Source organism: Neorhizobium phenanthreniclasticum (assembly GCF_040066075.1).
GTDB lineage: Bacteria > Pseudomonadota > Alphaproteobacteria > Rhizobiales > Rhizobiaceae > Neorhizobium > Neorhizobium petrolearium.
The window spans coordinates 1-55,641 of sequence record NZ_JBEAAL010000012.1; the positions used below are offsets into that span (position 1 = coordinate 1).

55 protein-coding genes and 1 pseudogene (1 of these 56 only partly in view) are annotated in these 55,641 nt (G+C 62.4%); 28 read left to right on the top strand and 28 right to left on the bottom strand.

The features are described 5' to 3' along the window. Positions 1–323 precede the first annotated feature (323 nt). Complete coding sequence (locus tag ABK249_RS16630; RefSeq protein ID WP_348863391.1) at positions 324–1,199, bottom strand: aldo/keto reductase family oxidoreductase; 876 nt, start codon at positions 1,197–1,199, stop codon at positions 324–326. Between the two features lie 109 nt (positions 1,200–1,308). Between ABK249_RS16630 and ABK249_RS16635 the strand changes: the two genes are divergently transcribed. The 7 genes from ABK249_RS16635 to ABK249_RS16665 all read left to right on the top strand — a co-directional run bounded on the left by ABK249_RS16635 (position 1,309) and on the right by ABK249_RS16665 (position 8,946). Beyond that, the gene (locus tag ABK249_RS16635; RefSeq protein ID WP_348863392.1) at positions 1,309–2,304 is read left to right on the top strand and encodes a LysR family transcriptional regulator; all 996 of its coding nucleotides are present in this window, start codon (positions 1,309–1,311) and stop codon (positions 2,302–2,304) included. Positions 2,305–2,411: 107 nt separating this feature from the next. Further along, the gene (locus tag ABK249_RS16640; RefSeq protein WP_227705311.1) at positions 2,412–3,935 is read left to right on the top strand and encodes a sugar ABC transporter ATP-binding protein; all 1,524 of its coding nucleotides are present in this window, start codon (positions 2,412–2,414) and stop codon (positions 3,933–3,935) included. Beyond that, entirely contained in the window at positions 3,935–4,936 is a 1,002-nt protein-coding gene (locus ABK249_RS16645) for an ABC transporter permease (protein ID WP_037149864.1), read from the top strand. The genes ABK249_RS16640 and ABK249_RS16645 overlap by 1 nt, the downstream gene beginning before the upstream one ends. 89 nt (positions 4,937–5,025) lie before the next feature. Then, a complete protein-coding gene (locus ABK249_RS16650; RefSeq protein ID WP_037149868.1) occupies positions 5,026–5,991 on the top strand; it encodes a substrate-binding domain-containing protein in 966 nt (321 codons plus the stop codon). A gap of 76 nt (positions 5,992–6,067) precedes the next feature. Further along, positions 6,068–7,120 carry a sugar phosphate isomerase/epimerase family protein gene (locus ABK249_RS16655; protein WP_037149870.1) on the top strand — a complete coding sequence of 351 codons (1,053 nt, stop codon included), beginning with the start codon at positions 6,068–6,070 and terminating at the stop codon, positions 7,118–7,120. Between the two features lie 201 nt (positions 7,121–7,321). Further along, on the top strand, positions 7,322–7,741 hold the full coding sequence (locus ABK249_RS16660) for a DUF2442 domain-containing protein (protein ID WP_348863394.1): 420 nt from the start codon (positions 7,322–7,324) through the stop codon (positions 7,739–7,741). Between the two features lie 32 nt (positions 7,742–7,773). Next, a complete protein-coding gene (locus ABK249_RS16665; protein WP_348863395.1) occupies positions 7,774–8,946 on the top strand; it encodes a Gfo/Idh/MocA family protein in 1,173 nt (390 codons plus the stop codon). An 89-nt stretch (positions 8,947–9,035) separates the two neighbouring features. On the opposite strand, the gene ABK249_RS16670 is transcribed toward ABK249_RS16665, so the two are convergent. Continuing rightward, positions 9,036–9,518 (bottom strand): hypothetical protein, encoded by a 483-nt coding sequence (locus ABK249_RS16670; RefSeq protein WP_348863396.1) that lies wholly within the window; start codon positions 9,516–9,518, stop codon positions 9,036–9,038. Between the two features lie 226 nt (positions 9,519–9,744). Here ABK249_RS16670 and ABK249_RS16675 point away from each other — a divergent pair, with 226 nt between their 5' ends. From ABK249_RS16675 to ABK249_RS16695, 5 genes are all read left to right on the top strand, one after another. Then, positions 9,745–11,118, top strand: a complete 1,374-nt coding sequence (locus ABK249_RS16675) for a GH1 family beta-glucosidase (RefSeq protein ID WP_348863498.1) — start codon at positions 9,745–9,747, stop codon at positions 11,116–11,118. Between the two features lie 240 nt (positions 11,119–11,358). Further along, positions 11,359–12,456 (top strand): methionine ABC transporter ATP-binding protein, encoded by a 1,098-nt coding sequence (locus tag ABK249_RS16680; protein WP_415926443.1) that lies wholly within the window; start codon positions 11,359–11,361, stop codon positions 12,454–12,456. Continuing rightward, on the top strand, positions 12,446–13,114 hold the full coding sequence (locus ABK249_RS16685) for a methionine ABC transporter permease (RefSeq protein ID WP_348863397.1): 669 nt from the start codon (positions 12,446–12,448) through the stop codon (positions 13,112–13,114). Before ABK249_RS16680 ends, ABK249_RS16685 begins: the two co-directional genes overlap by 11 nt. A gap of 59 nt (positions 13,115–13,173) precedes the next feature. Continuing rightward, positions 13,174–13,950 carry a MetQ/NlpA family ABC transporter substrate-binding protein gene (locus ABK249_RS16690; RefSeq protein WP_348863398.1) on the top strand — a complete coding sequence of 259 codons (777 nt, stop codon included), beginning with the start codon at positions 13,174–13,176 and terminating at the stop codon, positions 13,948–13,950. Between the two features lie 117 nt (positions 13,951–14,067). Continuing rightward, positions 14,068–16,263: a bifunctional diguanylate cyclase/phosphodiesterase gene (locus ABK249_RS16695; protein WP_348863399.1), complete on the top strand. Its 2,196-nt coding sequence runs from the start codon at positions 14,068–14,070 to the stop codon at positions 16,261–16,263. 4 nt (positions 16,264–16,267) lie between these two features. Here ABK249_RS16695 and trhO read toward each other — a convergent pair whose 3' ends face one another. From trhO to ABK249_RS16715, 4 genes are all read right to left on the bottom strand, one after another. Then, a complete protein-coding gene (trhO, locus tag ABK249_RS16700) occupies positions 16,268–17,212 on the bottom strand; it encodes an oxygen-dependent tRNA uridine(34) hydroxylase TrhO (protein WP_227705317.1) in 945 nt (314 codons plus the stop codon). A gap of 78 nt (positions 17,213–17,290) precedes the next feature. Then, positions 17,291–17,788, bottom strand: coding sequence for a VOC family protein (locus ABK249_RS16705; protein WP_227705318.1), 498 nt, complete (start codon positions 17,786–17,788; stop codon positions 17,291–17,293). 107 nt (positions 17,789–17,895) lie between these two features. Then, positions 17,896–18,888 carry a CHAD domain-containing protein gene (locus tag ABK249_RS16710; protein WP_348863400.1) on the bottom strand — a complete coding sequence of 331 codons (993 nt, stop codon included), beginning with the start codon at positions 18,886–18,888 and terminating at the stop codon, positions 17,896–17,898. Continuing rightward, complete coding sequence (locus ABK249_RS16715) at positions 18,863–19,360, bottom strand: CYTH domain-containing protein (protein WP_037149822.1); 498 nt, start codon at positions 19,358–19,360, stop codon at positions 18,863–18,865. Before ABK249_RS16715 ends, ABK249_RS16710 begins: the two co-directional genes overlap by 26 nt. Positions 19,361–19,516: 156 nt before the next feature. Between ABK249_RS16715 and ABK249_RS16720 the strand changes: the two genes are divergently transcribed. From ABK249_RS16720 to ABK249_RS16735, 4 genes are all read left to right on the top strand, one after another. Next, complete coding sequence (locus tag ABK249_RS16720; RefSeq protein WP_227705321.1) at positions 19,517–20,155, top strand: 2-dehydro-3-deoxy-phosphogluconate aldolase; 639 nt, start codon at positions 19,517–19,519, stop codon at positions 20,153–20,155. 90 nt (positions 20,156–20,245) lie between these two features. Further along, on the top strand, positions 20,246–20,959 hold the full coding sequence (locus ABK249_RS16725; protein ID WP_227705322.1) for a tellurite resistance TerB family protein: 714 nt from the start codon (positions 20,246–20,248) through the stop codon (positions 20,957–20,959). Positions 20,960–21,031: 72 nt separating this feature from the next. Continuing rightward, on the top strand, positions 21,032–21,727 hold the full coding sequence (locus ABK249_RS16730) for a GNAT family N-acetyltransferase (protein ID WP_348863401.1): 696 nt from the start codon (positions 21,032–21,034) through the stop codon (positions 21,725–21,727). After that, positions 21,724–21,924 carry a hypothetical protein gene (locus ABK249_RS16735; RefSeq protein ID WP_037149831.1) on the top strand — a complete coding sequence of 67 codons (201 nt, stop codon included), beginning with the start codon at positions 21,724–21,726 and terminating at the stop codon, positions 21,922–21,924. The genes ABK249_RS16730 and ABK249_RS16735 overlap by 4 nt, the downstream gene beginning before the upstream one ends. Positions 21,925–21,930: 6 nt before the next feature. On the opposite strand, the gene ABK249_RS16740 is transcribed toward ABK249_RS16735, so the two are convergent. Next, entirely contained in the window at positions 21,931–22,830 is a 900-nt protein-coding gene (locus ABK249_RS16740; RefSeq protein ID WP_348863402.1) for a LysR family transcriptional regulator, read from the bottom strand. Between the two features lie 100 nt (positions 22,831–22,930). On the opposite strand from ABK249_RS16740, the gene ABK249_RS16745 reads away from it, so the two are divergent. Beyond that, complete coding sequence (locus ABK249_RS16745) at positions 22,931–23,920, top strand: zinc-dependent alcohol dehydrogenase family protein (RefSeq protein WP_348863403.1); 990 nt, start codon at positions 22,931–22,933, stop codon at positions 23,918–23,920. A 13-nt stretch (positions 23,921–23,933) separates the two neighbouring features. Here ABK249_RS16745 and ABK249_RS16750 read toward each other — a convergent pair whose 3' ends face one another. From ABK249_RS16750 to ABK249_RS16760, 3 genes are all read right to left on the bottom strand, one after another. After that, positions 23,934–24,980: a nickel/cobalt transporter gene (locus ABK249_RS16750; RefSeq protein ID WP_348863404.1), complete on the bottom strand. Its 1,047-nt coding sequence runs from the start codon at positions 24,978–24,980 to the stop codon at positions 23,934–23,936. After that, the gene (locus ABK249_RS16755; RefSeq protein WP_348863405.1) at positions 24,974–25,621 is read right to left on the bottom strand and encodes a DUF1007 family protein; all 648 of its coding nucleotides are present in this window, start codon (positions 25,619–25,621) and stop codon (positions 24,974–24,976) included. Before ABK249_RS16755 ends, ABK249_RS16750 begins: the two co-directional genes overlap by 7 nt. 88 nt (positions 25,622–25,709) lie before the next feature. Continuing rightward, positions 25,710–26,603: a LysR family transcriptional regulator gene (locus tag ABK249_RS16760; RefSeq protein ID WP_210056666.1), complete on the bottom strand. Its 894-nt coding sequence runs from the start codon at positions 26,601–26,603 to the stop codon at positions 25,710–25,712. Between the two features lie 543 nt (positions 26,604–27,146). Between ABK249_RS16760 and odc2 the strand changes: the two genes are divergently transcribed. Next, on the top strand, positions 27,147–28,280 hold the full coding sequence (gene odc2 / locus ABK249_RS16765) for an ornithine/lysine decarboxylase (protein WP_037149849.1): 1,134 nt from the start codon (positions 27,147–27,149) through the stop codon (positions 28,278–28,280). Positions 28,281–28,390: 110 nt separating this feature from the next. After that, a complete protein-coding gene (locus tag ABK249_RS16770; protein ID WP_037149852.1) occupies positions 28,391–28,960 on the top strand; it encodes a GNAT family N-acetyltransferase in 570 nt (189 codons plus the stop codon). A 564-nt stretch (positions 28,961–29,524) separates the two neighbouring features. Here the strand turns inward: ABK249_RS16770 and ABK249_RS16775 are convergent. Further along, positions 29,525–29,926: a hypothetical protein gene (locus ABK249_RS16775; protein WP_348863506.1), complete on the bottom strand. Its 402-nt coding sequence runs from the start codon at positions 29,924–29,926 to the stop codon at positions 29,525–29,527. Between ABK249_RS16775 and ABK249_RS16780 the strand changes: the two genes are divergently transcribed. Continuing rightward, positions 29,900–30,139, top strand: coding sequence for a hypothetical protein (locus ABK249_RS16780; protein ID WP_348863406.1), 240 nt, complete (start codon positions 29,900–29,902; stop codon positions 30,137–30,139). The genes ABK249_RS16775 and ABK249_RS16780 overlap by 27 nt on opposite strands. Before the next feature lie 156 nt (positions 30,140–30,295). Here the strand turns inward: ABK249_RS16780 and ABK249_RS16785 are convergent, their stop codons facing one another. The 6 genes from ABK249_RS16785 to ABK249_RS16810 form a co-directional block, all read right to left on the bottom strand. Continuing rightward, positions 30,296–31,546, bottom strand: a complete 1,251-nt coding sequence (locus ABK249_RS16785) for an MGH1-like glycoside hydrolase domain-containing protein (RefSeq protein WP_348863407.1) — start codon at positions 31,544–31,546, stop codon at positions 30,296–30,298. 18 nt (positions 31,547–31,564) lie between these two features. Beyond that, positions 31,565–32,623, bottom strand: a complete 1,059-nt coding sequence (locus ABK249_RS16790) for an ABC transporter ATP-binding protein (RefSeq protein ID WP_037145639.1) — start codon at positions 32,621–32,623, stop codon at positions 31,565–31,567. Between the two features lie 12 nt (positions 32,624–32,635). Next, a complete protein-coding gene (locus ABK249_RS16795) occupies positions 32,636–33,481 on the bottom strand; it encodes a carbohydrate ABC transporter permease (RefSeq protein ID WP_052182594.1) in 846 nt (281 codons plus the stop codon). Further along, positions 33,478–34,329 carry a carbohydrate ABC transporter permease gene (locus ABK249_RS16800; protein ID WP_037145641.1) on the bottom strand — a complete coding sequence of 284 codons (852 nt, stop codon included), beginning with the start codon at positions 34,327–34,329 and terminating at the stop codon, positions 33,478–33,480. The genes ABK249_RS16795 and ABK249_RS16800 overlap by 4 nt, the downstream gene beginning before the upstream one ends. A 90-nt stretch (positions 34,330–34,419) precedes the next feature. Next, on the bottom strand, positions 34,420–35,697 hold the full coding sequence (locus ABK249_RS16805; protein ID WP_348863408.1) for an ABC transporter substrate-binding protein: 1,278 nt from the start codon (positions 35,695–35,697) through the stop codon (positions 34,420–34,422). A 37-nt stretch (positions 35,698–35,734) separates the two neighbouring features. Then, on the bottom strand, positions 35,735–36,745 hold the full coding sequence (locus tag ABK249_RS16810) for a LacI family DNA-binding transcriptional regulator (RefSeq protein ID WP_037145645.1): 1,011 nt from the start codon (positions 36,743–36,745) through the stop codon (positions 35,735–35,737). Positions 36,746–36,962: 217 nt separating this feature from the next. On the opposite strand from ABK249_RS16810, the gene pepT reads away from it, so the two are divergent. Together pepT and ABK249_RS16820 are read left to right on the top strand one after the other, a co-directional pair. Continuing rightward, positions 36,963–38,198 (top strand): peptidase T, encoded by a 1,236-nt coding sequence (pepT, locus tag ABK249_RS16815; RefSeq protein WP_348863409.1) that lies wholly within the window; start codon positions 36,963–36,965, stop codon positions 38,196–38,198. Positions 38,199–38,411: 213 nt separating this feature from the next. Then, the gene (locus ABK249_RS16820; RefSeq protein ID WP_348863410.1) at positions 38,412–40,037 is read left to right on the top strand and encodes an ABC-F family ATP-binding cassette domain-containing protein; all 1,626 of its coding nucleotides are present in this window, start codon (positions 38,412–38,414) and stop codon (positions 40,035–40,037) included. Here the strand turns inward: ABK249_RS16820 and ABK249_RS16825 are convergent. From ABK249_RS16825 to ABK249_RS16840, 4 genes are all read right to left on the bottom strand, one after another. Further along, the gene (locus tag ABK249_RS16825; RefSeq protein WP_037145648.1) at positions 39,991–40,551 is read right to left on the bottom strand and encodes an isochorismatase family protein; all 561 of its coding nucleotides are present in this window, start codon (positions 40,549–40,551) and stop codon (positions 39,991–39,993) included. The two genes, ABK249_RS16820 and ABK249_RS16825, sit on opposite strands and share 47 nt — an antisense overlap. Before the next feature lie 91 nt (positions 40,552–40,642). Further along, positions 40,643–41,422 carry an SDR family oxidoreductase gene (locus tag ABK249_RS16830; RefSeq protein ID WP_037145649.1) on the bottom strand — a complete coding sequence of 260 codons (780 nt, stop codon included), beginning with the start codon at positions 41,420–41,422 and terminating at the stop codon, positions 40,643–40,645. A 73-nt stretch (positions 41,423–41,495) separates the two neighbouring features. After that, positions 41,496–41,921, bottom strand: coding sequence for a metal-dependent phosphohydrolase (locus ABK249_RS16835; RefSeq protein ID WP_348270550.1), 426 nt, complete (start codon positions 41,919–41,921; stop codon positions 41,496–41,498). 48 nt (positions 41,922–41,969) lie between these two features. Continuing rightward, the gene (locus tag ABK249_RS16840) at positions 41,970–42,359 is read right to left on the bottom strand and encodes a GFA family protein (RefSeq protein WP_037145651.1); all 390 of its coding nucleotides are present in this window, start codon (positions 42,357–42,359) and stop codon (positions 41,970–41,972) included. A gap of 172 nt (positions 42,360–42,531) precedes the next feature. Between ABK249_RS16840 and ABK249_RS16845 the strand changes: the two genes are divergently transcribed. The 3 genes and pseudogenes from ABK249_RS16845 (at position 42,532) to ABK249_RS16855 (ending at position 43,831) form a co-directional block, all read left to right on the top strand. After that, positions 42,532–42,780 carry a plasmid stabilization protein gene (locus tag ABK249_RS16845; protein ID WP_348863411.1) on the top strand — a complete coding sequence of 83 codons (249 nt, stop codon included), beginning with the start codon at positions 42,532–42,534 and terminating at the stop codon, positions 42,778–42,780. Then, positions 42,777–43,188, top strand: a pseudogene (locus ABK249_RS16850) (PIN domain-containing protein). The gene ABK249_RS16845 and the pseudogene ABK249_RS16850 overlap by 4 nt, the downstream one beginning before the upstream one ends. Before the next feature lie 139 nt (positions 43,189–43,327). Beyond that, a complete protein-coding gene (locus ABK249_RS16855; RefSeq protein ID WP_037145655.1) occupies positions 43,328–43,831 on the top strand; it encodes a hypothetical protein in 504 nt (167 codons plus the stop codon). A gap of 12 nt (positions 43,832–43,843) precedes the next feature. Here the strand turns inward: ABK249_RS16855 and ABK249_RS16860 are convergent, their stop codons facing one another. The 6 genes from ABK249_RS16860 to ABK249_RS16885 all read right to left on the bottom strand — a co-directional run bounded on the left by ABK249_RS16860 (position 43,844) and on the right by ABK249_RS16885 (position 52,287). Further along, positions 43,844–45,220, bottom strand: a complete 1,377-nt coding sequence (locus ABK249_RS16860) for an FAD-binding oxidoreductase (RefSeq protein WP_348863412.1) — start codon at positions 45,218–45,220, stop codon at positions 43,844–43,846. Further along, positions 45,217–46,872 (bottom strand): thiamine pyrophosphate-requiring protein, encoded by a 1,656-nt coding sequence (locus ABK249_RS16865; RefSeq protein ID WP_348863413.1) that lies wholly within the window; start codon positions 46,870–46,872, stop codon positions 45,217–45,219. The genes ABK249_RS16860 and ABK249_RS16865 overlap by 4 nt, the downstream gene beginning before the upstream one ends. A gap of 23 nt (positions 46,873–46,895) precedes the next feature. Continuing rightward, complete coding sequence (locus ABK249_RS16870; protein WP_348863414.1) at positions 46,896–48,119, bottom strand: alpha-hydroxy acid oxidase; 1,224 nt, start codon at positions 48,117–48,119, stop codon at positions 46,896–46,898. A gap of 13 nt (positions 48,120–48,132) precedes the next feature. Next, the gene (locus ABK249_RS16875; RefSeq protein ID WP_348863415.1) at positions 48,133–49,833 is read right to left on the bottom strand and encodes a thiamine pyrophosphate-requiring protein; all 1,701 of its coding nucleotides are present in this window, start codon (positions 49,831–49,833) and stop codon (positions 48,133–48,135) included. A 43-nt stretch (positions 49,834–49,876) separates the two neighbouring features. Further along, positions 49,877–51,340 (bottom strand): NAD-dependent succinate-semialdehyde dehydrogenase, encoded by a 1,464-nt coding sequence (locus ABK249_RS16880; RefSeq protein WP_348863416.1) that lies wholly within the window; start codon positions 51,338–51,340, stop codon positions 49,877–49,879. A 155-nt stretch (positions 51,341–51,495) separates the two neighbouring features. Further along, a complete protein-coding gene (locus ABK249_RS16885; protein ID WP_348863417.1) occupies positions 51,496–52,287 on the bottom strand; it encodes an SDR family NAD(P)-dependent oxidoreductase in 792 nt (263 codons plus the stop codon). 224 nt (positions 52,288–52,511) lie between these two features. Here ABK249_RS16885 and ABK249_RS16890 point away from each other — a divergent pair, with 224 nt between their 5' ends. Continuing rightward, on the top strand, positions 52,512–53,294 hold the full coding sequence (locus ABK249_RS16890) for an alpha/beta fold hydrolase (RefSeq protein ID WP_348863418.1): 783 nt from the start codon (positions 52,512–52,514) through the stop codon (positions 53,292–53,294). Further along, positions 53,291–54,451: an LLM class flavin-dependent oxidoreductase gene (locus tag ABK249_RS16895; RefSeq protein ID WP_348863419.1), complete on the top strand. Its 1,161-nt coding sequence runs from the start codon at positions 53,291–53,293 to the stop codon at positions 54,449–54,451. Before ABK249_RS16890 ends, ABK249_RS16895 begins: the two co-directional genes overlap by 4 nt. 6 nt (positions 54,452–54,457) lie before the next feature. On the opposite strand, the gene ABK249_RS16900 is transcribed toward ABK249_RS16895, so the two are convergent. Beyond that, a complete protein-coding gene (locus tag ABK249_RS16900; protein WP_227705343.1) occupies positions 54,458–55,156 on the bottom strand; it encodes a GntR family transcriptional regulator in 699 nt (232 codons plus the stop codon). Between the two features lie 208 nt (positions 55,157–55,364). On the opposite strand from ABK249_RS16900, the gene ABK249_RS16905 reads away from it, so the two are divergent. Then, positions 55,365–55,641, top strand: the 5' portion of a protein-coding gene (locus tag ABK249_RS16905; protein ID WP_348863420.1) for an NADPH-dependent FMN reductase. The gene runs 341 nt beyond the window's last position; the window shows 277 of its 618 coding nt (coding positions 1–277); the start codon lies at positions 55,365–55,367; its stop codon lies off the right edge, out of view.

Here is a 55,641-nt window from a genome sequence, read left to right on the forward strand (position 1 = left end):
CGGCAGGGCTTCTGTGTCCTTGAAGCGACCGGTCGTTACGATCGGGCTCTGTGCCTTCGGCTGCATGAAGCCGGACAGCCCTTCCACCAGGCCAACCCACGCAAGGCGCGTCAGTTTGCCCAGGCCGTCGGTTTCCTGGCCAGGAGCCAGGATCGACCGGGTCGATGCCCACATTCTGGCGCGCTATGGCGTGACGATGGACTTGCCGGCACAGGTGCGACCGGAGCCGGAGCGGCTGGAACTGCGCGACCTGATGGAACGCCGTGACCAATTGGTGGAGATGCGCCAGTCTTGGGGCCGCTCTATGCGGCCCCATTTCTGCATCAGGTTGCTGTCTCTGCGATGCCGTTCAATTCCACCACTGCATCCTGCGGCAGTTCCAGTTCGGCAGCGGCCAGATTTTCCCGCAGATGTGCGACTGAGGATGTGCCGGGGATCAGCAGGATGTTCGGCGCCCGCTGAAGCAACCAGGCAAGGGCAACCTGCATGGGCGTTGCATCCAGCCTTGCCGCGACATTCGAAAGGGTGGCGGACTGCAACGGCGTGAAGCCGCCGAGCGGGAAAAAGGGAACATAGGCGATCCCCCCGGCTGAAAGCTCATCGATCAGCCGGTCATCGTCCCGATGAACCAGATTGTAGTGATTTTGCACGCAGACGATGTCGACGATCCGCCGTGCCTCGGCGATCTGGGTCCGTGTAGCGTTGCTGAGGCCGATGTGCCGCACCAGTCCTTGTTCCTGCAGCTTCGCAAGAGCCGTGACCTGCTCCTCGATGGAGCCCTCGACCGGCCCGTGAATGCCGAAGATGATCCTGAGGTTGACGACCTCCAATGCGTCGAGGCCCAGGTTGCGCAGGTTGTCGTGGACCTGGGCGGTGAGTTCTTCGGGTGTGAAGGCGGGGATCCAGGCTGCATCATCGCCGCGACGGGCGCCGATCTTGGTGACGATCGTCAGGTCGTCGGGATAGGGGCGAAGCGCTTCGCGGATCAGCTGGTTGGTGACGTGCGGACCGTAGAAGTCGCTGGTATCGATATGGTCGACACCGGCGAATACCGCCTCGCGCAGCACCGTCAGGGCCATTTCGCGATCCTTCGGCGGCCCGAACACGCCGGGTCCGGCAAGCTGCATTGCGCCATAGCCGAGGCGTTTTACGGTGCGGTCGCCGAGCCCAAAGCTGCCGGCCTTCTGGATATGCGTCATGATCTCTCTCCTTTGCGGCGAGTTTGATTGCCGATGGGGACGAGATAGGCGCTGTTCTCTGGCCAGATAATCCGATACAATCGGCACAGCTTGTGCGGAAAGGCGAACAATGGGGTTGGACCTTGGAGATCTGGGCGCCTTCGTCACGGTTGCCCGCGCCAGGGGCTTTCGCGAGGGAGCGAGAGCCAGCGGCGCCAGCGCGTCGGCATTGAGCGAAGCAGTGCGTCGGCTGGAAGCCCAGCTCGGCGTGCGCCTCCTCAACCGAACCACCCGAAGCGTTGTTCCGACGGAGGCGGGCGCGGGCCTGCTCGAACGTCTCGGTCCGGCGCTGGCCGAAATGGAGACGGCGCTCGATGTGGTGAACGGCTACAGGGAAAAGCCGGCCGGGCTGCTGCGCCTCAACGTTCCCGTGGGCGTCGCCCGGCTGGTGCTGCCCAGGATTGTCCCACCCTTCCTGAAGGCCTATCCCGATATTCGGCTGGAGGTGATCGCCGAAGACAGTTTCGTCGACGTTCTCGCGGCTGGCTGCGACGCCGGCATCCGCTACGATGAACGGCTGGAACAGGACATGATCGCCGTGCCGATCGGTCCGAGGACACAACGCTTTGCCACGGCCGCATCTCCTGCATATCTCAAGCGCCACGGGCGGCCTGAACATCCCCGCGACCTGCTCAATCACGCCTGCCTGCGCGGACGGTTTTCAAGCGGTGTCATCCCCGCGTGGGAATTCGAGCGTGAGGGCGAGGTCGTGCGCATCGATGCGGGAGGGCCACTCGTCGTGCGGCCGGCCGGCGGCGTCGAACTGGCGATCGAGACCGCTATCCAGGGCTTGGGCATTATCCATCTGTTTGAAGACTGGCTGCGGCCGTATCTGGAGAGCGGTGCGCTGGAACCGGTGCTGGAACCGTGGTGGCAGCCCTTCTCCGGTCCGTTTCTCTATTATCCCGGCCGACGGCTGGTGCCGGCACCGCTGCGGGCCTTCATCGATTTCATGAAGGATTACTCCGGATCCGGGTGGCATGCCGATGAGGCCGTGCCAGCGGTTGTGCAAGGTGCAAACGGCTCGAAATCTGCTTTACGTACCTCAGAATCTTCGTTAGCCTGATCTCGGGAGGAAATTCAGGTGCATGTAATCATCGATCATGACGTCCGCGCCATGAGGGCTGTCACGGCTGGATGCGCCTTTGTGCGCGTGATTCCGAGTGTCCCGCGATGACTGCGGCCGAGGTCAGTTCTTCCGTTCCGCTCATGGAGGCAATGGGCCTTTCCAAGACGTTCGGCATCGTCGAGGTCCTGAAGGATATCAACCTCACCGTCCGGGCAGGCGAGGTGCACGCGATCATCGGCGAAAACGGCGCCGGCAAATCGACGCTCATGAAGATTCTCGCCGGCAACCTGGCTCCCAGTCGGGGCGAGATCAGGATGGATGGCGAGGCGGTCAGCTTCTCCGGTCCGGTGGATGCGGAGCGCCGTGGAATCGTGCTGGTGCACCAGGAAATCCTGCTTGCGCCCGACCTCACGGTCGCCCAGAACATCTATCTGGGCCGCGAGCTCAGGAAGGGGATCGGCGTCGACGATCGCACCATGGACGAAGGGGCCGCGAACGCCATCCGCGATCTCGGCGGCGATATCGATCCGAATGCCATCGTCTCGCGCCTGTCGATCGCCCAGCGCCAGATCGTCCAGATCGCCCGTGTGCTGCTCGTGCCGCATCGCATTGTCATCTTCGACGAGCCGACCGCCTCGCTCACGCCGCACGAAACCGAGGCGCTCCTGAAGGTCATCAGGGATATCCGCGCCAAGGGCGTCGGCGTGCTCTACATCTCCCACCGCCTGCCGGAGGTGAAGGAGATTGCCGACCGCGTAACGGTGCTGCGCGACGGACGCCTCGTCGCCTCCCATGCGGCGAGCGAACTGCAACCCGCCGACATGGCACGCCTCATGGTCGGCCGCGATGTGGCCAAGCTCTATCCGGATCGCCACGCCGCGGAAGTCCGGGAAACAGTGCTGGAGGTCGAGCACCTCAACGTTCCGGGCTATGCGCAGGATGCGTCCTTCAAGCTGCGAAAGGGCGAGATCCTCGGCTTTGCGGGCCTTGTCGGCGCCGGCCGAACGGAATTGATGGAAGGGCTTGTCGGCCTTCGCCCGAGCCGCGGCACCGTGCGCCTCAATGGCCAGCCGGTCGATTTCCGCCAGGTCCATACGAGCCTCAAGGCCGGCGTTGCCTATCTCTCCGAAGACCGCAAGGGCAAGGGCCTGCTGCTCACCAAGGATCTGCGTGTCAACCTGACGCTCGCCTCGCTCGGCAAATTCGTCGGCGCGTTGCAGATCGACCGGAAACGCGAGAGCGAAGCGCTCGACCAGGCGATCCGCGACTTCGACATCCGCACCGGCGCCAGGGACATCCTGGCCGGCCAGCTTTCCGGCGGCAACCAGCAGAAGCTTTTGATCGCCAAGATGATGATGCTCGATCCGCAGGTCGTCATCATCGATGAGCCGACGCGTGGTATCGATATCGGCAACAAGGAACAGATCTACAAATTCATCGCCAGGCTGGCGGACGAGGGGCGTTCGATCATCGTCGTCTCCTCCGAAATGCCGGAACTGATCGGCATCTGCGACCGCATTCTCGTCATGCGGTCCGGCCGGATCGTCGGCGAGGTGACGGGAGAACACATGAACGAGAACGAGATCGTCCAGCTTGCGACGGGCGTCAAATCCGGGGAGGCTGCTTGATGAGTTCCGTCGCCACCGAAACCACCAAGGCGCCGAAGACCTCGAAGGACTGGGACATGGCGGCGGTCGCGCCGTTCATCGCGCTGGCGCTCCTCCTGGTGCTCGGTTATTTCGCGAACCCGAACTTCATATCGGTCGCGAACCTGATGAACGTCATCACCCGCAGCGCCTTCATCGCGATCATCGCGCTCGGCGCGACCTATGTGATCTCGTCGGGCGGGCTCGACCTTTCCGTCGGCTCGATGGTCGCTTTCGTCGCCAGCCTGATGATCCTGTTCATGAATTCCGGCACCATCGCTGACCCGCTGTTCATGCTGATCACCGCCATGCTGGTGGCGCTCGCGCTTGGCGCGGCCTGCGGGCTCTTCAACGGGCTGATCACCACGATCGGCCGCATCGAGCCTTTCATCGCCACGCTCGGTACGATGGGCATCTACCGGGGGCTGACCACCTGGCTTTCCCAGGGCGGTGCAATCACGTTGCGCGACCGCGAGTTGCAGGCGCTCTACCGGCCGGTCTATTTCGGCTCCATCGCCGGCATTCCGGTGCCGATCATCATCATCTTCGTCACCGCTGCGATCGCCGCCTTCGTGCTCTACCGCACCCGTTACGGCCGGCATGTGATCGCAGTCGGGTCCAACGAGGACGTGGCACGCTATTCCGGCATCTCGGTCAACCGCGTGCGCACCATCGCCTATGTCGTGCAGGGGCTGTGCGTGGCGGTGGCCGTGCTCCTCTACGTGCCGCGCCTCGGCTCGACATCGGCCACCACGGGCATCCTTTGGGAACTGCAGGCGATCACCGCTGTGGTGGTCGGCGGCACGGCACTCAGGGGCGGCGTCGGCCGCATCTGGGGGACGGTCTGCGGCGCCTTCATCCTGGAGATCGTCGGCAACATCATGCTGCTTTCGAACTTCGTCAGCGAATATCTCATCGGCGCGATCCAGGGGGCGATCATCATCATCGCCATGCTGGTACAGCGCTCGCTGATGCGGAAGTAACAAGGAATCGAGAGAATCGGCCGGGCATATTGGGGCAGGCCCGGAACGGAGGAATTAAGAGACCCCGCACAACATTTGGGAGAGAGACCATGCGTAGAAGAACTTTCGGGCTGGCCGCGGCAGCGTTTGCAGCTTCGGTTGCCGTCGGTCCGGGCCTTGCCTGGGCCCAGGAGGAAAAGAAGGTGACGATCGGCGTTTCCATTCCGGCGGCCGACCACGGCTGGACGGCCGGCGTCGTCTTCCATGCCGAACGCGTCGCCAAGCTGCTGATGCAGCAGAATCCCGGCCTCAACGTCATCGTCAAGACGTCGCCGGATCCGGCAAGCCAGGCCAATGCCGTGCAGGACCTTGCGGTCCAGGGTATCGACGGCCTCGTCATCCTGCCGACCGATCCGGACCCGCTCGTCAACGCCATCCAGCAGGTGAAGGACAGCGGAGCCTTCGTGGCGCTTGTAGACCGTGCGCCGTCGAACAACGACAGCTCGGTCCGCGACCTCTATGTCGCCGGCAACAATCCGGCACTTGGCCAGGTCGCCGGCGAATATATCGCCAAGACCACGCCGAATGCCGAAGTCGTCGTCATCCGCGGTCTGCCGATCCCGATCGACCAGCAGCGCCAGGACGGTTTCGACAAGGGGATTGCCGGCTCCAGCGTCAAGGTTCTGGAACGCCAGTACGGCAACTGGAACCGCGACGACGCATTCCGCGTCATGCAGGACTACCTGACGAAATATCCGAAGATCGACGTGGTCTGGTGTCAGGATGACGACATGGCCGTCGGCGTCCTCGAGGCCATAGAGCAGGCCAAGCGCACCGATATCCAGTATATCGTCGCCGGCGCCGGCTCCAAGGACATGATCAAGCGCGTCATGGACGGCGACAAGATGGTGCCGGTCGACGTGCTCTATCCGCCGGCCATGGTTGCGACCGCCATGCAGCTCACCGCGGCTCATTTCTACGACCAGATTCCGGTCAGCGGCGAATACATCCTGGATGCGACGCTCGTCACCAAGGACAATGCCGAGCAGTTCTACTTCCCGGATTCTCCGTTCTGATCACCCACAGGAGGCGCGCCTTTTGCGGGCGCGCCTCTTTTCACGTCCAGCTTTTGATTTCCCCAGGAGGAAAACCATGAAGACGATCAAGGGACCAGCCATCTTTCTCGGTCAGTTCGCAGGTGATGCCGCGCCGTTCAATTCCTGGGATTCGATTACCAAATGGGCGGCCGAAAAAGGCTATGTCGGCGTCCAGGTGCCGACCTGGGCCGGTCAGCTCATCGATCTGAAGAAGGCCGCCGCGTCCAAGGATTATTGCGACGAATTCGCCGGCATCGCGCGTGCGAACGGCATCGAGGTGACCGAGCTTTCCACTCATCTCCAGGGTCAGCTCGTCGCCGTGCATCCGGCCTATGACGAGGCCTTCGACGGTTTTGCCGCACCCGAGGTCCGCGGCAATCCGAAGGCACGGCAGGCATGGGCCGTGGAACAGGTCAAGATGGCGCTGACAGCCTCCAAGCATCTCGGCATCAAGGCGCATGCGACCTTCTCCGGCGCGCTCGCCTGGCCCTTCATCTATCCCTGGCCGCAGCGCCCGGCGGGCCTTGTGGAGACAGCTTTCGACGAACTCGCGAAACGCTGGACGCCGATCCTCGACCATGCGGAAGACTGCGGCGTCGACGTCTGCTACGAAATTCATCCGGGCGAGGACCTGCATGACGGCGTGACTTTCGAGATGTTCCTGGAGCGCGTGAAGAACCACAAACGCGCCAACATGCTCTACGATCCGTCGCATTACGTTCTGCAATGCCTCGACTATCTCGACCACATCGACATCTACAAGGACCGGATCCGGATGTTCCACGTCAAGGACGCGGAATTCAATCCGACCGGCCGGCAGGGCGTCTATGGCGGTTATCAGGGCTGGGTGAACCGGGCAGGGCGTTTCCGTTCGCCGGGCGACGGGCAGGTGGATTTCGGGGCGATCTTCTCGAAGATGGCCGCCAATGATTTCGACGGCTGGGCCGTGGTCGAATGGGAATGCGCGCTGAAGAATTCCGAGGACGGTGCGCGCGAAGGGGCAGAATTCGTCAAGGCGCATATCATCCGCGTTACCGAAAAGGCTTTCGACGATTTTGCCAGCGGCGGCACGGACGAAGCGGCCAACCGGCGGATGCTCGGGCTTTGAGACTGAAGCCGGAATAGAGGCGGTGGTCATGCTTGAGAAACCTAACAAGGTAGGTTGTTGATGGCTTGGTCACCGTTCTTCGCCAGCATGGGTTACGCGACGCTCAAGGTTCTGACACAGGGCGGCATGTCTGACCGCGGCGGGCGGTCGCGGTCATCGAGGCGAGCCGGCAGTTATTCCAGGAGACTTGGAGAAAGTATCATGGTTGAAGTCACGGATGCGGAACTCGGCGAGGCCAAGCGGCGCTGGGAAAAGGAGCGGGCGCAGAGGTCGATCCCGGTCTCCGCCCGCTTTGATGTCCCTTCCGGTCGTATCGTGGTCGAGTTCGCAAATGGCGCTGCCTTCATGGTCCCGGGACGTTCGCTCGAAGGCCTGACTGATGCGACGGACGGCCAATTGGCCGAAGTTGAACTCTTGGGCGAAACCGGCCTCCACTGGGAGAGACTGGATGTCGATTACTCGATCTCCGGCCTGATGCGTGGCGTTTTCGGCAGCAGGACCTTCATGGACGCACAGCGCAAGGGCGGGCAATCCAGATCATCGGCCAAAGTAGCCGCAAGCCGTGCCAATGGAGCCAAGGGCGGGCGGCCCCGAAAGGCTCTTGACCACGCCGACCGCTGACCAACGACAATTTTTCCAGGAGAGGACATTTCATGGCAATCGAAGGCAAGGATGATGAGACGCGCGAGCCCCGCATCCGGCTCGGCATGGTGGGTGGCGGCGCCGGCGCCTTCATCGGGGCGGTGCATCGCATGGCGGCAAGGCTGGACGACCAGTTCGAGCTTGTCGCGGGCGCGCTGTCGTCAACCCCGGAAAAGGCGATCGCCTCGGGGCGGGATCTCGGGCTCGACCCGGCGCGCACCTATGGTTCCTACAAGGAAATGGCGATCCGCGAGGCACGGCTGAAGAACGGCATCGAGGCGGTCTCGATCGTGACGCCTAACCACGTGCATTACGACGCCGCCAAGGAATTCCTCAGGCGTGGCATTCATGTGATCTGCGACAAACCGCTCACCTCCAACCTCGCCGATGCCAAGAAGCTCAGGAAGGCGGCAGAGGAGAGCGACGCGCTCTTCATTCTCACGCATAACTACACGGGCTATCCGATGGTGCGACAGGCGCGCGAGATGGTCCAGAACGGCGATCTCGGCAAGATCCGTATCGTGCAGGTGGAATATCCGCAGGACTGGCTGACCGAGGCGGTCGAGCAGACCGGCGCCAAGCAGGCGGTCTGGCGCACCGATCCGGCCCAGTCGGGTGCCGGCGGCTCGACCGGCGATATCGGCACGCATGCCTATAACCTCGCTTCCTTCATCACCGGGCTGACGCTCGAAAGCCTCGCCGCCGATCTCGATACGTTTGTCGAAGGCCGCCGGCTCGATGACAACGCCCATGTGCTGTTGCGTTTCGAAGGCGGTGCCAAGGGCATGCTGTGGTGCAGTCAGGTGGCGCCGGGCCATGAGAACGGATTGAAGATCCGCGTCTACGGCACCAAGGGTGGCATCGAATGGGTGCAGGCGGACCCGAACTATCTGTGGTTCACGCCCTTCGGCGAATCGAAGCGGCTTCTGACCCGTGCCGGCGCCGGCGCCGGTCCTGCCGCCGCCCGGGTTTCCCGCATCCCCTCCGGTCATCCGGAAGGCTATCTCGAAGCCTTCGCGACGATCTATACGGAGGCGGCGCGCGCCATCAACGCGAAGAAGAAGGGCGTCGCGCTCGACAAGACGGTCGTCTATCCGACCGTCGATGATGGCGTGAAGGGCGTCGCCTTCGTGGAAGCCTGCGTGGCGTCGTCGAAGAAGAACGGGGCGTGGGTGAAAGTTTGAGGCTCGCTTACCCTTCCCCTAGTGTGGAGGGTTGCCGGCAGGCTGCGGGGGTTTAGCAGCCTGGTTCGGTGAGCTCCCATGCTTGCTGGTCAGTCGAGATATTCGATGCCGGAGATTCCCACCAAACCATTGGCTGTGCTGGAAACCTGCGCTCGTGCCCGTATCGGCATGAGCATCCACCTATCCGCGATGCATTCGAAGGTCTCGTCGCGCAGGTAGAAGAGGTAATGCCGCTTGCCTTTTCCAGGCAGAGGCATTGTCTGCCAGTCGTCCGGCTGGTCGCGCAGGGGATCTTCTCCGGCGATTTCGTAGAAGTGGCCCCATTCGGGGGCAAGGCTTCCATAGCGGCATTGGCCGCGATACCAACCTTCGTCGTTGGGGCTACCAAGACGCCATGTTCGACAATCATAGAAGGTCAATTTTATAGCGTCGGACTCCTCGTCCCTTTGCCGCGGTGCGGTCAGGAGAATGCGCAATTCCAATGCTGTGCCGTTTGTCAAGATTTCCGGCAGCGGCACATTGGGTTGAGCGTTCCAGTCAGTGTTGAGGCGAATGAAGAACGGAGAGGTCATTGTAAGCTGGGTCTCATAATCTTCGATGAGTATCACGAGCGCGTCGAAGCAAATAGTCTCGATTGCCTCCTCTTCGGGCTCATGCTCGAATCAGGGCCGTGCTCTCTGTAACGTTACAGATTTCTGAGCCTAAACCCTGTACAACCCGTCCGGCCTTGGTTAAACCGCCGCTCCATATGGCTTCCGGGCCGAGCAACCGACAGGTGTCACCATGACCGATCCCAGAATGTCCGACACCAAGGCGCTTGCTTCCCGCTTTCCCGGCGATTTCCTCTTCGGGGTGGCGACCGCCTCCTACCAGATCGAAGGTTCGACCAAGGCGGATGGCCGGAAGCCTTCCATCTGGGATGCCTTTTCGAACATGCCGGGCCGCGTCTACGGTCGTCACAATGGCGATGTTGCCTGCGATCATTACAACCGCTGGGAAGAAGACCTCGATCTCATCAAGGAGATGGGCGTCGAAGCCTACCGTTTCTCGATCGCCTGGCCGCGCATCATTCCGGACGGCACCGGGCGCATCAACGAGAAAGGGCTCGATTTCTACGACCGGCTCATCGACGGCTGCAAGGCGCGCGGGATCAGGACCTATGCGACGCTCTACCATTGGGACCTGCCTTTGATGCTGATGGGCGACGGCGGCTGGGCGGCGCGCTCCACGGCCTATGCCTTCCAGCGTTATGCGAAAGTGGTGATGGCCCGCCTCGGCGACCGGCTCGATGCGGTCGCGACCTTCAACGAGCCCTGGTGCATCGTCTGGCTTTCCCATCTCTACGGCATCCATGCGCCGGGCGAGCAGAACATGGAGGCGGCGCTTGCCGCCATGCATCACGTCAATCTTGCCCACGGCCTCGGCGTCGAGGCGATCCGGCATGTGACGCCGAACGTTCCTGTCGGCATCGTCATCAATGCGAACTCGGTCATTCCCGGCTCCGACAGCCCGGCAGACCTTGCCGCGGGCGAACGGGCTCACCAGTTCCACAACGGCGCCTTCTTCGATCCGGTCTTCAAGGGCGAATATCCGAAGGAATTTCTCGACGCGCTCGGGGACCGCATGCCGGCGGTCGAGGAAGGTGACTTGAAGATCATCAGCCAGAAGCTCGACTGGTGGGGCCTCAACTACTACACCCCGACGCGCGTCCATGACGATCCTGAACGCAAGGGCGATTTCCCATGGACGGTGGAGGCCAAGCGCGCCAGCGACGTCGAGACGGATATCGGCTGGGAGGTTTATGCGCCGGGCCTCAAGCTGCTGGTCGAGGACCTTTACCGCCGCTACGACCTGCCGGACTGCTACATCACCGAGAACGGCGCCTGCTACAACATGGAGCCGGTCAACGGCGAGGTGGATGACCAGCCGCGCCTCGACTATTATGTCGAGCATCTTTCGGTGGTGGCGGATCTCATCCAGGACGGCTATCCGATGAAAGGCTATTTCGCCTGGAGCCTGATGGACAATTTCGAATGGGCGGAAGGCTATCGCATGCGGTTCGGCCTCGTGCATGTGAACTACGAGACACAGGAGCGGACGATCAAGAAGAGCGGCACGTGGTATCGCGAGCTTGCCTCGCAATTCCCCAAAGGCAATCACGCGACCCGCTGATTTCACAGATGTGAGAAGATTTTTCCTGATTTCGCATTGAAAGGGAAAATCATCCCTGTCAAAATGCGGGCGCTCCGGGCATCAATGCGGCAGAAACGAGGCCGCGCCCGGCCAGGATGTGAAAGCCAAACACGATGCTCCGGAACACCGTCTGTCTTCGAATGTGCAGCCTGCTTGGCTAATGCATGCACAAGCGGTTAAACAGCCGCCAAACGATCAGACACAATCCGTGAGTCCAAGATGACAATCCAATTTCCAGCGGCTCGATCCGCGCCGGCCAAAGATGCGGCGGGCGATCCCATGGTGGCGTTCGAGGCGGTAACGAAGCGCTTCGGCCGCGACGACGAGAACCAGTTCACCGCCCTCGATGGTATCGATCTTTCCGTGGCGCGCGGCGCCATTACCGGCATCATCGGCCGCTCCGGCGCCGGCAAGTCGACGCTGATCCGCCTCGTCAACGGGCTCGAAAGAGCCACGTCCGGCCGCGTCGTGGTCGATGGCGTAGAGGTGGGCGGCCTTTCCGAAAGCGGGCTGCGCGACCTGCGCCGCGAGATCGGCATGATCTTCCAGCACTTCAACCTGCTCTCCTCGCGCACCGCCTTCGAGAACGTCGCGCTGCCGCTCGAGATCGCCGGCCTGCCCGCGAAGGCGATCAGGGACAAGGTCGGTCCGCTTCTCGATCTCGTCGGCCTGGGCGACAAGTCGAACCGTTATCCGTCCGAGCTTTCCGGCGGTCAGAAGCAGCGTATCGGCATCGCGCGCGCACTCGCGACCTCTCCGAAACTCTTGCTTTCCGACGAGGCGACATCGGCGCTCGATCCGGAGACCACCCAGTCGATCCTCGATCTCCTGAAGCGCATCAACGCGGAACTGGGGCTTACGGTGCTGCTCATCACCCATGAGATGGAGGTGGTGAAGACCATCGCCTCCGACGTCGCGGTGATCGACCGCGGGCGGATCGTCGAAAAGGGCCGCACCTTCGACGTTTTCACCGATCCGAAGCACGAGACGACACGGGCACTTCTTTCAGGCCTTGCCGGCGCGAAGCTGCCGGAGGCGATCGCCCGCAAGCTTGCCGCGACGCCGCAGGCGGTCTCGCGTACCGTGGTGCGTGTCACCTTCTTCGGCGAGACGGCGCAGCAGCCGCTGGTCTCCAGGCTTATCCAGGAACTCGGTTCCGAGGTGAACATCATCGCCGGCACGATCGACGAGATTGCCGGCGAACCCTATGGATCGCTGGTCATCGCCTATTCGGCGACGCCCGAGGTGCTTGCCCGCGCCGAGCGCTTCTATCGTCAGACCGGCCTGCAGACGGAGGTGCTCGGTTATGTCGCCTGACATGCTCTTCAACCTGCTCACCAAGGCGCTTCTCCAGACCCTGCAGATGGTCGCCGCCGCCGGCCTCATCGGCTCGCTGATCGGCCTGCCGATCGGCGTGTTCCTGGCGACCAGCGGCCGCGGCGAACTCTGTGCCGCGCCGACAGCAAACCGCATCGTCGGGCTGGTCGTGAATGCGGCGCGATCGACGCCCTTCATCATCCTCGTCGTGGCGATCATCCCCTTCACCCGGCTGGTGGCCGGTACGTCGATCGGCACGTCGGCTGCGATCGTGCCGCTCACCATCGCCACCATTCCCTTCGTCGCGCGGCTGACCGAAGCAGCGATCCGCGAGGTGGACAAGGGTCTGATCGAGGCGGCGCGCGCCATGGGCGCCACGCCGATGCAGATCGTTTTCAAGGTGCTTCTGGCCGAAGCCAGGCCCGGCCTGACGCTGGCGCTCACGCTCACCCTCGTCAGCCTGGTCGGTTTTTCGGCCATGGTCGGCGCGGTCGGCGGCGGCGGCCTGGGTGACCTCGGCATCCGCTACGGCTACCAGCGCTTCATGCCGGACGTCATGCTGGCGGTGGTCGTGGTGCTGATCGTGCTCGTGCAGGCGATCCAGAGCGCCGGAGACGCGCTCGCCCGCCGTTTCGACAAGCGCAGCCGCAAGACCTGAGTTTTTTTGAAATCCAGCCTCCCAAGACTGGCCTCGACAACAACCTGAAGGAGACACCCATGAGGAAGTTTATCATCGCGGCGGCGTTTGCCGCTTTCGCAGCCGCCCCGGCACTTGCGGAAACGATCAAGATCGGCGTGACCCCCGGCCCGCATGCCCAGATCATGGAAAAGGTCAAGGAAGTGGCGGCCGGCAAGGGCCTCGATATCGATATCCTCGAATTCTCCGATTACGTGGTTCCGAACCAGGCACTGGCGGACGGCGAGCTCAACGCCAATTCCTTCCAGCACCAGCCCTATCTCGACAACCAGGTGGCCGATCGCAAGTTCGATCTCGTCAGCGTCGCCCAGACCGTCAACTTCCCGATGGGCGTCTATTCGAAGAAGGTTAAGAGCCTCGACGAGCTGAAGGACGGAGCAACCGTCGCCATCCCGAACGACCCGACGAACGGCGGTCGCGCGCTGCTCATCCTCGCCGACCAGGGACTGATCAAGGTTGACGCCGCCAAGGGCCTGAAGATCGGCCCGGCCGACGTGACCGAAAACCCGAAGAACATCGAGCTCGCCGAACTCGATGCCGCCCAGCTCCCTCGCTCGCTCGATGATGTCGACGCGTCGGTGATCAATACCAATTACGCGCTGGAAGCCGGCCTCAATCCAAAGACGGATCCGATCGCCCGCGAAGGTGAGAAGGCGCCCTACATCAACGTCATCGCCGTCAGCGCCAAGGACAAGGACGCTGCCTGGGTCAAGACGCTGATCGAGGCCTATCACAGCGATTCCGTGAAGGATTTCGTCAACACCCAGTTCAAGGGTGCGGTCGTCGCAGCCTGGTAATTCAGGATTTTCTGTATTTCTTTGCAGAGCCGGTCCTCGAAGGCGAGGGCCGGCCTTCTTCTTTAACGCTATCTGAAGGAATACCCGCGAAAGATGTAAAATCCAACGAGGTATTCCATGCGGTTTCTTCCGTCACGTTTTCGGCGCCCCGTTTCCGTCGGCCGTCGTTCCGCCGTGACGTCGATGCTGTTTGTTTTTGCGGTCGTCGTCGTCCTGGTGACGACCTTCATTCTGACCGCGCTCGATCGTCTTGCGGACCATGCCAATCGTCTTGATGACGCCCGGTCGCGGGAAACCACCACAGGCGCGATCCATACGTTCGAAGATCAGCTCCACGCGACGCTGAACGACTATGCCGCCTGGGACGATGCCGCCAGGTTCGTCTACGGCGGCGATCAGGAGTGGATCGTCAGCAACTACGGTGACATGACCGTCAATAGCGATCTCTTCGACCTTGCCGTGGTCATGGATGCGGACCGGAACGTGCTCATGGCCTATCAGGACGGTCAGCCGGTTACCTGGTCGCCGCAGGATTATCTCGACGCATCGCTCTGGACGCTGTTCGACATGGCGAGTTCCGCCGGTCCTGCCGCTGTGCCGGAAGCGGCAGGCTTCATCCGGACAAAAAAGGGCGTGGCTGCCGTCGGGGTCGCGTTGATCCGTCAGAAATCCGGCGCCCTCGACCAATCGCCGCAGAGCCGCCGCTTCCTGATCTTTGCACGCCATCTGGACGAGGCAAAGGTCAAGAAGCTCGCGGAGACCTATGTCATCGACGGCCTTCGCTTTGCCGATGCGGGCGAGGTGACGCCCAATACGGTGGAGATCCGCAATATCCATGGCAAGGTGCTGCAGCAGCTTGTCTGGCGTTCGCGACTGCCGGGCAATATGGCGTATGCGCAGGTGCGACCGCTCGTCTATTCTGCACTTGCCATGGTCGGCCTGTTCTTCCTGCTTCTCTTCGTCTCCGGCAGCAAGACGCTGAACCGGCTGAAAGCCGATGAGGCGGCTGCGCGGCACCTTGCAATGAGAGACCGGCTGAGCGGGCTTCTGAACCGGGCAGGCTTCTTTGCCGCACTGGACGGCCTTGTCCTGGAAAGCCGCCGTGGCGGCATCGACGTAGCTCTGCTCTATCTCGATCTCGACGGGTTCAAGGAGGTCAACGACGCCTATGGCCACGGCACCGGCGACAGGTTGATCCGCGGTGTGGCGGCCGGCCTCAAGGCGCTTGTCGGCAAGGAGGCGATCCTTGCCCGGGTTGGCGGTGACGAGTTCGCCGTTGCTGTTTCCTCCGCGCATGTCGGCCGGATCGCGGATATCCTGAGCGACCGAATCCACGGCTTCCTTGACGAGCCCTTCGTGATCGGCGAACGGGTCGCGACCGTCGGAACCAGCATCGGCGTTGCCATCTCCCGACGGGGCGGGATTTCAGGCGAGGAACTGGTGCGGCATGCCGACATGGCCATGTATCGCGCCAAGGAGACCGGCGGCGGCCGGACCGTGCATTTCCAGCCGGAGATGGATGCGGAGCGCCAGGAGCGCAATATGCTGGAGATCGATCTCAGGCGGGCAATCGAGCGACGCGAAATCAATGTGGTTTATCAGCCCGTGGTGGATGCGCAGACATGGCGTCTGGTCGGCGTCGAGGCCCTTGCTCGCTGGGATCGCGAGGGGCATGGTCCGGTGTCGCCCGACGTCTTCATTCCGATCGCAGAATCGACCGGCCTTATCGACCAGCTTGGACTGTTTGTGCTGCGCCGCGCCTGCGAGATGATCGCTCACTGGCCGGATCTGAGGCTCTCCGTCAACATTTCACCGGGGCAGTTCCGCGATCCCGCCTTTGCCGTGCATGTCGGGGCGGTCTTCCGGGAGGCGGAAACGGACCCGGCGCGCATTACGCTGGAAATGACCGAGGGCTATTTCATCCGAAATCCGGATCGTGCGCGCCTAGCGCTCGCCACGCTGCAACAGCTTGGCGTGAAAATCGCCCTCGACGACTTCGGGGCCGGCTTTTCCAGTGTCGGATATCTCCGCCAATTCGGCTTCGACAGGATGAAGCTCGACAAGTCGATGGTGCATGCCCTGGACAGAGGGGGGCGCGCCGTCGAGATGCTGCAGGCGACGGTGGCGCTTGCCCGTGCGCTCGATATTCCGGTGACGGCCGAGGGCGTGGAGACTGAAAACCAGGCGTTGGCGCTGAAGGTCAGCGGTTGCGACGAGCTGCAAGGCTATATGTTCGGCAAACCGATGTCGGCCGGCGAAATCGACGCCCTCTATCGCGGCGACCGGAGGCCGGGCGGCCTCAGCGCGGCTTGAGAAATCAGCCGCCGATATGCTTCTCGCCGCGCTTCTTTGCCAGCATGATCTGGTGCTGCCGCTGGCGATAGCGCAGCCGGTCTTCTTCCGTCCGCGTGTGATAGCAATGGCTGCAGGAAACGCCTTCCTCGAAATAGGGCGAATTGACCTCTTCGGCCGAAATCGGATTGCGGCAGGCATGGCAGAGCCGGTGCGGGCCTTCCGTCAACCCGTGCTCGACCGAGACCCGCTCGTCGAAGACGAAGCAGGCGCCTTCCCAGAGGCTTTCTTCCTGCGGCACGTCCTCGAGGTATTTCAGGATGCCGCCCTTCAGGTGGTAGACGTCCTCGAAACCCTGCTCCTTCATGAAGGCGGTCGCCTTCTCGCAGCGGATACCGCCGGTGCAGTACATGGCGATCTTCGGCTTGTTGTGCAGGCCGGGATTGTTCTTCACCCAGTCCGGAAACTCGCGGAACGTCTTGGTCTTCGGATCGACGGCGCCCTTGAAGATGCCGATTGCCGTCTCGTAGTCGTTGCGGGTGTCGATGACGATCGTGTCCGGGTCGGAGATCAGCGCGTTCCAGTCCTTCGGATCGACATAGGTGCCGACGATGCGGTTGGGATCGATATCCTCGACGCCCATCGTGACGATTTCCCTTTTCAGCCGCACCTTCATGCGCAGGAAAGGCATCTTCGAGGCCCGGCTCTCCTTGTGTTCCAGCTTTGCGAATTCCGGCTGGGAACGCAGGTAGGCCAGAAGGCGGGCGATCGCGTCGTCGGTCCCGGCGACGGTGCCGTTGATGCCCTCGCGGGCGATGAGCAGCGTCCCCTTGATGCCATTCTCATCACAGAAGGCCTGCAGCGGCGCGCGAAAACTCTCGTAGCGGTCGAAACGCGCGAAATGGTAGAGCGCGGCCACGAGAAAGGCGCCCGTCGTTTCGGGGCGGGATAAAGCGAGATTGTCTGTCATGGCGCTGAAATACAGGGTCAGACCGGTTCGCGCAACGTGGTTTCTTTCTTGGATCGTGATGCGTCTTGATGCGAATTGCTATCGTCGTGCCGTCCACTCCGCGTAGGGCCGCATACCGAAATCGGCATCCGGCTCGTCATTGAGTACGCTGATGAACTCAATCGAATGACCGTCGGGATCATGGAAATAGAGCGAAAGCGCCGGCATCCAGCCAATGACGATCGGTTCAGTGATGGGTTCGCCGTGAAAGCCATGCACCTCGATACCCTTTGCCTGCAACAGGGAAGGGGCCTGCATCATCTCGTCTCGCGCCAGACGGAATGCGAGGTGCAGGCGCATCCGCAGAGGACCGGTGCCCGTCTCCCAGAGACCGAGCATGCCGTTCTTCTTACCGTCTACCCAAAAGAACGCAATGCGACGTTCGATGAACTCGGCCGCAAGTTCCAGCCCAAGGACGTCACGGTAGAATGGGATGGAGGTCTTGAGGCTGGCAACGGTAAGATGAGTTTCGTAAATGCCCTGGATCTGGGGCGTTGTCGTACTTGCAGGCATGTTTTCCTCAAAGGTCTGTTTCATCGACCTCCGAAGCTTGCAACCTCAACTGGACTTGAGGTCAATAGGGTTTCCGTCAATTCCAATCCGGGTGTGCAATCGGGATGTCATTTCTTCCTGAGAAGACTGCCTCAGACCGGTTCGCGCAACGTGGTTTCTTGCGGATGCGTTTCGTGCCCTTTGTGGACCTTTACCGCCCTGCGCTCCCTGCGAGGGGTGTCGGCCGCCTTTTCCCAGAGAATGGCGATGAGGGAGCTTTCTGTCTCCGCACTGTCGGCGAAGACATCCTCCGCCTTTCCCAGGGCCTCGTGTCTCAGCGCCTGCTGACGTGCGATGATGGCGCCGAGCATGAGGGCGAGCGTGTCGCCGTTGCCGAAAAGTTCCGGGCTTTCATTGACGAGCCCCGTCAAGACGGAAAGGTCGTGCTCGTGGCCAAGCAGGTCGACGAGGTCCTTGGCTTGCCTTTGTTTCGCCAGCATGGCGGATGGCCAGATCTCGCCGAGCAGCGAAATGTGCATCCAGTAGATCTGACCGCATTTGCGCAGTTCGTGATAGGCTTCGGCATCGCCGTGTTTCGCACAGGCGGCAAGCGCGCCATGCGCCCTCAGCCGCTGCTTCCTCCAGGCCTTGGCAAGCCGCTTGGCGGTCTTATGGGGATCGTCGCTCAATTCGAGCTCCTCGATGGCGCCGATCGCTTCGTGGCAGGTTGCGACCGCCGCCTCCATCTTGGCCGGGAGGTCGTGCTCCTCGGCGGCGATCCGGTCGCGCCGCTCCGTCAATGTCTTGGACGCGAAAGCAAGGGCGGCCAGTTCTTCAGCCGAATCCGCCAGGCTTGCGAGATAATCCACGGTTTCCACCAGGGCCGTCGCGTCGCGCACGCCTGCAAGCGTCCGCGCCATGTCGCGGATGCGGGCGTTTTCGCGTCGGCGGAATTCCTTCGCGTCCGGCTGGATCAGCCGGTAGAGGGAGCGTACCCGCTTGAACCGCTTGCGGGCATCGTGCACCGCCTCGTGCGGCCCGTCCGGCTGGTCCTCCATCAGACGGATCGCTTTCAAAAGCTGGCTTTCGGCGACCGAGCGGAATTCAGCAGTGAAGGGCTTATCGGGCCGCAGACGATAGGCCATTGATCAGCTCCCTGCTCAAATCCTCAGTCGCCATCACCACATTCGAATAACGCCGGTCGCCGGTGATCTCTCGTCCCACCCAGCCGGGGAGTTCAGGGCTCGCGTTCTCGTCTTCTATCTCGACTTCCGCCACGATAAGCCCCTTGTAGGTCCCGCCATAGACATCGACCTCCCAGACATAGCCCTCGTGCTTCACCTCGTAGCGGGTCTTTTCGAGCACGATGCCGACGGCGCTCTGCACCATTTCCTCGGCATCGGAGAGGGGGATGTCGTATTCGAATTCGTCGCGGGCGATGAGCTTGCGACCGATCTTGATGGTGAGCGTGGCGCGAGCGTGGTCCATGATCCGGACACGGACCGAGCGGTCGTCGCCGGAAGCGATGTAGGCCTGGAGGAAATCCGAGGACGACGACACTTCGGAACGCCAGCCATCGTCCTTCACCAGATACTTGCGCTCGATTTCCTTGGCCATGCGCCGCCTATATCACTCAGGAACTCCTGTAACCCTAGTGCAAAGGTTTGATTTGGCAAACCCGCCTTGCTGCCGCATGGTGTTTTTTCTCGACAATGAAGGTCTCGGGCGTTATCTCCGGGCTCAGTTTCAATCGTTTTAGCGGAGATTATCGCCATGGCCGGCAAGAGCGAAAAGCTGCTTTCTATCCTGAAGCTGCAGCCCGTGGTCCCGGTGCTGATCGTCGACGATGCGAAATCGGCGGTCGGACTTGCCAAGGCACTCGTCGCCGGCGGTCTGAAGGCGATCGAGATCACCATGCGCACGCCGGCAGCCCTTGACGCGGTGAAGGCCGTCGCCACGGAAGTGGAAGGCGCCAATGTCGGCGCCGGAACGATCCTCAATGCGAGGGATTTCGAGGCAGCGGTCAAGGCGGGCTCGACCTTCATCGTCAGCCCAGGCTCGACGCCGGGCGTTCTTTCCGCCGCCAAGGATTCGCCCGTGCCGCTGCTGCCGGGCGCTGCAACGGCCAGCGAAGTCATGGCGCTGCGCGAGGCAGGCTACGAAGTCCTGAAATTCTTCCCGGCCGAACAGGCCGGTGGTGCCGCCTATCTGAAGGCGCTTTCATCGCCGCTCGCCGGGACGCTGTTCTGCCCGACCGGCGGCATTTCGCTGAAGAATGCCAACGACTATCTCTCACTGCCGAATGTCGTCTGTGTCGGTGGCTCCTGGGTGGCGCCGAAGGAACTCGTTTCGGCCGGCGACTGGACCGGCATCACGAAGCTCGCTTCGGAAGCGGCGGCGCTGAAGGCCTGATCGCCCGCGGCGAGACGCTCACAACCCCGTCTTTGTAATTTCACAATCGCATTCCTATCTTGCTCCCGAAACCAACAGGGAGATCACGCGATGTTTGACGCCAAGAAGCTTCTCGACCAGTTCCTGGGCTCGCAGGTGCCGGGCCTTTCGGGAACGGTGAAGGACAGGGCAGGGCAGGCGGGCCAGCTCGCCAGGGACAATCCGCTTGCCACCGGCGCGATCGTCGCGGCTCTTCTAGGCACGAAGACCGGCCGTAAACTCGCCGGCAATGTCGCGACGGTCGGCGGCCTCGCCGCAATCGCCGGCCTCGGTTATCTCGCCTACAAGAACTACAAGTCCGGCCAGTCGCCGGAGACCGTGCCGCAGCCATCGCCACAGGCCGGGACGCCCGTCCTGCCGCCGCCTGCCGATTCCGCTTTCAGCACGCAATCGCCGCTGCTCACCAACGATTTCGCGCTCACGCTCATTCGCGCCATGATCGCCGCTGCCAAGGCGGACGGCCATATCGACGAGAGCGAGCGCGCCAACATCATGGAAAAGGTGCACGCGGTCGATCTCGGTTCGGAGGCGGAGGCTTTCATCGAGCACGAACTCGCCAATCCGGTCGATATGGACGAGCTAGTTGCGGCAGCCAGGACCGAAGAGCAGAAGGTCGAAATCTATGCCGCCACGCGGCTGACGATCGATCCAGATACGCGTGCCGAACGTGGCTATCTCGACCTGCTTGCCGGTCGCCTCGGCCTGCCGGATGCTTTGATCGACCATATCGACGCCACCGTCTCGGCGGCGAAGGTGAAGGTTTGATCGCTGCCTTCAGGCCAGTTGCGTTTGCCCCGCCGCTGGCCTAAGCCTCTTTGCTCAATGGCAGAGGCAGACATGCGCGATCTCAAGAACTACAAGGTGGCCGCTCCCGCTCCGGTCACACTCAAGGGCCGGTTCGTGACCCTCGAACCCTATGAGAGGGAAAAGCACCTTCAGGCGCTGTGGGATGCATTGGGCGGCAAGGCGGGCATCAACGATCTGCTCAAATATTTTCCCAATGACGAATATGCCGAAGCCGGAGAACTTGGCGCCTGGATCGAGAACGCCCGTGCCGTTTCGAACTGGGTGACGCTGGTCTTCCGCGAGAACGCCACCGGCAAGGTGGTCGGCATGGCGAGCTACATGCGTCCCGACCCGAAGAACGGTGTGGTCGAGGTCGGTTCCGTCGCGCACGGGCTTTCGATGAAGCGCTCGCCGATTGCGACCGAAGCGCATTACCTGATGGCCAAGCACGCCTTCGAGGATCTCGATTACCGCCGCTACGAGTGGAAATGCCATAACGAAAACGAGGCGAGCAAGACGACGGCGCGGCGTTACGGCTTCACCTTCGAAGGCGTCTTCCGCCAGCACGTCATCTCCAAGGGCGCCAATCGCGATACCGCCTGGTTCTCGATGATCGACACGGATTGGCCGCTCATCAAGGCCGCCTTCGAGGCCTGGCTCCTGCCGGAGAATTTCGACGCGGAAGGTAGGCAGAAGCGGCGGCTCGAAGATGTCCGCGCCGGGATTGCCAAGGATATGGCCGCATGAGCCCTGAAACCAGATCACAGGCAATCGCCGCTGCCGTTATCCTTATCGGCGCTGGCCTCGTCATCTATTTCCTGCCAACCATTGTGCTCGGCATCGGAGAGTTTTCGCCGGCGCTCGGCTTCATCGTCGGCGCGGCATTGCTGCTCGGCTTCTTCGCGATCTTCTGGCTGAGAGCGCGCTATCAGCGGCGCAAATAGCCGTCTTCATGGCATGAACCGCGGCAGGGCCGCAGCCAGTGCATCGACCGCGAGGCGCACCTTCAGCGGCAGGTGCGGCGTCTGCAGCCAGAGCGCATGGCAATCGTAGAGAAAAGGTGGCTCATCCGGCAGAAGCTGCACGAGCGAGCCTTTGCGAATGCGTTCATGCACGAGCCAACCCGGCAACCAGGCTAACCCCATTCCCGCCGCTGCGGCATCGGCGACCGCGTCAAGGTTGTCGAGGCGGAACCGATTGGGCGGCGATATTTCCAGCGGCGATTGCCCATCGCGGGGAAAAAGCCACGGAGGGACGGGGCCTGACCGGCGATAGACGACCGCCTGGTGTGCCGCCAGTTCCTCGATCTTCCCCGGCCGGCCACGAGTTGCAAGATAACCCGGGGATGCGCAGACCAGCATCGGCTGGCGCGCGACGCGGCGGGCGATCACGCCGGCCCTGTCATCGAGATCGCCGGTGCGGATCGCGAGATCGTAGCCGTCCTCTGCAAGATCGATAAGCCGGTCATTGAAGGACAGATCGAGTTCGACTGCCGGATGGCGCTGCGCGAATTCCATAAGGACCGGCAGGACACAATGACGGCCGAAATGCACGGGCATGGCGATCCGCAGCTTTCCGCGCGGTTCGGATTGATGGTCGGCGGCAAGAGCATCGGCCGCCTCGGCCTCCGCCAAAATCATGCGACAGCGGTCGTAATAGGCCCGACCGAAATCCGTAAGGCTCTGGCGGCGCGTGGTGCGGTGGAGGAGGCGGACGCCGAGCCGTTCTTCGAGAAACTGCACGTGCTTGCCGACCATGGGAGCGGAAAGATCAAGCGCTTCGGCCGCGGCCGCGAAGGAGCCCAGATCGGTCGCCTTGACGAACACGGCCATGCTGGTCAGACGATCCATATTGAAAACTCCTGGTTTTGACTGTCGTGCCTAGAAGGCTCTTTATCGCTTCTATGGGCATTGGCATAGCTTATTCCGTTCAATCGTTTTGGAGTTGAGAATGGCGCGCGTTGTCCGCTTCCATCAACATGGTGGCCCGGAAGTCCTGCGGATCGAGAATGTCGATGTCCCGCGGCCGGGTTCAGGCGAGGTACGTATCCGCGTAAAAGCGCTCGGTCTTAACCGAGCCGAGGCTTTGCTGCGGGCGGGAACCTATATCGAGACGCCGACCCTGCCTTCGGGACTCGGGCTCGAAGCGGCGGGCATCGTCGATGCGGTCGGGGAAGGTGTGTCAGGCGTCGCGCCGGACGATGTGGTGAGCATCGTGCCGCCGATCTCCATGATCCGCTGGCCCGCCTATGGCGAGTTCGTCGTATTTCCCGAACATCTCGTCGTCAGGCATCCGCCATCGCTCGGCTTCGAGGCCGCGGCTGCTCTCTGGATGTCCCATCTTACCGCCTATGGCGCGCTGATCGATATTGCCAGGCTGCAACGAGGCGATTTCGTCGTCATCACCGCAGCATCGAGCAGCGTCGGACTGGCCGCGGTCCAAATCGCCAAGCTGGTCGGTGCGATACCCGTTGCTGTCACGCGGACGTCAGCCAAGAAAGGGGCTTTGCTGAAAAATGGCGCAACGCATGTGATCGCCTCGGCAGAGGAGGATCTGGAGGGCCGGTTGAAAGAAATTGCCGGTCCGGACGGCGTGAGAGTGGTGTTCGATGCGGTCGGCGGATCGATCTTCATGCCCCTGACGGCCGCGATGGCGCGGGGCGGCATCCTTATCGAATATGGCGGGCTGAGCCCGGAACCAACACCCTTCCCGCTATTCACCGTGCTCGGCAAATGCCTGACGCTGCGTGGCTACCTGGTTCACGAGATCATCGGCGATCCGGCGCGGCTGGAAACGGCCAAGGCATTCATCTGCGACGGGCTGGAGCGGGGGGTGTTCCGACCGGTGATCGCCAGAACCTTTCCTTTCGAGGAAATCGTCCAGGCGCACCGCTTTCTCGAATCGAACGAGCAGTTCGGCAAAATCGTCGTGACCATCTGACCGCTTTTCGCGATCAGCCGCCAACAAGGCTCGAAGCCTGCAACGAAGCGCCGAGCAGGGAAAGACCCACCAGCAGCACGAAGAGCGCACCGCCGATCTCGATCGCGTGGGTGACGCGTCGGCCTACCCGCGAGCCCGGGCCGGCGATCCTCACCGCCACATCTTTGGCGGATACCGCCAGGATGGCAAGGATGGCCACGGTGATCGCCGTGCCGATCGACATGGCGAGTACGGAAAGCACGCCACCGAGATAGAGGCTGTTCAGAAGCGCAAAGCTCATCACCAGGATCGCGCCGGAGCAGGGTCGCAAACCAACCGCAATGATCGCCGACCAGGCTTCCTGCAGGCTGAAATCCTTCGATTTCAGCATCGCAGGATCGGGCGTATGGCGCACGCCGCAGGTTTCGCAATATTCGCCTTCGCCCTGATACTCGTGGTCGTCGATCTCGACGGCCTGGAAGTTGAGCCCGGTCGTGCTGCGCCCGGCGCCTGCGGGGGCGGCCATGGGCAAGGTGACGACGCGCATCCTGAGCGCCCGGATCTTCTTAACCAGCAGCCAGGCGCCGAAGAGAGCGACCAGCGCGAAGCTTGCGATCTCCATCGCCTGGGTCGCGGCTGTCATGGTGATGCCGGAGCCGCGCAGCACGAAATAGGCGGCGCCGACCAGCAGGATCGCGACTGCACCCTGCAGCAGGGCGGAGACGAGGGAGATGACGATGCCGCGTCTGAGTTGAACCTCGTTGGCGATCATGTAGGAGGAGATCACCGCCTTGCCGTGGCCGGGGCCGGCGGCGTGGAAGACGCCATAGGCGAAGGAAAGGCCGATCAGGCCGGAGAGCGCCCACGGGTCCTCGCGCATCGCCTTCAGCGCGCCGGTCAGCGCCCGGTAGAAAGCCTGCTGGTGGGCGTTGATCCAGGCGAAGAAGGGGCCGAGCGGCCCGCCGATCGAAAATGCCGGTTCGGCCGATCCCACCCCGAGCGGCGACTGCGCATGTGCCGCGCCAGCGACCACCAGCACCGTCATGACGATGAGGGGCAGGGCCCGGCGAGACTTCAGCATGTCACCTCCAGCCTCGTGGCGAAGAGCTTCGACATGTCGGTGCCGGCCGGATCGCTGAAGAAGGCGTCCGTCAATGAGGCGCTGTTCTGGGAGATCACGTCGTCGGGATCGGGCCGGACGACCTTGTGCTGACATTTGGCAAAGCCTGCTCCCTGCACGACCAGGTCGCCATCGGTCGGGAAGTCGATCGAGGTGTAGAGCGAGGGATCGTAAATGCCGAAGGCGAGTCTGCCCTTGAGCGGGACCGGCTTTTCCGGCTTGACCGCGAAGATGACGAGAAGCTGGTTGTTCTCGTCGAGCGAGGCGTGGATCACGTCCGGCTTCTGCACCTCGAACGAAGCCCCATTCACGGTGATGGTCGTGAAATAGTGGTAGTCGGCAAGCGACTTGCGCATCGTTTCGCCGAGTTCGGCGAGCTCGGCCGCATCGAGCTTCAAGTCGGTATTCTTGTCGAAGTCGAGCAGGACGCTGGACGAGAACACTTCGTCGAAGCGCCAGACATTGTGCAGTTCGGCGAGATTGCCGTCATTGCCGGCCACGACTTCCAGCCGCGCCTCGGCGAAGATATGCGGATGGGCGAGCGCCGGCAGCGGCACGCAAGCTGCCGCAAGCGCAACAATGGTGAAGAATCGATATCTCATGCGCCTCAGCTGGCTCCCGCTTCGTCCCTCGCGCTGTGCCGCACAATTGGGACGGAATTTCGACTCAACCTATGCAGAGGGTAGTCCCTCAATGCTGTCGGCGGAACCAGGCGGAGAGGAAATCGACGAAGCTTCGCACCTTGGCGGGCAGGTAGCGGCGATGCGGATAGACCGCATAGATGCCCCGATCCTTGGCGATGTAGTCGTCGAAGAGCGTCACGAGTTCGCCCGACTGGATCGACGCATTGGCAATGAAATCGGGTATGATCGCCACCCCGATGCCGGCGCGGGCGGCACGCAGCGTCGCCTGCGGGCTGTTTACCTCGATCGGGCCGCTGACGGCGACCGAGATCATTGAGCCGTCCTTGTCGGTGAACCGGACATTGTTGTGCCAGCGGGAATTGGTGTCGATGATGAAGGGGACGCGGTTCAGGTCCTGGGGATGTTCGAGCGGACCGTATTTTGCCACCACGTCGGCGGTCGCCACCGCATAGACCCGGAAGTCGGAGAGCTTTCTGGCGATGAGACCCGAATCCTCCAGCTTGGTGATTCGGATCGCCAGGTCGAAATTCTCCTCGATCAGGTCGACGAACCGGTCTTCTGCGACGATTTCGAGCGAAACGTCCGGATGCGACTTGGCGAAGTCGATCATCGACTGGCCGACTTCCGCATCGATGAAGGTGCGCGGCACGGAAACGCGCAGGCGGCCCTTCAAGTCGGCATTGTTTTCGCGCACCAGGTCAGCGAGGTTGTCGATCTCCTTCAGGATGTCCGCGGCCGTGCGGTAATAGGTGTGGCCGGCCTCGGTCAGCGAGAACTGACGCGTGGTGCGGTTGAGTAGCAGCGCGCCGAGATCGTCTTCCAGTTCGCGCACGTATTTCGACAGCAGGGCCTTGGACCGGCCGGTTCGCCTGGCGGCGGCCGAAAAGCCTTCCGCTTCAACCACATCAATGAAGGCCCGCATGCGCGTCAAAGTATCCAAATGTCGCCCCCTTGGCTGCGTGATGTCCTAGGTGGGATTTCATGTTCCATTGTGCAATGCGAATTTTTGACGACGGTAAAAAAATCTCTTGATTATGACCGCGAATATTCTTATCTCCCGGCTTGCCCAAAGTCGCACGTGCCTGTGGGTGTCCGCCGACCCTCGAACTGGGAACCATCCCTAAGGTGAGGTCATCGGTAAGGTACCTGGAATTAACCCCTCCAGTCGCTATTCCGGCCAACCGGGAAATGCGAGGACATCTTGAAGCAACGACGGTGCGGGCCTTTCTGGTCTCTGCAGGCTTTCCATCAGCCTGCAATACTGAAGAGGCACACCATCATTGCCGGAAGTGCGGTTGGGATTTTCCCTCCAATCCATGGCAGACAAAGCCGGATCTTCGCTCGTGGCAGGGCGTTGATCCAAAGATCGCGCGTTTGAGCGTGTCAAGGAACCAGTGTCTCCACCGGCTGGGTCCAGGTGCATTCTCATCCGTCCTTTGTCCTCCGGTTCGCCGGAGCTTTGAGATTTCGAAGGGACTGACCGATGACCACTGCTCGTATTCTCGACTTCATCAAGACCCGACGTCCGGAAGGACCGTGCCTTGTTGTCGATCTCGACGTCGTGCGCGACAATTTCACCGCCTTCCGTCACGCCCTGCCGGACAGCGCGATCTACTATGCGGTCAAGGCCAACCCGGCTCCGGAAATCCTGAAGCTGCTCGCTGCCATGGGCTCGAGCTTCGACTGCGCCTCGGTTGCAGAAATTCAGATGGCACTCGACGCCGGCGCCACCGCCGACCGCATCTCCTTCGGCAATACGATCAAGAAGGAACGCGACGTCGCACGCGCCCATGCGCTTGGCGTCGGCCTGTTCGCCGTCGACAGCCATGAGGAAGTCGAGAAGATTTCCCGCGCCGCTCCGGGCGCCAAGGTGTTCTGCCGCGTGCTGACCGATGGCGAAGGCGCCGAATGGCCGCTTTCCCGCAAGTTCGGCTGCGTGCCGCAGATGGCCGTCGACGTGCTCGTCTACGCTCACCAGCTTGGCCTGGAATCCTACGGCGTCTCCTTCCATGTCGGTTCGCAGATGACCAAGGTCGATGCGTGGGATTCGGCGCTTGCCGATGCACGCCGCGTTTTTGCGCAGCTTGCCAAGCAGGGGATCCACCTGCAGATGGTCAACATGGGCGGCGGTTTCCCGACAAAGTACCTGCGCGACGTGCCGTCCGCCGAAGCCTATGGCCAGGCGATCTTCGCTTCGCTGCGCAAGCATTTCGGCAACAACCTGCCGAAGACGATCATCGAGCCGGGTCGCGGCATGGTCGGCAATGCAGGCGTCATCAAGGCGGAAGTCGTTCTCGTGTCGAAGAAGTCGGACAACGACAACCATCGCTGGATCTTCCTCGACATCGGCAAGTTCGGCGGTCTCGCCGAAACCATGGACGAGGCGATCCGCTATCCGATCCGCACCGAGCGGGATCAGGATGCGATGGAACCCTGCGTTCTGGCCGGCCCGACCTGCGACAGCGCGGACGTGCTCTACGAGAAGAACATGTATCCGCTGCCGGTGACGCTGACCATCGGCGACGAGGTTCTGATCGAAGGCACCGGCGCCTATACGACGACCTATTCGGCGGTCGCCTTCAACGGCTTCGAGCCTCTGAAGGCCTACGTCATCTAAGGGGCGGATTTCCGCTCCCTAATACCGCCAGCCCCGTACCCAGCCGGGGCGGCAAATCCACAATTCCTCTTCATCGCCGCTGATAACGGTATTGGGTACGGGAGGCCAAGATGGCCGCTGTTCTTGATTCTGTGCGCGCATTCTTTGCGCCGAACCCCACTTTCACCATAGGCGCCGAAACTCCGGCCGACGTGGTTGCTCGCGAAAACCTGCTCGACCGTGCCATGGGGCCGGATCGGAGGCTGAAGTCGTCGGAGAAGATCCGCCGCGGCCGCGTGCCGGCGGAAGGGCTGGCGCTCGTCGCCCGGGATACGGCGGGACACGTGATCGCCACGGTTCGGTTGTGGAACATCGAAGCCGGTATTTCCCCCGACGGCCAGCCGATCGAGGCGCTGCTGCTCGGGCCGCTGGCGGTCGATTCCGCCCACGAGGGCAAGGGGATCGGCGGCGCCCTGATGCGGGCGGCGGTCACCGAAGCCCGCGGGCGCGGCCACGGCGCCATCCTGCTCGTCGGCGACTCAGCCTATTACGAGCGGTTCGGCTTCTTTGCCGACAAGACCCGGCATCTCGTCATGCCCGGCCCGTTCGAGCGCTCCCGTTTCCTGGCGCTCGAGCTGAAGGCCGGCTGGCTTGAAGGGGCTGCGGGCATGATCGTGCCAAGCGGACGCAAGCTCGCCTGATCCAAAGCATTCTGCAGGCCTTGCGTTTCCCTTGTTGACGCACCTTCCGGCATGCATGACGTTATCCTTATCTATGCTGGCCGTGTCGATTTGTTAGATTGAGGGGGTCGGGAGCGTACCTTGGTCATCTTTGGTAGTGAGAAACGGTGGCCGAGCCCGGTAGGCTGCCGTTCCGACTTTTGTCACCCGAACAGTTGATCGGGAGGCCGTTGGCGCGGCGATCCCGCAGGATAAGGACGGGCCTCATGACGATAGCATCTTGCATCGTCGGAATCGACGTTTCCAAACAATGGCTGGATTGCTTTCTTCATCCGACTGGCCGACGAAGCCGGTTTTCCAACGACGCGAAAGGGCACGATGCCTTCCTGGCACAGCTGGGCGGACGGCAGGGCTTCTGTGGCCTTGAAGCGACCGGTCGTTACGATCGGGCTCTGTGCCTTCGGCTGCATGAAGCCGGACAGCCTTCCACCAGGCCAACCCACGCAAGGCGCGTCAGTTTGCCCAGGCCGTCGGTTTCCTGGCCAGGAGCCAGGATCGACCGGGTCGATGCCCACATTCTGCGCGCTATGGCGTGACGATGGACTTGCCGGCACAGGTGCGACCGGAGCCGGAGCGGCTGGAACTGCGCGACCTGATGGAACACCGTGACCAATTGGTGGAGATGCGCAAGAGCGCGCGTGTCCGCCTGGCCCAGCCGCATGCCGGCTGGCTCGAGGAGAGCCTGCACCAGGTCATCGAAGCCCTCGACCGGCAGATCGAGATGATCGAGGCACGAATGGATGCGCTCATGGCCTCGTCGCCTGCCTTGCGCAGACAAAAGGCCATCCTCTGTTCGGCGCCCGGCGTCGGACCGGTAACGGCAAAGGTTCTCCTGGCCCACATGCCGAGCTCGGGCATCGGGATCGGCGTGCCATCAGCGCGCTTGCCGGATTGGCGCCATTGGCCTGCGGCACCGGCGCCATGCACGGCAGACGCTGCATCTGGGGCGGGCGCAAACGAGTGCGCGATGCACTCTACACGGCCGCTCTCGCCGCCTGCCGCTGCGGTCCGTTCAAGGCCGTTTCAACGGCCATGCGCGAAAAGGGAAAGCCTGCCAAGCTTGTCGTCATCGCCGTCGCAAGACGCCTGCTCGCCACCCTCAAGGCCGCCATCCGGGACAACAAAGCATTCCAGCCTTGACAACCAACAACACAGTTGCGCGGGCTTGTCCCGAGGATCTGCAACATCAATGGCTTAGATGCTCGGGACAAGCCCGAGCATGACGAAGGAAAGGCGGCGGGCCGTTATCGACAAACTGAGGCGCCTGGTCGGCGACCGTCTCATTTAAAGATATGATCAAGCCTTCATCAGCCACATATAGGCGGCGGCCGTCCAGGAGAAGCCGAGGCCGCCGCAGCCTTCGCCGGTGATCGGATCGAAATATTCGGCGAAACCTTCCGTCTCGATCGCCGCGGTCGTCGACTTGCGAAGCTCTTCTGCCGCTTCGGTATGGCCGTTGCGCTTCAGCCCGTCGATCAGCAGCCAGTTGATGATCGCCCAGGCCGGGCCGCGCCAATAGCGCTTCGGCTCCCAGCCTGCGATGCCCGGCTTGGTGGTCGGAAAAGCAACTCTTAGTCCCTTCGACCAGACCTTCATCTCATGGACCAGCGCATCCGCAATTTGCCTGTCGAGGTCGAGTGCAAGGAGCGGGATGAAACCGGCCTGGGTTGCGGCCTCGACATCCTCGCCGGAGATCAGGTCGCGGGAGACGAAGCGGGAGAGGGCAGGACGCCATTGGGCAAGTATTGCCTGGCGGGTCCGCTCGTTCAAGGTGGCGATCTCGGCTGCGTCTTCCGTTCTGCCGAACAGGCGGGCAAGATATTCCAGGTCTTCACCGGCCTTGAGCAGGATTGCGGTGGTCTGGATCTCGGCGATCTTGAAGGGCGCCTTTTCCCATTGTCTCGCCGGGTCCCAGCCGCAGGCGGCATAGATGTCGACCAGATGGATGAACCGCCTGTAGTCCTCGTCGCGCGGGCGCATCTCGGCATTCACATGGCCGGTATCCTTGCGCACGACGGGCGTGTCGGTCGTGGTCGGCACACGGGCGAGCGCGACATCCCAGGCCGGCGAGTTGTCGCTGCCGCTTTCCCAGGGGTGAAGGAGCGCTACGAGGCCGGTGCCTTCCGGATCGCGCGCCGAATACCACCAGCGATGCCATTTCAACGCCGCTTCATAGAGCGGCAGGGTGCGGTCCTTGTTGCCTGCGGCTTCGTGCAGCTTGCGCAGTGCGATCGCAAAGACCGGTGGCTGGGTGATGCCGGAGGTCGGGATCGTGTGTCTGGTGCGCCAGACGCTCGGTCCGGGAAAATAGGTATCGCTCGGCTGGTGGAAGACGATATGCGGGATCATGCCGTCCGCCCATTGGCCCTCGACGAGGCGCTCGAGTTCCCGGTAGGCGCGATCGGTGTCGTAGAGCGCGAAACCCATGGCGACGAAGGCGGAATCCCAGTTCCACTGGAAGGGATAGAGCCGGTCGGTCGGCACCGTATAGCCACCGCGGTCGTTGGTGACGAGAATCCGTTTGGCCTCATCGATATGCGTATTCATGCCGGTACTCCAGGATTCTCAGGCCGCGACGGCCGGATAGGACTTGCCGCTTTCGGGCGAAAGCCATGTGATGCGATTGCGGTCGAGCTTGAGGCCGATCGTGTCGCCGCTCCTGACAGTCTCGGACGCGGGCAGGATGACACGCGCAGGCTGATCGTGAATCGAGCCGGTCAGAAGCAGATGCGAGCCCATCGGCTCGGCGACGCGAACCTTCATTTCGAGCCCCTGGGGTAGGGGGACCAGTTCGACGGCTTCGCCGCGCAGACCGAGGACGACCTCGCCGACTGCTTCCTTCGGCGCCACAAACTGTTCGGCACCCGCCGCCACCTGACCGTTCGAGACCGGCACCTTGATGAAATTCATCGGCGGATTGCCAATGAAGCCGCCGACGAAGCGCGTCGCCGGATGATTGTAGACGTCCACCGGCGTGCCCACCTGCTCGACCACGCCGTTGTGCATGACGGCAATGCGGTCGGACAGGCCCATCGCCTCGGTCTGGTCGTGTGTGACGTAGATCGTCGTCGTGCCGGCCGATTGCAGCACGGTCTTCAGCTCCGTGCGCATTTCAAGCCGCAACAGCGCATCGAGATTGGAGAGCGGCTCGTCCATCAGCAGGACCTTAGGCTCGACGGCAAGCGCGCGGGCGACCGCGACGCGCTGGCGCTGGCCGCCGGAAAGCTTGTTTGGATAGCGATCGAGATATTGCTCGATATGGAGCAGGCCGGCGGCCTTCTCGACCTGTGCTTTCACCCGCGCGTCGTCGGCCTTCTGCATGCGAAGCCCGAAGGCGACGTTCTCGTAGACGGTCATATGCGGGAAGACCGCGTAGTTCTGGAAGACCATGGCCAGTCCGCGATCCTTCGGCAGCAGGCCGATCACCGACCTGTCGCCGATGCGGACGTCTCCCGAGGTTGCGGTTTCGAGGCCGGCGATGATGCGCAGGAGCGTGGTCTTGCCGCAGCCGGAGGGGCCGAGCAGCGAGACGAATTCGCCGTCGTTGATCGTCAGCGAAACCTCCTTCAGCGCCTCGAAGGAGCCGAAGCTCTTGCGGATGCGGTCGATGACAATGTTGGCCATGACTAGGTCCTGTTATTTGGAGGAAATGCCCCAGATCGCGAAGAGGTAGCGCCTGACCGCGAAGATGAAGACAACCGAGGGAAGAATGAGCAACAGCCCGCCGGCGAAGCGATAGTGCATTGGGCTTTCGGAAAGCACCGTCAAGAGATAGGCCGTCAGCGTGCGGTTCCTCACGGTCAGCACGGAAGCGGCAAAAACCTCGTTCCACGAGATGACGAAGGCGAAGACGGCGGTTGCGACAATCCCGGGAAGCGCCAGTGGTGCGACGATCTTGAAAAATGCCTGGATTCGCGTGCAGCCGAACACCCAGGCCGCCTCTTCCAGTTCTTTTGGAACGCCGAGGAAAATGCCCTGCGTCACCAGCGCCGCAAACGGCAGCGCCAGCACCGTGTGGATGAGCCCGACGCCGATGATCGTGTCATAGAGGCCAAGCCGGATGAAGGAGACCGTGAGCGGCAGCGCCAGGATCGCCAGCGGGAAGGCGCGCGTCAGCAGGACCAGCAGCCGGTAGCTGTCCTTGCCGTGGAAATTGTAGCGGGCAAGCGCATAACCGGCCGGTGCGCCGAGGATGATCGAAAGCGCCACCGTGATGCCCGCAGCACCCAACGAATTCAGGAAGGACTGCACGACGCCTTCCGTCCTGAGGAACAGGAGGAACGGCTCGATCGAGATGCCGGTCGGCAGGCCGGTTTTCGGCCATTGATAGACGCCCTGGCGGCCGCCGAGCGCCCCGAGCGCGACGAGATAGATCGGCACGAGCACCCAGGCGCAAAGTGCGATGATGCCGCTCCAGACGAGCCAGCGGCGAGACGAGACGAAACCTGCGGGACTTGTAGTGCTCATGGTTTTGGAACTCATGGCAGGCGCTCCGGATCGACCTTTATGGCTTTCAGATAAACGACGGTCGCGGCAAGCGAGATCACCATGATCAGCACGGCATAGGCGCCGGCCACGCCGTAATTCTGGTTCTGGTTCTGCCAAGTATACGCCTCGCCGACCAGGACCGGAAAATTGCGGCCGCCGAGTGCGTAGACAACCGCGAAGACCTCGAAGGCGAGTACGGTGCGCAGAATGAGTGCCGATTGCAGCGCCGGGCGGATGAGCGGCAACGTGATGCGAAAGAAACGCGTCCAGGGCCCGGCACCAAAGATCTCGGCGGCTTCCTTGAATTCTTTCGGAACCTGATTGAGACCTGCGACGATGATGACCATGACGATCGCCGTGCCGCGCCAGATTTCCGCGACAGCGATGCCGATGAAAAGCGCGATGGGTGTCTGGTAGGTGAGCCAGCTTGTCTGGCGCTCGATCAGGCCGAGGCTGAAGAGCAGCGAATTGAGATAGCCGGTATTCTGGAGGATCGACAGCCACACCATGCCGGCAGCAAGATCGGAGATGCCGAGCGGGATCGTCCAGATCCAGAGGATAGTCTCGCGGCCGGCGCCGACCTTCGCCACCAGCGTGCCCATGACAAGCGCGATCACCACCTGAACCGGCACAACGGCGATGGTCAGGAGGAACGTGTTGCGGACCGAGGGGAGAAAATTGAGGTCACCCGCCATCGTGCGCATATTGGCAAGCGATGGCAGGCCGTTGTCCGAGAACGCCAGCCAGATCGTCTGTACGAGCGGCACGACGAAGAGCAGGGCCAGGAAGGCGACGGACGGCAGGATCAGAAGATAGGGGATCCAGGTTCGGTTATTGGTCATCGGCTCCCGCCTTGCAGGCGTCGCGTGTAATTTAGGATCGCGTGCGGCCCGGGCATCAACGCCCGGACCGCTCAGGTTGCCTTGGGAGGCTTATTCGACCGGGCAGGGGCCGTCGCTCTTGGCGTCGGGAGCCCAGCAGGGAGCCTTGGTGTCGGCCATCAGCTTGGCCATGGTCTCGCCTTGCGATTTCAGGACGTCGGCGACCGGCTCGTTGCGCAGAACGATCCGCTGGAAGCTGTCCATATAGACCTTGTTGAACTCCCCGCCCTTGTCGCCGAGGCCGACCGGCAGAAGCGAGATCACCGCGTCCTTGGCCGACTGTGTGGCGGTCACGGCGCCGGCGAGCAGGGCAACCCCCTTGTCGAGGTCTTCCGGCAGCTGGACGTTGAGCGTCGGGAAGAAACCGACGAGCTGGGCGGTCAGCAACTGCGTGTCCTGGGCGGCCAGGTGTTCGATGACCTTTGTGGCGCCTGCCGCGTCCGGCGCGCCCTTCGGAATGGCGAGACCGGCGACGACCGGCATGTAGCCGCGGCCCTTCGGGCCGGCCGGTGCGGGGAAGACGACATAGTCGTCGGGGCTCGCGGAGATCGCATTCTTCAGTCGCGCGACGTGATCCCAGGCGACCATGACTTCACCGGCAGCAAGCGGTTCCTGCATGAAGTCGTAATTGGTCGAGGTGGGCGTGACGACCGTCCAGAGTTCCTTGAATTTCTCCCAGCCCGCGGCGGCATCGGCGTTCCTGAAGGTGCGCACCACGCCGCCGGTGAAGGAGGGATAGAAATATCCTTCGAAGAAGCGTGCCATCAGCCCCTTCGGGCCGGCCGGGAAGCCGATTTGCGGCTGGCCGGTCGCTTCCTCCATCTTCTTGCCCCAGGCGATCAACTGATCGTAGGTGAGCGCGTTGATATCGGCGCCTTCCGGCAGATATTGCAATGCGTCCTTATGGGCAGCCATGACATAGGTTGCCTGCATCCACGGAATGTACTGCTGCGTCGACTTGCCGAGTTTGCCGAGGTCGAGCAGCGATTGCGGCATGCCGTTGGCGGCGAGCGTCTTGGCAAGGTCATCGAGCGGCTCAAGCGAATTCTTGTCTGCAAGCGGCGAGAGCTCGCCATGCAGGGCGCCGACGAGACTGATCGTATGCTTGCCGGCCTGGCGCTCGGCCTCCATGCGTACCGCGAACTGCGGTGGCTCCTCGACGACGTAATCGACTTTCGCGTCCACGCCGTTCAGGATTTCCTGTCGCACGGCGGTGGCTTCCTCGATCGGGCGAAGCTGGGTGGACAGGAAGACCGTCTGGGCAAGCGCCGGAGTGGCGAGTGCCAGGGCGGTCGAAGCGAAAACGGCAAGCGATAAAAGGCGTTTCATATTCTCCTCCTTCATTGTTCTTGTCTGGGTACTGCTGTCATGCCGCCACGGGCGGGCGGCGATGGCTGTCGCGATCGACGAATTCGATCGCGTGAAGCTCTTGGAGCTCTTCGGCCGGTTCTCCGGCGATGGCGCGCAAGAGCAGCGAGGCGAAATTCGTGCCGAGGTTCTCGCCGGTCATCCGCATGGTCGAAAGCGAAGGGCTCGTATAGGCGCCCATCGGCAGATCGTCATGGCCAACGATGCTGATCTGGCTTCCGCCGTCGATTTCCCTCAGAGCCCGAAGCGCGCCCATCGCCATCTCGTCCGTCGCGCAGACGAGCGCGGTCGGGCGTGATGGCCGGCGCAGCAGTTCGAGCGCCGCGAGATAACCGCCCTGTTCCGTCGGTGCCCCCTCGGCGCAGAGGTCGGCTTCAAGGCCGGCTTCGTCCATGGCGGATTGCCAGCCCATGCGGCGCACATGGGCGAAATAATATTCCTGCGGCCCGGCGATATGGCCGATGCGGCGATGGCCGGCGGCCCGGAAGCGCTGGGTCGCGGCGTGGAAACCGGCAAGGCCGTCGCCGTCGATATAGGGGTGGGGGACCGGGCTTTCGGTGCGACCGTTGGTGACGAAGGGAATGCCGCGCGACTGCAGAAATTCGACGCGCTCGTCATGTCGCTTGGTGCGGACCAGAAGCATGGCATCGACGCGGCGGCCATCGACAAAACGGCGGCAGATTTCGAGCTCGCTCTCGCCGCGCGGCACGGGTGCTATAACGAGATTAAGCCCGGCACTGGCCAGATGTTCGGCGCAACCGGAGAGCATGTCTAGGAAGTGCGGCGGCCCGATATGGCCGGGATCGCTCGGAAGCGTGACGGCAACCAGTTCGGCGCGCTGCCTGCGAAGGCGCCGGGCCGACGCGTTCGGCCGATAGCCCGCCTTGTCGGCAGCCTCGCGGACCCGCTCGCGGGTTGCTGCCGAGACATCCGAATAGCCGTCGAGCGCACGCGATACCGTCGTTATCGACAGTCCAAGCGATTGCGCAAGCTGCTTCAAATTGGCCAAGATCTTCCTCCCGAATTGAGGAAAGGATCATCCAAAACGTTTTGGGAGTCAAGCCGAAACGTTTTGGATTGCTTTCGACCCCTCCTCGTCCGGACGATTTGCGGGAGGAAAAGCGGGCGGCCGGCGCTGAGGATTATTCCGATGGACCCCATTCACGCCGGCGTCCTGCCCCGCTACAAATCGACTGTTCCTGTTTTCAATCGTTGGATCTCCAGTCATGGCCGATAGCGTTACCGATCGTTTTCTCCGTTATGTCGTCATCGATACCCAGTCGGACGCCAGGTCGCCGACCCAGCCCTCTACCGAGAAACAGAAGAACCTCGGACGGCTGCTGGCCGAGGAACTGCTGGCGATCGGCGTGACCGACGCGCATCTCGATGAGCATGGCTATGTCTACGGGACGATCCCGGCCACGACCTCGAAGAACAACGTCCCCGTCATCTGTTTCACCGCCCATATGGATACGGCGCCGGACTTTTCCGGCACGGGCGTCAAGCCGCAGGTGGTGAAGAACTACCAGGGCGGCGACATACAGCTTGTCGGCGACAGGACCCAGGTGATCAGGGTTTCCGAGCATCCGGTGCTGAAGGACCTCGTCGGCCACGATATCGTTACCTCCGACGGCACGACGCTGCTCGGCGCCGACGACAAGGCCGGCATCGCCGAGATCATGTCGGCCGCCGAATTTTTCATCAACAATCCGGACATCAAGCACGGCGCGATCCGCATCCTCTTCACCACCGACGAGGAGATCGGCCGCGGCGTCGACAAGGTCGACCTGAAAAAGCTCGGCGCCGATTTTGGCTACACGATGGACGGCGAAACGGCCGGCACGATCGAGGACGAGACCTTTTCTGCCGATGCCGTGGAGATCGCGATCAAGGGCGTTGCCATGCATCCGGGCTTCGCCTACGGCAAGATGGAGAACGCCATCAGGATCGCCGGTGCGATCATCGACCGCCTGCCGAAAGATCAGGCGCCGGAGACGACCAAGGGCCGCGACGGTTTCATCCATCCGACCGGCATTTCCGGCGTGATGGAGAAGGCGAACCTTTCCTTCATCGTCCGCGATTTCACCGAGGAGGGCCTCAAGACCAAGGAGGCGCTGCTTGAAAAGATCACGAATGACGTGATGGCCGGCTATCCGGGCTCCACCTACACTTTCACCGTGAAGGAACAGTACTGCAACATGAAGGTGGTGCTCGACAGGCATCCGGAGATCGTCGAATACGCGGTCGAAGCGATCCGCCGAGCCGGCATGGAGCCCGTGCGCGGCTCGATCCGCGGCGGCACGGACGGCTCGCGGCTTTCCTTCATGGGTCTGCCTTGCCCCAATATCTTTGCCGGCGGCCACGCTTTCCATTCGCCGCTCGAATTCGTCAGCAGCCAGGACATGGAAAAGGCGGTGAAGACGATCGTCGAGCTCGCCAGGCTCTGGGAGGAGCGGGCGTAAAAGCGCCAGGCTGCGACAGGAGCAAGGCCTGTCGGCATGCACCCATCCTCCCCTTGAGGAGGATGGTGGGTGTCTCGCCACATCAGCCGTCTTGAAACGCCCATATTTTCCGCCTAAATTCCCCGCCATCCGCAACACCGACAGGATGGTCGACCATGGATTTCACCCCGATCGCAACGCCACTTCGCCTTGCCATTCGGGGAATCTCTATCCATGCCTGCTTCCATCACTCTTTCCGATCTTTCCTGGTCCACGCCTGACGGCAGACCGCTTTTCTCACATCTGAACCTCAGCTTCGGGCCTGAACGCGTAGGCCTTGTCGGCCGCAACGGCGTCGGCAAGACGACGCTTTTGAAGTTGATCAGCGCGGAACTCTCACCCTTATCCGGCACGGTTTCCGTGTCCGGCACGCTCGATGTACTGCGCCAGAGCGTGCAGGTTGGGCCGGGTGAAACGATCGCAGATCTCTTCGGCGCACGTGATGCGCTTGACCTGCTTGCCCGCGCCGAAAGAGGGGAGGCGACGGCCGACGAACTCTCCTCCGCCGACTGGATGCTCGAAGCTCGCATGGCGGAAGCTCTGGCGCGCGCCAACCTCGATGCCGATGCGGAAACGCCGCTCGCAACGCTGTCGGGTGGTCAGCGCACGCGTGCCGGGCTGGCAGCGCTGATCTTCGCCGAGCCGGATTTCCTGATCCTCGATGAACCGACCAACAATCTCGACCGTGACGGACGGCGGGCGGTGATCGACCTTCTCGCTGGTTGGCGCAGTGGCGCGATCATTGTCAGTCATGATCGAGAATTGCTCGATACCGTCGATGCGATCGTCGAGATGACGACACTTGGGGCGACGCGTTATGGCGGCAACTGGAGCCGTTATCGGGAGCGCAAGGCGTTGGAATTGGCCGCTGTGGAGCACGATCTCGCCGATGCCGAGAAGCGGGTGGCGGAGGTCAACCGGACGGCACAGGAGACAGTCGAGCGCAAGGCTCGCCGCGACAGCGTTGGAAAGAAGAAGGCAGCGCGGGGCGACATGCCGCGCATTGTAGCCGGCGGGCTGAAACGGCAGGCGGAGAACACCGGTGGCGAGAATGCTCGGCTTGCCGAACGGCGCAGAACACAGGCGATGGAAGAAGCCGCTGCCGCGCGTGAAAAGATCGAGATCCTGCAGCCGCTTTCCGTGAGGCTGCCGCCGACAGGCCTGCCGGCGAGCAGGGTCGTGCTGAGAATCGACAACGTCACGGTCGGTTATGCGCCGGGAAACCCGGTATTGCGCGATCTTTCTTTCGAAATCACCGGACCGGAGCGGATCGCGGTCACCGGGCCGAATGGGTCGGGCAAGACGACGCTGCTCTCGCTCGTGACTGGCGCGTTGCAGCCCTTCGAAGGATCGGTGCGGGTGATGGTGAAGACCGCCATGCTGGACCAGCGCGTGAGCCTGCTCGACTCGGCTCAGTCGATTCGCGACAATTTCAAACGCCTTAATCCACGGGCAGACGAGAATGCCTGCCGCGCAGCGCTGGCGCGCTTCATGTTCCGCGCCGATGCTGCCTTGCAGATCGTCGGTACGCTGTCGGGCGGGCAGATGTTGCGCGCGGGCCTTGCCTGCGTGCTCGGCGGGCCGGAGCCACCATCGCTTCTGATCCTCGACGAACCGACCAACCATCTCGACATCGATTCGATTGCTGCGGTTGAAGCCGGATTGCGCGCCTATGACGGCGCGCTTCTGGTCGTCAGCCACGACGAGGTGTTTCTCAGCGAAATCGGCATCACCCGCCGGCTGGAACTTGGGCTCAGGAGCCCTGAGAGCCCGTCAGCGCCTCGGTCGTCACCAGGTTGACGCCGGCCTCGGCGAACTGCGCATTGTAGCGGTTGATGATTGCCGGTGCGGCCTCGTCCGGCTGGTCCAGCGTGCTGTGGGCATCCGACACGACGGTGACTTTCAGCCCGTTGGACATCGCGCCCTTGACCGTCGCTGCAACACAGAAATCCGTTTGCGCACCGAGAAGCACGACCTCCGGTGCACCTTGCGCTTCGATCCACTTGCCGAGTTCCGGGTTGCTGAAAGCATCGCCGACCTTCTTGGAGAAGGTCGGTTCGTCCTCGGCCTGGCCGAGCGCCGGAGAGACCGGCCAACCCGGCTCTCCTGGCGCAAGCGGATCGCCTTCCGGCCCGTCGTGGCGGATGAAGGCTATCTTGCGGCCTTCCCGCCGCGCCCAGTCGATCACTTTTCGCGCATGCTTGGTCAGGCGATCGGCATCGTGTACCGGTGGCTCTACGAGGCCGTCGAACATGCCGGCCTGCAGATCGATAACGAGGACGGGGGCACCGTTAGCGGGCTTTTCGTGAACCATGACGGACTCCTGCACATAGACGATTGACGATGCCCATTAATGCGCGCGGACGCCAGCCTGTTCAATACGTCCCGGCTGCTCGGCGGACGTTCTATCTGAGCAAGCTCTGGCCACCGTCGACAAAGATCGGCGTGCCTGTCACGTGTCGGGACCGGTCCGAGGCCAAAAAGAGAATGACATCAGCAACATCCTCGCTCTGACCCGCCTTTCCGCCGGTAATCGGGATATCGCCTTTGGGGAACTTCACCGGCACGGCCGTGTCCTTCTCCTTTCGCACCGTCGTGTTGTCGTTGATGTTCGTCTCGATTGCGCCGGGACAAACGGCATTGACGCGGATTCCGTGCTTGCCGAGTTCCAATGCGAGCTGCTGGACGATTGCGACTTGCGCCGCCTTGGTCGCCACATAGGCCGTCGCGCCCGGGGTATTGAAAGTGCGGTTGCCATTGATCGAGGAGACAACCACGATCGAGCCGCCCCGTTTCTGCAGGTGCGGAACTGCGGCGTGGAAGGTGAGATAGGTGCCGCGTAGGTTGACAGCGATGGTTTTATCCCATTCTTCCGGCTTGAGGTCGTCGATCGGCGCCCAGACGCCGTTGATGCCGGCGTTTGCCACCACGATGTCCAGACGGCCGAACGTTTCCGCAAGCCGGTCAAGCGCTTCACGCATCCGTTTCTCGTCCGAGACGTCCGCCTCCAGTGGCAATGCCTCACCGCCGGCTTTCCTGATCTTGTCGGCCGTTTTCTCGATCTCGTCTTTCGTGCGGCCGAGCACGCCGACCTTTGCGCCCTCGCCCGCAAGCTTCAGGGCAGCCGCCCTGCCGATGCCCGAACCAGCGCCCGTTACCAGAGCTACCCGAGATTTGAGTTCCATAGGTCCATCCTGCATTCGAACGGCATTCCGCACTGCGAAGACGAACGATGGGAAACGCTCAAGGTTCCGGGGCTCAGGCAGGATATTCCGCGTTCAGGATACGCAGGCCCTCGGTAAATTTCGAACCATCGCCATCCATCTGGCGCATCTGGGCAAGATTGTCCGTAAGATCGGCGCGCTTCACCGACCGTGCGAGCGGATTCCTGATGGAACGGCGAACGAAGTCGAAATAGTCCTCGCCATCACGCTTGCTCATCGCATCGACGGCCTCGATGACCAATTCCGGAAAACCCTCTTCACGCAGTCGGGCGAAGGTCCAGCCAGGGCCTTTTTCAACCACATCGTGCAGCCAGGCGACCAGTTTCTCATCTTCGCCCGCCACGCTTTCGGCCACGCGCCGCACATGCTCGATGAACGGCCCGCCGGTCTTCGACGATTGACCTCGATGTGCCTCCGTAGCGATCGCGATCGCCTTTTCGAGCAAATCCATCTTCGCCATGACAAGATTCTCCTTGGCGTTTCGGCGGCACTTTATACCCGCCGCATGTCAGGGCAATGCGTCAATTCGGTCTTCCTCGAACTGCTTGACGGGGAGCGGCGGAAGCCAGTTCTCGCGCCGCTTGACCCAGAGCTCGTAGGTGGGTTCGAGATCGGTCGGCGCCATGTCCAGCGAGCCGACACGAATCTCCATTTCCTCTCCATCACTGCTTTCGTTGAAGACGCGCGAGCCGCATTCGGGGCAGAACCCGCGCCCCTGGAAATATCTGACTTCGCCTGTGCTCTCGAACGCATGCGGCGGCCAGATTCCGAATGTAGCGAAGCTAGAGCCGCTCTCCTTGCGACAATCCATACAGTGGCAGAGCCCGATCCTGAGCGGCGCACCCTTCACGCTGTATTTGACTCTGCCGCACAGGCAACCCCCGGACCGGATGATCATGAGCTTTCCTCCATATTTTCCGAAAAAGGACAGGTAGGGCGAGAGGAGGCGGCTGCCAAGTCACCGCAGGTAACCGAGATAATGGATGGTGCAATAGGTGCCATCCAGCCACCAGCTGCCATCTTGATGGCTAGATCTGCCTAGCCTAAATTGTCAAAAGAAGGAGTTTGACATGGCCGAACCCCAGCTTTCCGTCCGCAGCGCCAAAGCGCGTGAGCTTGCTCACCGGCTTGCCCGTCGGGAGAGACGCTCTATCGCGGATATCGTCGAAAGAGCATTGGAGGCCTACGAAATGCGAGAGGCTGGCCGTGAACCCGTATCCGCGTTCTATTCCAGAGTTACTTCCATTTCCGGCACGGACATTGATCTTGAAGAGGCAATTCGGGAAAATCGACAGCCTCACAAGGGCCTGGATCTGTGATCTTCCTCGGTACCAATGTCATTTCCGAAACCCTGAAGAAAGAGCCGGATCGCAACGTGATAGCATGGCTGGTGCATCATGATGCGGAGATCGCGCTGCCCACCGTCACGATCGCCGAGATCGCCTTTGGAATTCAGAAGATACGTCCGACGAGCGGGCCGAGCGGTTGGAGCACGGGCTTTCGGATTGGCGTCAGCGCTTTGCGGACCGTATTTTCGGGTTCACCGAGCAGGCAGCGCTGAGCTATGGCGAGATCATGGCTCGGCGGTTCGAAAAGGACGTCCGATGTCCGTTCCTGACGGGATGATAGCAGCAATTGCTCTGACGAACGGTGGACAATTGGCGACCCGCAACCTTCGGGATTTTGAGACGACAGGTCTCCGACTGATCTCTCCGTGGGTTTTTTGAGCGAGCCTCAATTCATCTGACGTTCTCAATCTTGCCATCAGTCTGAGTACCAGCCGATGGCTTCATCACCTTCGCGTGCGCGACGGAACCTGATGCAGCAATTGGCGTTGGAAGCGAGACGTCAAGACAGATTATCGCCATGCGTACTTTTCTCGCTTCCGCCTTAATCGCCGCCACAATTTTCTGGCCGTCACTCGCGCCGGCAGCCGAAGGTGATTTTCTGAGGATGCTCGCGGGAAGCTGGAGCGGCCGAGGCACGGTGCTGACGCGCATCGGAGCCCGTCCGATCAACATTACGTGCAATCTGGCGATTGAGGCCGTGACCACCGCTCTGTCCATGCAGGGAAACTGCCGCGGCCTGTTGGTCGTCCGGCGTAACATCTCGGCCAATCTCCAGGCATCCGATCGTGGCTATCGCGGCACCTATGTCGGGCCTTCAGGCCAACCTTCGACGCTTGCAGGCAACCGGCGGGGCAATGCGATCAATCTTGGTGTCCGCTGGGCACGGGTGACGAACGGCGACCGCGCCGCCAACATGACCATCGAGAGGATAGGCAATGACCGTCTTCGTCTTCAGACGGTCGACAACGATCCGGCGAGCGGCAAGTCTGTGGTGACGAGCCGCATCGATCTCAGCCGGTGAGGTAGGAGAGGATTATCCAACCTGGCCGAGCTTGCCGGGGTTCATGATGCCCTTCGGGTCGATTGCCGCCTTGATGGCGTTCATCATGTCGACCGCATCGCCGTGCTCGCGGCGGAGATATTTCAGCTTGGAGATACCGATGCCGTGCTCGCCGCTGAACGTGCCCCCCATGTCGATGGCGCGTTGGTACAGCCGTTCCGCGAGCCTTTCGGCTTCGGCGAGCTCCTCCGGGATTTCCGGCTTGATGAGGTAACCGACATGGAAATTGCCGTCGCCCACATGGCCGATGATCTTGCCCATCACGAAGGAATTGTCGATGTCTTCGCGCGCGGCGAGCACGGCGTCCGCCAGCCTGGAGATCGGTACGCAGACGTCGGTCGTGTAGGCCTTGCAGCCGGGTCTCAGCGTCTGGTTGGAATAGATCGTCTCGTGGCGCGCCTTCCACAGCCGCTCGCGGTCCTCGGTGCGGGTCGACCACTGGAAATCGGACCCGCCGAGATCGCCAGCGATCTCGGCCACGGTATTGGACTGCTCATCCACCCAGCGCGGGCTGCCGTGGAATTCGAGGAAGAGGGTCGGCGCCACCTTGAGCGTCAGCCCGGCATGGCGGTTCGCCGCCTCGACGGCGACTTCGTCAAGGAATTCGATGCGGGCGACCGGAATGCCGCTCTGGATCGTTGCGACGACGGTTTCCACGGCGCCGCGCATCGTCTCGAAAGTGCAGACGGCGGACGCGATGGTCTCCGGGATGGGGTGTAGTTTCACCGTCACCTCGGTGATGACGCCGAGCGTGCCCTCCGCGCCGACGAAGAGTTTCGTCAGGTCATAGCCCGTCGAGGACTTTTTCGTCCGCCGGCCGGTGGTGATGATCTTGCCCTGCGGGGTGACGACGCGGAGCGCCAGCACGTTCTCCCGCATCGTGCCGTAACGCACTGCGGTGGTGCCGGAAGCACGCGTTGAGGCCATGCCGCCGAGCGAGGCGTCGGCGCCGGGATCGATCGGGAAGAACAGGCCGGTATCGCGGAGATGAGCGTTCAACTGCTTGCGGGTGACACCCGCCTGCACCTGCGCGTCGAAATCCTCATGGTTGACCGCTACGATCTGGTTCATGCGGGTGAGGTCCAGCGAAATCCCGCCATTGAGCGGGATCGTATGGCCTTCCATCGAGGAACCGGCCGCAAACGGCGTGACTGGAATGCCCGCTTCGAAACAGGCCGAGACGACACGCGCCACCTCGTCCTCGTTCTCGGCATAGACCACGGCATCCGGCAGCCGTGTCGGCTGGCGGGACATGTCATGGCCGTGGTGCTCGCGCACCGCCTCGGCGGTAGAAAGCCGCTCGCCGAAATGCAGCTTCAGCGCGTCGAGCGTGGATTGCAGGTCGCTCATTTCTTCTCACCCGTCAGCATACGGTGGTAACGCGAGCGGGCGATTTCCTGCGTGGTGATGAATTCGAGCAGGACCGGCACGCCCTTCTGCGTCTGTTCGATGCCGCGCCGGATCGCCGGGATGATCTCGGCCGGATCGGTGACGCGCTCGCCATAGCCGCCAAGGGCGCGGGCGAAGGCGGCGTAGTCGCCGGAAATGTCGGTCGAGCGGTATTTCTCCGTCGAGACCTTCATGATCGGCAGTTCCATGGCCATGGAGAAGTTGTTGAGCAGGATTGACAGGATCGGGATGCGTTCGCGCACCGCCGTCTCGAAATCCATGCCCGTGAAGCCGATGGCCGCGTCGCCCCAGACGTTGATGCAGAGCTTGTCGGGATGCATGAGCTTGGCGCCCATGGCCAGCCCCAGCCCGTAACCGAGCTGGGTGGACTTGCCCCAGCCGATATAGGTGAGCGGCTTCACCGACTTCCAGAAGGGTGAAAGCTGGTCGCGCGGGCTGCCGGCGTCATGCGTGATGATCGTGTTCTCGATATCGACCGTGTGCTGCAGGTCCCAGAGGACGCGGTAGGGGGAGAGGGGCTTGCTCTGCGAGGTGAGCTTCGGCATCCACTCCGAAAGCCACTCTTCCTGCACCTTGGCGATTTCGGCGGCGACATCCTTGCTGTCGCGCTGGGCCGTGTCGCGGGCCTTGATCTCGGCCAGAACCGCATCGAGCGTCAGCGCCGCATCGCCGATCAGCGCAACCTTGGCCTCGATGTCCTTGTTGACATGGTCCGGATCGAGGGTGGCGTGGATCACCGTCTTGTCGAGCGGCATCTGCACGCCGAAGGCGGTTTCGGTGAACGAGCAGCCGATGCCGAAGATGAGGTCGGACGTGTCGAGGAAATGCCGGAGCGTCTTGGAGATCGCAGCACCGCCGGCACCGACCGAAAGGGGATGGGTTTCTGGAAACGCGCTCTTGCCTTCGAGGCTGGTCGAGACCGGGATCGCCAGCAGTTCGGCAAGCTCCTTCAGCTGCGGCCAAGCCTCGGCATAATGGACGCCCTGGCCGGCATAAAGAACCGGTCGCCTGGCGGCGAGCAGCAGGTCGACGGCTTCCTTGACTGCCGCCGGATCAGGCCCGTAGCGTGTGGCGAGGACTGGCCGATAATTCAGTGGTTCCGGCACTTCGTGCTGCCACATATCGTTGGGGATCTCGATCAAAACGGGTCCGCCGCGGCCATTGCGAAGTTTTGAGAAAGCGCGACGAAAAATGTTGGGAATTTCTTCCGCGAGCGTGATCGGCTCGGCCGACTTGGTGATATCGCGCATCGAGCGGGTGGCGTTATAGTTCGGGTCCACATGCGCGATGCGGCGCTCGTAGCCCATCGGCAGAACGAGGATCGGCACGGATTCCGAATAGGCCTGGGCGATACCGCCATAGGCATTTTCCGTGCCCGGGCCGAGCTGCATGGCGAAGACGCCGATCGTTTTGCCGGAGCTCAGGCGCGACATGGCGTCGGCCATGTGCAAGCCGTGACGCTCCTGGCGCACGATGATCGGGCGGATATCCGCCATCGCGACGTGTTCGAGAACGTGGTTCACCGGATAACCGCAGACGATCTCGATCCCCTCGCGCTTCAAGATTTCGGCAATGGCGTCTGCGACTTTCATGGGTTTCCCCTCCCGGGAACGGATTAGCTACGAAGTTTGAAATTGTCTGCGGTCCAGGCGCCGGGATGGCGCACCGGAGCGCGGCGGGCCTCGTCGGAACTCAAGAGCCCGTTCTGGCCGAGCGCGATGCGGTATTCCTCGATGAAGGCCTGCGCCATATGGGTGGCGCCGCGGTCGCCGAGGGCGGAGAGCCCCAGCATGAAGGCGCGGCCTGCAAAGCAGGATTGCGCCCCGCAGGCGAGCGCCCGCAGCATGTCGACGCCGGAAACGACGCCGCTATCGAAGAACACTGTGCCGCGGGTGCCGACGGTGCGGGCGATCTCCGGCAGCACGTCGATCGTCGCGGGCGCGGCGTCGAACTGCCGACCGCCATGGTTGGAGACGACGACGCCGTTCAGGCCGAGTTCCAGCGCCTTTTCCGCATCGGCCGGATGCATGACGCCCTTGACCATCATTGGCCCGGGCCATTTGTCGCGGAGGCGGGCGATCTCACTCCAGGGGAAACCGCCGCCGATATGTTTCTGCACGAAGCCTGCCGTCGAGCCGTGATCCGTGCCGCCGGCGAACTTACTCATGTTGGCGAAGGTGGGCATGCCGTTGCGGCGGACCGCATCGAGCCAGAGCGGCGCCATCGCCGCCCGTATCATCGTCTTCGGCGTCAGCCGGAAGGGCATGACGAGGCCGTTCCTCAGATCGCGCGGGCGCTTGGCGCGCACCGGCACATCCAGAGTGGCGACAAGAACCTTCGCGCCGGCGACGCGAGCGCGTTCGGCCATTTCGAGACTGTATCGATGATTGTCCGGAGCCATCGGGTAGAGCTGGAACCAGGTGACGTCGGGCGCCCATTCCACCACCTGCTCAATCGTCGAGCAGGCGAGCGTGCCGACCATATAGGGGATGTTATGGGCCTGGGCGGCCTTTGCGAAACGCTCCGTTGCTCCCGGCCACATCATGCCATCGAGGCCGATCGGCGAAATGCCGATCGGTGCGGCGTAGTGATATCCGAAGAGTTCGACTGACGTATCGACCTTGGTGACGTCGATGCCGTAGCGCGGCACGACCTCGACCGCCTTCAGCGCCGAACGGTTGCGGTTCAGCCCCGTCTCGTCTCCGGCGCCGCCCTGCAGGAACTCGTAGGCGAAACGCGGAATACGCCATTTCGCTCGCTTCTCGAGATCGCTGACCATCGGATAACGCCGGCGGAGCTCCGCCAGCGTCTTTGCGTCTTCTCCGGTTCCTCCCCCCATCGCCGACGCCTTCTCAGTAGGAGACCATGACTTCGAGCATGGCCTGCCGGCCGCTCTTGGTCGCGGCAAGTGCACGTTGAAGCGCTGCCGGCAGGTCCGTGCCGGTCTCGACGCGTTCCGCATGGGCGCCATGGGCGCGGGCGACGGCGGCATAGTCCGGTGCCGGGTCGAGCGCGGTGATCGGCATGGTGTTGGCGGTCGCAGCGCTGCCGTCCGGATACATGTAGAGCGTCGAGCGGCGCACGGCGTTCCAGATACCGTTGTTGAAGACGATCGTCAGCAGCGGCAGCTTCAGCGCGGTGGCCGTCTGGTGGCAGGCGACAGGGTTGGCGAACATGTAGGAGCCGTCGCCGATCGTGGCGATCACCTGGCGGCTGCGGTCGCCGAGCTGGGCGCCGAGCGCTGCGGTCAGACCAAAGCCGAGACCGCCGGAAAGCGGCGTCGAGAAGAACGACTTCGGATGCTTGAACTCCACGACCGACGGGTCGATGCCAAGCTCGTTCACGATGGTCGTCTTCTCGTCCATAATGGCGGAGACGCAAGCGCTCACATAGGCTGGCGTCATCGGCGAACCGTTGCCGATCGCGGCGCGCTTGGTAGTGGCCTCTGCCTGGGCGGCCTTGACCTTGGCCCATTTTTCTCGGCGTTCGGAGAAGGTTTCAGATGTCGGCACGCGCTGTTCAAGAGCGGCGGCAAGGGCCGCGATCGTCTTGTTGATGCCGCCGGCGAGCGCGATGTCGATCGGAAAGCTGCGGATCGGCACGCGGCCATGCTGCGGATCCGGGCCGATGGCGATGATCTTGGCGCCTTCAGCCGGAGCGGTATGGTCGGAAATCCACGGAACCGCGGCGTTGATGACCACGACCACGTCGGCTTCCTTCAGCACCTGCGTCGAGTCGCGGCCCACCATCATCGGATGATCGGAGGGCAGCGCCAGGCGGGTCGCCCACATTTCGACGGTCGGCAGGGCGTATTTGTCGATGAAGCTTGCGAGCGGCTCGAAATCGGAAGCAAGCTCCGGGCTCTGGGTAATGACGAGCGGGTTCTTCGCCTTGGCGAGCAGGTCCGCCGCCTGGGCGATCAGATCGGGGTCGGCCGGACCGAAGGTCGTCGCGGTGACCGTTGAACGGTGACTGGTCTCGATCTCGGTGCCTTCAGCCAGTGCCTCGCGCGGAAGGCTGAGATAAACGGGCCCGCGCGGCTCGCTCATGGCGATGCTCATGGCGCGATCGATGACGATTCCCGCCTGTTCCGGATAACGCAGCTCGTAATCCCACTTGACTGCTTCGCGCACCATGCCGGCCTGGTCGAACATCTCCTGACCCCAGTGGATCGGCGAGGAGCGCGAGCCGAAGCGGCCATGTTCGGTGATCGGCGTGCGGCCGGAGAACATCATGATCGGCACGTTCTCCGACCGGGCGTTGATCAGGCCCATGACGGAGTTGGCGAGCCCGACATTGACGTGGACGATGACGCCTGCCGGCTTGCCGGTCATCAGGTAGTAGCCGTGCGCCATGCCGACTGCGACACCCTCATGCGGGATGACCAGTGGCTCGGGCATCTGCAGCCCCGTCTCCGATTGGCGGGCAAAGGCCTCGATGATCGATGGGAAATCGGTCCCGCCATTGGCAAAAAGCACGTCGATGCCGGCAGCCTTCATATGGGTCAGCACGGCTTCGGCGGCGAAAGGGCCGGTCGGTTTTACATGTTTCATGGCAGTCTCCTCCTGAAAACTCTTGATCTGAAAATCCGCCGGCTCAAGTGATGCTGATCGTCTTTGTGACCATGTAGGCCTCGACGCCCTCGATCCCGACTTCGGATCCGTGGCCGCTATATTTGACACCGCCGAAGGGCGTCTCCGGCATGGAGATGTTGAAGGAGTTGATGCCCACCATGCCGGCTTCCAGACTGTCGGAGAGCCGGGCGATGGTCTTGTGCGAATTGGTGAACCCGTAGGCCGCAAGGCCGTAGGGAAGCTTGTTGGCCTTGGCGATGGCGTCGTCGAAATCGGAGAAACGGTTGAGAACCGCGACCGGGCCGAACGGCTCCTCGCTCATGATGCGGGCGTCATCCGGCACGTCGGCGAGCACGGTCGGGGCGTAGAAGAAACCTTCGTTGTTGACACGGTGGCCGCCGGCCAGGAGTTTTGCGCCCTTCGAGGTCGCATCCTGCACCAGCGCCTCGATCGAATCGCGGCGGCGGGCATGCACGAGAGGCCCCATATTGCTCGAAGGGTCGAGGCCATCGCCGATCTTCAGCTTCGAGGCCTTGTCCGCGAAACCGGCACAGAAGGCCTCATAGGACTTGTCCTGGATGTAGAAGCGAGTCGGCGAGACGCAGACCTGGCCGCTATTGCGGTATTTCCGCTGTACGGACATTTCGAGAGCGGCCGCCTGATCGGCATCGTCGAAGACGAGCACCGGCGCATGGCCGCCGAGTTCCATCGTGGTGCGCTTCAGGCCTTCCGAAGCAAGTCGGATGAGGTGCTGGCCGACCGGCACCGAACCGGTGAAGGAGATCTTGCGGATGACCGGCGAGGCAAGCAGGTGACGCGAGATGAAATCCGGCACGCCGTAGACAACGGCGATGACGCCCGCCGGCACGCCCGCATCGATCAGGCACTGGGCGACGGCCGCTGCCGCTGCCGGAGCTTCTTCGCCCGGCTTGTAGATCATCGTGCAGCCGGCGACCAGCGCCGAGCCCATCTTGCGGGCGGCGTTGCCGACCGGGAAATTCCAGGCGGAAAAGCCGGCGGTCGGGCCGACCGGCTCCTTGACCACCTGGAAGCGGGTCTCGCCGAGACGGCCCGGAATGACGCGGCCGTAGGTGCGACGGCCCTCCTCGGCGAACCACTCCATCTCCTCGCATGCGAAATGGGTTTCCAGCCGCGCCTCGGCGATCGGTTTGCCCATTTCAAGGGTCGCGAGGCGGGCGATGTCTTCCTGCCGGTCGTGCATCAGGTGGGCGGCGCGCTTCAGGATGCGGCCGCGCTCGCGCGGGCTCGTGGCGCGCCACAGCGGAAAGGCCCCGTTCGCCGCTTCCAGCGCCCGGTCGAGGTCTTCGGCCGTGGCATGCGGCACGGTGCCGATCGCCTTCTCGGTGGCCGGATTGACGACGGGCTGCGTCTTGCGATCGCCGTTCTCCAGCCAGACGCCGTCGATCAGCAGGCGCGGGGATTTATACACCTCGAAAGAGGGGGGAGAACTGGTCGCGATGTTCATGGTCGTTCCTCCGACTTCAATAGAAGGGTGCGTTCGCCATTCGTCAATTGCAGGCGTGACGCCGCAGTTCGCCGCCTCCTGCTTTCAGGGGATAAAGCAGGGAGCCTGATATTGTCAATTCCGGCATTTCGCCACGCCCTGGATCGCTGCATGTTTCAGATCGCAACGGTGCCGCCGTCGATCGGGATGACCGCGCCGGTCATGAAGCTGGACGCTTTCGAGCAGAGCAGCAGGGCGAGCCCCATGATCTCGTCGGTCTCTGCGATGCGGCCGAGCGGCACGGTGTCGGCGAAGGCCTTTTCGATCTCCGGCTCGCGGATGCGGCCGCCGGCGATATTGGTGCGGAACGGGCCTGGGGCGATGCCGTTCACCAGCACGTTATAGGGTGCCAGCTCCCAGGAAGCCTGCTTGACGAGGTTGACGACGGCGCCTTTGCTGGAGGCATAGGCATAACCGGTCATCGGGTCGCCCCGCAATCCGGCTATGGAGGCGATCGCGACGATGCGCCCGCTCTTCTGCTTCTTCATATGTTTGGCAGCGGATTGGATGGCGACGAAGGTGGCGGTGAGGTTCACATCCACCACCCTGTTCCACAACTCGTCACTGACATTCTCGATGGCGCCCGCGTCGGTGCGGGAATTCGGGCCGCCGCTGATGCCGGCATTGGCGACGAGAATATCGAGGCGACCGTGCCGCTCGGCGACGCCGTCGATCGTCGTCCGCAAGGCGGCGCTGTCCGACACGTCGACCTGATGGCTTTCGGCGGAATAGCCGTGGTCCTTCACCCAATTGGTGGCGGCGGCCAGCGTGTCCACGTTCAGGTCGAGCAGCGCCACATGCGCGCCGTTGGCCGCGAGCGTCTTTGTGATCGCGAGCCCCAGCCCGCTGGCAGCTCCTGTAACCACCGCCACCTGGCCTCTCAGATCGAACAGTTTTTCCGCCTGCATTTTCTCCTCCCAGCGGCTTTGGTGAACCGGCTAGCCCTTTCCGAGAGGTGCCACCTTTGTATGCAATTGCCAAAGAAGCAAGTTAGAAATTTGCTATTATCAATCAAAATTCGACAGAGTCATATTGACCCACCCGAAAAGGTTATACAGATTGCCGCCAGTTGTGGGTGCGGAGGAGCATCTGCCATTTGCGGTATCGAGCAAGCCGGGGAGGTAGGACGCCGATGAGCTTTACCGAAAGCACGGAAACCATAACCGGCTGCAATGTCCGGTTCATGCGTGGCGGCAAGGGTGCGCCGCTTCTCTTCCTGCATGGGTCGAGCGGTGCCGCGCGCTGGGCGCCGTTTATGGAAAAGCTTGCCGAAAGCCACGAGGTGATTGTGCCCGAGCATCCGGGCTTCGGTGCTTCCGGTTCACCGGAATGGCTGGACGGCATGTCCGATCTCGCCTTCTTCTATCTCGACGTCATCGACCATCTCGGTCTCGACAGGGTGAACCTCGTCGGCGGTTCGATCGGCGGCTGGCTATCGGCTGAGATCGCCATCCGCAACCAGACGAAGCTCAATTCGCTGACCGTCGTGGCGCCGGCCGGTATTCGCGTGAAAGGATTGCGCAAAGGCGATGTCTTCATGTGGAATGCGGAGGAGACCGCCCGCAACCTCTTCCGCGACCAGGCCTATGCCGAACAGATGCTCGCCACCCCGCCCTCCAGGGAGGGGCTGGAAATCATCCTCAAGAACAAGCTGACCACGGCCAAGCTCGCCTGGGAACCGCGCTTTTATAATCCCGACCTGCACAAGTGGCTGCATCGCATCAAGGTGCCGACGCTGATTATTTGGGGTGATAGCGACAAGGTCGTGCCGGCTGGCTACGGTCCCGCCTGGCGTGACCTCATTCCCAATTCGCGTCTCGAGATCATCGAGAGTTGCGGGCACCTGCCGCAGGTCGAAAAAAGCGACCGCTTCGTCCAACTGATCGACGGCTTCATCCGGGAGGCAACGCGATGAAATTCTACTTCATGCACCTGATGCCCTATGCCGATCTCGATCTGTCCTATGACGAGAAGCACGATTCCGCCTGGGTGACGCTGCCGAACACCTATTTCGACCCGAAGAAGGGCCACCAGCTCTACAACCGTTATCTGGACGAGCTGGAATATGCCGACCAGCTCGGCTTCGACGGCATCTGTGTCAACGAGCACCATTCGAACGCCTACGGCCTGATGCCGATCCCCGGCGTCATGGCCGGTGCACTTGCCCGCCGCACCAGGAACGTCAAGATCGCCATTCTCGGCCGCGCGCTGCCGCTCCTCAACAACCCGCTCACCGTGGCGGAAGAATTCGCCATGGTCGACAACATCACCGGCGGGCGCCTGATCGCCGGCATGGTGCGCGGCATCGGCGCGGAATACCATTCCTGGGGCGTCAACCCGGCGTTCAGCCATGAGCGCTTCCAGGAAGCACACGACCTCATCCTGCAAGCCTGGACGCAGCCCGGTCCCAGCGTCTTCGAAGGCAAGCACTACAATTTCGAATACGTGAACGTCTGGCCGCGGGTCTATCAGGACAATCCGCATCCGCCGATCTGGATTCCGAGTCAGGGGTCGAGCGAAACGATCGAGTGGGCCGCCCATCCGGACCGCAAGTACACCTATCTCCAGACCTTCGCCTCGGTTTCGACCGTCGCCCGTTATATGAAGATGTATAAGGACGTCGCCGCCGGTTACGGCTACGAGGCGACCGAGGACCAGCTCGGCTGGTCGCTGCCGCTTTACGTGGCCGAGACCGACGAGATCGCCCGAAGGGAAGCCAAGGACCATATCGAGGCCTTCCTCCAGAAGTTCCTGCGTATGCCGATGGAGATGCTGCTGCCGCCGGGCTACACCTCGGTCAAATCCATGGTCGGAGCGCTCTCCGCCAAGGCCGGCCATTCGATGAAGCAGACGATCGACAGCGTCATCGAAGAGGGCAAGTTCATCTGCGGCAGCCCGGCGACGGTGCGCGAGAGGCTGGAGGAATACCAGGCTGAGATCGGCTTCGGCCACCTCCTGACGCTCCTGCAGTTCGGCACGCTGCCGGCGGAGCTGACACGCAAGAACATGGAGATCTATTCCAAGGAAGTCATGCCGTATCTCAGGAACGTGACGGCGAAGAAGGCGGCTTAGCCCGGATCAACCCATGTTATCTGCTTCATGCTCCAGCGATCCCGAGGCTGTCGGCAGCAGCGAGAAGAGGTGGGCGTTCATGGCCGCTTGCGCCCATTCGGGGTTGCGGGCCTTCAGCGCCGAAAGGATTTCCCGGTGCTGGGCGTGGGTGCGGCGGGTGCGCATTTCTACGGGCTCGGAATAGCGGTTGAAGATCGAGGCCGGCAGCTCCAGCGACGAGGCGAGGATCTTTTCCAGCCGTGGGCTTTCGGCGGCGGACGCGATCACCGCATGAAATTCGGCATTCAGCTTGTCGAAACCTTCGAGATGTTCGTTCCAGCCGAGTTCCTCGAACTGCTTCTCCATCACCCGCTCCAGGTCCTGAAGGCGGTCGAGGTGGGTATCGGAAATCCGCGTTGCGGCGCGGCCGGCCGCATGGCCCTCCAGGATTGCGCGCAGGCGAAAAATTTCGATGGCATCGTCGAGCGAGAAATCCGCCACGATTCCGCGGCGGTAGCGTTCCAGCACCACGAGGCCTTCGGCATTCAGCCGGTTCAGCGCTTCGCGGATCGGTGTGCGGGAGACGCCGATTGTGGTGGCGAGCTGGTTTTCGAGCAGTTTGTCGCCGGAGCGCATCTCGCCGGTGAGGATCATATGCCGGATGCGGCGGTAGGCTGTTTCGACCGCACTCTGCGTCGCCCCGTCCTTGCTGCTCTCTCTGGTCATCTCGTTCTTCAAGCTGCCACCTATGGTTCGCATTCATCACGGGAAGATAAGGCAGCAGTCGATAAAGGCCAATCGCCAAAAAGTGTATACCAGCTTAGAGAAAATTATTTGATATTGGCATATAAAGCTTGACTTATCCGTAAACGGTATACAAAAATTTGATCAGGATGCCTGATAAGGCAATCGGCTTCGGCCGAGGGAGGAGGAAATGACCATGGTCCAGACCAGGAAGCCGTTCATCGTTGGCATCGGCGGCACGCAGCGCCCCGGTTCGAGCTCTGAGCTTGCCCTTCGCTATTGCCTCTCCGTCGCCGAAAGCGCCGGCGCCGAGATCGACATCATCTGCGGCGCAGCACTGGAACTGCCGCTCTTCGATCCCGGCGTTTCTCATCGCACGCCGGCCGCGCGCCGCCTCGTCCAGGCGCTCCGCCGCGCCGACGGCATCGTGATCGCGACGCCGAGTTATCACGGCGGCATGTCGGGCA

Coding starts and splice junctions, on each gene's coding strand:
- ABK249_RS16630 (WP_348863391.1), bottom strand. CDS start 1,199: ATGACGCATATCCAGAAGGCCGGCAGCTTTGGGCTCGGCGACCGCACC.
- ABK249_RS16635 (WP_348863392.1), top strand. CDS start 1,309: ATGGGGTTGGACCTTGGAGATCTGGGCGCCTTCGTCACGGTTGCCCGC.
- ABK249_RS16640 (WP_227705311.1), top strand. CDS start 2,412: ATGACTGCGGCCGAGGTCAGTTCTTCCGTTCCGCTCATGGAGGCAATG.
- ABK249_RS16645 (WP_037149864.1), top strand. CDS start 3,935: ATGAGTTCCGTCGCCACCGAAACCACCAAGGCGCCGAAGACCTCGAAG.
- ABK249_RS16650 (WP_037149868.1), top strand. CDS start 5,026: ATGCGTAGAAGAACTTTCGGGCTGGCCGCGGCAGCGTTTGCAGCTTCG.
- ABK249_RS16655 (WP_037149870.1), top strand. CDS start 6,068: ATGAAGACGATCAAGGGACCAGCCATCTTTCTCGGTCAGTTCGCAGGT.
- ABK249_RS16660 (WP_348863394.1), top strand. CDS start 7,322: ATGGTTGAAGTCACGGATGCGGAACTCGGCGAGGCCAAGCGGCGCTGG.
- ABK249_RS16665 (WP_348863395.1), top strand. CDS start 7,774: ATGGCAATCGAAGGCAAGGATGATGAGACGCGCGAGCCCCGCATCCGG.
- ABK249_RS16670 (WP_348863396.1), bottom strand. CDS start 9,518: ATGACCTCTCCGTTCTTCATTCGCCTCAACACTGACTGGAACGCTCAA.
- ABK249_RS16675 (WP_348863498.1), top strand. CDS start 9,745: ATGTCCGACACCAAGGCGCTTGCTTCCCGCTTTCCCGGCGATTTCCTC.
- ABK249_RS16680 (WP_415926443.1), top strand. CDS start 11,359: ATGACAATCCAATTTCCAGCGGCTCGATCCGCGCCGGCCAAAGATGCG.
- ABK249_RS16685 (WP_348863397.1), top strand. CDS start 12,446: ATGTCGCCTGACATGCTCTTCAACCTGCTCACCAAGGCGCTTCTCCAG.
- ABK249_RS16690 (WP_348863398.1), top strand. CDS start 13,174: ATGAGGAAGTTTATCATCGCGGCGGCGTTTGCCGCTTTCGCAGCCGCC.
- ABK249_RS16695 (WP_348863399.1), top strand. CDS start 14,068: ATGCGGTTTCTTCCGTCACGTTTTCGGCGCCCCGTTTCCGTCGGCCGT.
- trhO (WP_227705317.1), bottom strand. CDS start 17,212: ATGACAGACAATCTCGCTTTATCCCGCCCCGAAACGACGGGCGCCTTT.
- ABK249_RS16705 (WP_227705318.1), bottom strand. CDS start 17,788: ATGAAACAGACCTTTGAGGAAAACATGCCTGCAAGTACGACAACGCCC.
- ABK249_RS16710 (WP_348863400.1), bottom strand. CDS start 18,888: ATGGCCTATCGTCTGCGGCCCGATAAGCCCTTCACTGCTGAATTCCGC.
- ABK249_RS16715 (WP_037149822.1), bottom strand. CDS start 19,360: ATGGCCAAGGAAATCGAGCGCAAGTATCTGGTGAAGGACGATGGCTGG.
- ABK249_RS16720 (WP_227705321.1), top strand. CDS start 19,517: ATGGCCGGCAAGAGCGAAAAGCTGCTTTCTATCCTGAAGCTGCAGCCC.
- ABK249_RS16725 (WP_227705322.1), top strand. CDS start 20,246: ATGTTTGACGCCAAGAAGCTTCTCGACCAGTTCCTGGGCTCGCAGGTG.
- ABK249_RS16730 (WP_348863401.1), top strand. CDS start 21,032: ATGCGCGATCTCAAGAACTACAAGGTGGCCGCTCCCGCTCCGGTCACA.
- ABK249_RS16735 (WP_037149831.1), top strand. CDS start 21,724: ATGAGCCCTGAAACCAGATCACAGGCAATCGCCGCTGCCGTTATCCTT.
- ABK249_RS16740 (WP_348863402.1), bottom strand. CDS start 22,830: ATGGATCGTCTGACCAGCATGGCCGTGTTCGTCAAGGCGACCGATCTG.
- ABK249_RS16745 (WP_348863403.1), top strand. CDS start 22,931: ATGGCGCGCGTTGTCCGCTTCCATCAACATGGTGGCCCGGAAGTCCTG.
- ABK249_RS16750 (WP_348863404.1), bottom strand. CDS start 24,980: ATGCTGAAGTCTCGCCGGGCCCTGCCCCTCATCGTCATGACGGTGCTG.
- ABK249_RS16755 (WP_348863405.1), bottom strand. CDS start 25,621: ATGAGATATCGATTCTTCACCATTGTTGCGCTTGCGGCAGCTTGCGTG.
- odc2 (WP_037149849.1), top strand. CDS start 27,147: ATGACCACTGCTCGTATTCTCGACTTCATCAAGACCCGACGTCCGGAA.
- ABK249_RS16770 (WP_037149852.1), top strand. CDS start 28,391: ATGGCCGCTGTTCTTGATTCTGTGCGCGCATTCTTTGCGCCGAACCCC.
- ABK249_RS16785 (WP_348863407.1), bottom strand. CDS start 31,546: ATGAATACGCATATCGATGAGGCCAAACGGATTCTCGTCACCAACGAC.
- ABK249_RS16790 (WP_037145639.1), bottom strand. CDS start 32,623: ATGGCCAACATTGTCATCGACCGCATCCGCAAGAGCTTCGGCTCCTTC.
- ABK249_RS16795 (WP_052182594.1), bottom strand. CDS start 33,481: ATGAGTTCCAAAACCATGAGCACTACAAGTCCCGCAGGTTTCGTCTCG.
- ABK249_RS16800 (WP_037145641.1), bottom strand. CDS start 34,329: ATGACCAATAACCGAACCTGGATCCCCTATCTTCTGATCCTGCCGTCC.
- ABK249_RS16805 (WP_348863408.1), bottom strand. CDS start 35,697: ATGAAACGCCTTTTATCGCTTGCCGTTTTCGCTTCGACCGCCCTGGCA.
- pepT (WP_348863409.1), top strand. CDS start 36,963: ATGGCCGATAGCGTTACCGATCGTTTTCTCCGTTATGTCGTCATCGAT.
- ABK249_RS16820 (WP_348863410.1), top strand. CDS start 38,412: ATGCCTGCTTCCATCACTCTTTCCGATCTTTCCTGGTCCACGCCTGAC.
- ABK249_RS16825 (WP_037145648.1), bottom strand. CDS start 40,551: ATGGTTCACGAAAAGCCCGCTAACGGTGCCCCCGTCCTCGTTATCGAT.
- ABK249_RS16830 (WP_037145649.1), bottom strand. CDS start 41,422: ATGGAACTCAAATCTCGGGTAGCTCTGGTAACGGGCGCTGGTTCGGGC.
- ABK249_RS16835 (WP_348270550.1), bottom strand. CDS start 41,921: ATGGCGAAGATGGATTTGCTCGAAAAGGCGATCGCGATCGCTACGGAG.
- ABK249_RS16840 (WP_037145651.1), bottom strand. CDS start 42,359: ATGATCATCCGGTCCGGGGGTTGCCTGTGCGGCAGAGTCAAATACAGC.
- ABK249_RS16845 (WP_348863411.1), top strand. CDS start 42,532: ATGGCCGAACCCCAGCTTTCCGTCCGCAGCGCCAAAGCGCGTGAGCTT.
- ABK249_RS16855 (WP_037145655.1), top strand. CDS start 43,328: ATGCGTACTTTTCTCGCTTCCGCCTTAATCGCCGCCACAATTTTCTGG.
- ABK249_RS16860 (WP_348863412.1), bottom strand. CDS start 45,220: ATGAGCGACCTGCAATCCACGCTCGACGCGCTGAAGCTGCATTTCGGC.
- ABK249_RS16865 (WP_348863413.1), bottom strand. CDS start 46,872: ATGAAAGTCGCAGACGCCATTGCCGAAATCTTGAAGCGCGAGGGGATC.
- ABK249_RS16870 (WP_348863414.1), bottom strand. CDS start 48,119: ATGGGGGGAGGAACCGGAGAAGACGCAAAGACGCTGGCGGAGCTCCGC.
- ABK249_RS16875 (WP_348863415.1), bottom strand. CDS start 49,833: ATGAAACATGTAAAACCGACCGGCCCTTTCGCCGCCGAAGCCGTGCTG.
- ABK249_RS16880 (WP_348863416.1), bottom strand. CDS start 51,340: ATGAACATCGCGACCAGTTCTCCCCCCTCTTTCGAGGTGTATAAATCC.
- ABK249_RS16885 (WP_348863417.1), bottom strand. CDS start 52,287: ATGCAGGCGGAAAAACTGTTCGATCTGAGAGGCCAGGTGGCGGTGGTT.
- ABK249_RS16890 (WP_348863418.1), top strand. CDS start 52,512: ATGAGCTTTACCGAAAGCACGGAAACCATAACCGGCTGCAATGTCCGG.
- ABK249_RS16895 (WP_348863419.1), top strand. CDS start 53,291: ATGAAATTCTACTTCATGCACCTGATGCCCTATGCCGATCTCGATCTG.
- ABK249_RS16900 (WP_227705343.1), bottom strand. CDS start 55,156: ATGACCAGAGAGAGCAGCAAGGACGGGGCGACGCAGAGTGCGGTCGAA.